This window comes from Stenotrophomonas sp. AS1 (assembly GCF_048957655.1).
Taxonomy (GTDB): domain Bacteria; phylum Pseudomonadota; class Gammaproteobacteria; order Xanthomonadales; family Xanthomonadaceae; genus Stenotrophomonas; species Stenotrophomonas bentonitica_A.
Genome location: NZ_JARVXM010000009.1, coordinates 113,262 through 170,561, shown reverse-complemented (window position 1 = coordinate 170,561; position 57,300 = coordinate 113,262). Strand labels below are relative to the sequence as shown.

Here is a 57,300-nt window from a genome sequence, read left to right as displayed (position 1 = left end):
GCGATGGCGGTGACTGGCTGATCAACGGCAGCAAGATGTGGATCACCAGCGGACCGGTGGCCGACATCGCGATCGTGTGGGCGCATACCGACGATGGCATCCAGGGCTTCGTGCTGGAAAAGGGCATGGCCGGGTTCACCACGCAGGAGATCAAGCACAAGATGAGCCTGCGCGCCTCGTTGACCGGTGCGCTGTTCTTCGACAACGTGCGCGTGCCCGACCGTAACCGCCTGCCGAACGTGCAGGGGCTGAAGGGGCCGCTGGGCTGCTTGAACCAGGCGCGCTACGGGATCAGCTGGGGTCCGATCGGCGCTGCGGTGGCCTGCCTGGATGAAGCCCTGGGCTATACCAAGCAGCGGGTGCTGTTCGGCCGGCCGGTGGCGGCCACGCAGAGTGCGCAGATCAAGCTGGCCGACATGGCGCGGCGGATCACCACCGCGCAGCTGCTGGCCCTGCAGCTGGGGCGCCTGAAGGACGCCGGCCAACTGCAGCCGCAGCAGGTCAGCCTGGCCAAGTGGAACAACTGCCGCATGGCCATCGACATCGCGCGCGAATGTCGCGACCTGCTCGGCGGCGCCGGCATCACCACCGAACACGTGGCGATCCGGCATGCACTCAATCTGGAATCGGTGATCACCTACGAGGGCACCGAGACCGTGCACCAGCTGGTGATCGGCCGCGAGCTGACCGGGATCAATGCGTTCTGAGGTCACCTGACCAACGGTCAGGTGCTACACCAACGGTCAGGTGCTACACGGCCGGCAGGTGCCTGTGTCACCGGTAGGTGCCGACCGTTGGTCGGCACGGCATTTTATTCCCCGCCGGCAAACCCGTTCTGGCGCCATGCCTCGTACATCACCACGGCGACCGTGTTGGACAGGTTGAGGCTGCGGTTGTCCGGCTGCATCGGCAGGCGCAGGCGGCGGCCGTGGGGCAGGCTGTCGAGCAGGTCCTGGGGCAGGCCGCGGGTTTCCGGGCCGAACAGGAAGGCATCGCCGTCTTCGAACTGCTGGGTGTCGTAACGGACGCTGCCGCGGGTACTCAGCGCGAACAGGCGCTTGGGCGCAATGACCTGCAGGGCGGTTTCCAGATCAGGATGGACCTGCAGCCGAGCGTATTCGTGATAGTCCAGGCCGGCGCGCTTGAGCTGCTTGTCGCTCAGGTCGAAACCGAGCGGCTCGATCAGGTGCAGCCGCGCGCCGGTGTTGGCGCAGAGGCGGATCACATTGCCGGTGTTCGGCGGGATTTCGGGTTGGAACAGGACGACATGGAACGTGGGCGTGGCAGTCATCGGCGAAGTGTACGCCGTGGCTGCGGAAGACCGCAGCTGCGGCTTACTGGCGGATCAGGGTCGTGGCGGCGGCAGCGGCGGTTTCCAGGGCCAGGGCCTGCAGGTCGGCAGCCGACGGACGCACCTGCAGAGTCGGCAGGTTGATGATCACTTCGTTGGCCACGGCAGTGGCGGCAGCGGTGAAGGTGGCGACGTAGCCGCGGTCGTTGGTCTGTTCGGCAGCCAGGGCCTGGCGCTGTTCGGCGGTCGGACGCACTTCCACGGCGGCCAGGGTGGTGACGCGGCGGTTGGCGGCCAGTTCGGCGCGGTACTCGGCGATCAGGCCAGCGGTCGGACGGACTTCCACGACGGCCAGGGTCGGGATGGTGCTGGTGCGCTCAACCTCGGCCTGGGCGATCTGGTCGGCCGAGGGGCGGACCTGCACGGTGTCCAGGGTGACGATGGCGGGGGCGGCCTGCACCGACGAAGCAAACGCGGAACCGGCGGCAAAGGCGATGGCGATGGCGAGAGTCTTGGTGTTCATGGCGAGGTCCTGTTTAGTGTTGGTGAGCAGTGGTGTGGTAGTAAGGTAGTACACCGATTCTGGGCTTGCAAGAACAATTTCATTATTCTTGTTGCTGTTCAGCATCCAGTCAGTTTCGGTTTGATCCTTGTTTCCCTTGCCATGTACCAAGCAGGTCGCGTGCCAACTTTTACGCATTGATTTAAAAGGGTTTTTTGCGAAGTGGCGGTGTCCGATGTCCGGACACGTGTCCGCCGCAGGGCCGCGGACTGTCCGCCCGGCCGCGTGCGGCCACGCTCGGATGTGCGGTTCGTGGCGGATCCGCCGCCATCGGCAGGTCAATGACTGTTGGCCGATGCCTTTTGCCCGGGCGGCGCGCTAGCATCCGGCTTCACTTTCATGACCAAGGAACCGGAATGACCGTCCAACTTCGACCGCGTGCCGCGCTGCTGGCTGTAGCGCTTTCCGCCGCCCTGGGCTCGTTCGCGCCGGCACCGGTCCTGGCCAAGCCGGCCACGGCGGCCAAGGTCGACATTCCGTTCGAACAGTTCACCCTGCCCAATGGCCTGCGCGTGGTGGTGCACACCGACCGCAAGGCGCCGATCGTGGCGGTGAATATCTGGTACCACGTGGGCAGCAAGGACGAACCCGCCGGCCGCACCGGCTTCGCGCACCTGTTCGAACACCTGATGTTCCAGGGCAGCGAGAACCACGACGGCGAATACTTCGAGCCCTTCAAGCAGGTTGGCGTGACCGGCCAGAACGGCACCACCAATACCGACCGCACCAATTACTTCGAGAACGTGCCGACCACCGCGCTGGACATGGCGCTGTGGATGGAGTCCGACCGCATGGGGCATCTGCTCGGGGCGATCGACCAGGCGGCGCTGGACGAGCAGCGCGGCGTGGTCCAGAACGAGAAGCGCCAGGGCGAGAACCAGCCCTATGGCCAGGTCTGGGAAAAGCTGACCCGCGCGATGTATCCGGCCGGACACCCGTACCACCACAGCGTGATCGGCTCCATGAACGATCTCAACGCCGCCTCGCTGGACGACGTGAAGACCTGGTTCCGCACCTGGTACGGCCCGAACAATGCGGTGCTGGTGCTGGCCGGTGATATCGACGTGGCCACCGCGAAGGAAAAGGTCGCCAAGTACTTCGGCGACATCCCGGCCGGCCCGAGCATGGCCCAGCCCAAGGTCGACGTGGCCAAGCGCGAGAAGAGCACGCGCGAAGTGATGACCGACAAGGTGCCGCAGGCGCGCATCTACCGCGCCTGGAACGTCGCCCAGGTCGGCACCACCGACATCGATCAGCTGCAGCTGTTCGCGCAGGTCCTTGGCGGTGCGAAGTCCTCGCGCCTGGACCAGCGCCTGCTGCACCAGGACAAGCTGGTGGACAACATCAGCGCCGGCGCCTACAGCTCGCAGCTGGGCTCGAACTTCGTGATCATGGCCAGCGTCAAGCAGGGCGTGGACCCGGCCAAGGTCGAGGCGATCATCGATGAGGAAGTGAAGCGTCTGGCCAAGGACGGTCCGACCGCCGACGAGCTGAGCCGCGGCAAGACCGCCTTCCGCGCCGGCTTCATCCGCGGCATCGAGCGCATCGGTGGCTTCGGCGGCAAGGCCGACGCGCTGGCCGAGTGCACCGTATACGAAGGTGACCCGGGCTGCTTCCGCAAGTCGCTGGCCACCATCGATGGGGCCACGGCCGCGCAGGTGCGCGATGTCGGTGCCAAGTGGCTGGGCGTTGGCGATCACACCATCGTGGTCGAGCCGGGCGCGCGCGTTGCCCTGGCCGAACTGCCGTCGGAAACGCCCAAGCCGTTCACCGTGCCCGCCGTGGATCCGCGCTTCACCACGCTGCCCAAGCAGGTCGACCGCAGCACCGGCGTGCCGCAGACCAAGACCTTCCCGGACCTGAAATTCCCCGAACTGCGCCGCGCCACGCTCAAGAACGGCACCCAGGTGATCCTGGCCGAGCGCCATGACATCCCGGTCGTGCAGTTCAGCTATGAATTCCCGGGGGGCTTCACCGCCGACCAGGGCCGCAAGTCCGGCACGGCCAACTTCACCATGGGCCTGCTCACCGAAGGGGCCGGCAAGCTCGGTGCGCTGCCGTTCGCCGATGCGGCCGATGCACTGGGCGCCAAGCTCGATGCCTCGGCCTCGCTGGACAGCACCAGCGTGTACCTGTCCGCATTGAAGGAAAACCTGGCCCCGTCGCTGGCCCTGTATGCGGACATGCTGCGCCAGCCGCGCTTCGACCAGACCGAGATCGACCGGGTCAAGGCGACCTGGATCGCCGGCATCCAGCAGGAGAAGGTCAACCCCAGCGCGGTGGCGATGCGGGTGATGCCGACCCTGCTGTACGGCGCGGGCCATCCGTATGCGATCCCGTTCACCGGCAGCGGCAATGAAGTGGACATCCAGTCCATGACCCGCGAAGACCTGGTCGACTTCCACCGTGACTGGCTGCGCCCGGAGCAGGGCACGCTGATCGTGGTGGGTGACACCACGCTGAAGGAAATCGTGCCGCTGCTGGAGCGCCAGCTCGGCAACTGGAGGGCCGAAGGTCCGGCGCCGGAGGTCAAGGCGCCGGTGGATGTCGCACGTCCGGCGCATGCCCGCGTGTACCTGATCGATCAGCCGGGCGCAGTGCAGGCCAACCTGTTCGCCAGCCAGGTGGTGCCCTCGTCCAGGGACCCGGGTTCGACCCGCTTCGATATCGCCAACGGCGTGCTCGGCGGCGACTTCACCTCGCGCCTGAACATGAACCTGCGTGAGCAGAAGCACTGGTCCTACGGGGCCGGCAGCAGCGCCAGCAACACCCTGGGCCAGCGCCCGTGGGGCGCCCGCGCGCCGGTGCAGATCGACAAGACCGCCGAGGCGATGCAGGAGATGCAGAAGGAAATCGCCGAGTTCGCCAGCGGCGCCAAGCCGGCCACCCCGGCCGAAGTGGCGCGTATCCGCAACATCCAGAACCTGAGCCTGCCCGGCGCCTATGAGACCGCCAGCGCGGTGATGGGCACCATCAGCGGGATCGTGCGTTACCAGCGCCCGGACGATTACGTGGTCCAGCGCAAGGCCGAGATCGAAGCGATGACCCCGGCCCAGGTGCAGCAGGCCGCGGCCACGCTGGACCCGAACGCGCTGACCTGGGTGGTGGTGGGTGACCTCAAGCAGACCGAGGCCCCGGTGCGTGCGCTCAAGCTTGGCCAGGTGCAGGTCATCGATGCCGAAGGCAAGGTGGTCGACGCCCCGGCCACTCCGGCCACGCCGGCTGCCGCGGCACCAAAGGGCCGGTGACGCCCAACGCTGGCCGGCCACCGCGCCCGCCAGCCGCTCAGGTGCCGGGGACCCACCCGGCACCTGATCACCCCCGATTCAGTTGTTTCCCGCACACTCCCTTACGTATTCCAGCCAGGCCTTGCCCATGCGCATTCTGCTTCTGTCCGCCCTGATCCTCAGCGTTGCCGCCTGCACCTGGGTGCCGATCGAATCCTCCGGCAAGACGGTCCGCGTGCTGCCGGCCGGTGCGGTTCCCAGCGGCTGCCAGAGCAAGGGCGAAGTGGTGGTGACCGTGAAGAGCAAGGTCGGCTTCTACAACCGCAACCCGCTGCGCGTGCAGGAAGAGCTGGAAACCCTGGCCCGCAACGAGGCCCCCAGCGCCGGTGCCAACGCCGTGCAGGCCTCGGGCCTGCCGGCCGATGGCAGCCAGCGATTCCTGGCTTTCCAGTGCCCGCCACGCTGAACCCTTCACCCCGCGCCCGGACCATACGCCCGGGCGTGAATTCGTAAAGGTGCGGTGAAAGCCGTGCCGGCTTACAATAGCGCCCCCTTCGCCTGAGCCTTGGCGCTAACTGATGCTCTTCAAGAATGTCTCGATCGCCGGCCTGGCGCACATCGACGCGCCGCACACGCTGACGTCCAAGGAAATCAACGAACGTCTGAAGCCGACGCTGGATCGCCTTGGCATCCGTACCGACGTGCTCGGCGATATTGCGGGCATCCACGCCCGCCGCCTGTGGGATGCCGACATGCTGGCCTCCGACGCCGCCACGCTGGCCGCCCGCAAAGCCCTGGAAGACGCCGGGATCGGCGCCGACAAGATCGGCCTGCTGGTCAACACCTCGGTCAGCCGCGACTATCTGGAGCCGTCCACGGCCAGCATCGTCTCGGGCAACCTGGGCGTGGGCGACGAATGCATGACCTTCGACGTCGCCAATGCCTGCCTGGCCTTCATCAACGGCATGGACATCGCCGCCCGCATGCTCGAACGCGGCGAGATCGACTACGCGCTGATCGTCGACGGTGAAACCGCCAACCTGGTGTACGAGAAGACCCTCGAGCGCATGGCCCTGCCGGGCGTGACCGCCGATGACTTCCGCAACGAGATGGCCGCCCTGACCCTGGGCTGCGGTGCCGCGGCGATGGTCATGGCGCGCACCGAGCTGGTGCCCGACGCGCCGCGTTACCGCGGTGGCGTGACCCGCTCGGCGACCGAGTGGAACCAGCTGTGCCGCGGCAACCTGGACCGCATGGTCACCGACACCCGCATGCTGCTGATCGAAGGCATCAAGCTGGCGCAGAAGACCTTCGTCGCCGCCCGTGAAGCACTGGGCTGGGCCGTGGAGGAACTGGACCAGTTCGTGATCCACCAGGTCAGCCAGCCGCACACCGCCGCCTTCATCAAGAACTTCGGGATCGACCCGAAGAAGGTGATGACGATCTTCGGCGAGCACGGCAACATCGGCCCGGCCTCGGTGCCGATCGTGCTGAGCAAGCTCAAGCAGCTGGGCAAGCTGAAGAAGGGCGATCGCATCGCGCTGCTCGGCATCGGCTCGGGCCTGAACTGCTCGATGGCCGAAGTGGTCTGGTAACCCATTGGCCGCAGCCTGCTGCGGCGTTGCTTCCGGGGCCGTGTCTGCCGCGCCGGAATTGAACATCAAGGGCCGGTTCTGCCGGCCCTTTTCACAGGTGCGATTGAATGCCCCAGCTGCCCGGTTACCCCGCCCATCCGCACCGCTTCCAGGTGCGCCCCGGCCTGTCGATGAGCTATCTCGACGAAGGCCCGCGCGATGGCGAGGTGGTGGTGATGGTCCACGGCAACCCGTCGTGGAGCTATTACTGGCGCACCCTGGTGGCCGGCCTCTCGGACAAGTACCGCTGCATCGTGCCGGACCATATCGGCATGGGCCTGTCGGACAAGCCCGATGATGCGCACTACGACTACACCCTGCAATCGCGCGTGGATGACCTGGACGCGCTGCTCGCGCACCTGGGCATCACCGGCCCGGTGACCCTGGCCGTGCACGACTGGGGCGGCATGATCGGCTTCGGCTGGGCGCTGTCGCACCACGCGCAGGTCAAGCGCCTGGTGGTGCTCAACACCGCCGCCTTCCCGATGCCGGCCGCGAAGAAGATGCCGTGGCAGATCGCGCTGGGTCGCCACTGGAAGATTGGCGAGTGGCTCATCCGCACCTTCAACGCCTTCTCCTCCGGTGCTTCGTGGCTGGGCGTGGAACGGAAGATGCCGGCGGACGTGCGCCGCGCGTACGTGTCGCCTTACAACAGCTACGCCAACCGCATCAGCACCATCCGCTTCATGCAGGACATCCCGCTGTCACCGGCCGACAAGGCCTGGTCGCTGCTGGAGCGTTCCGGCCAGACCCTGCCCAGCTACGCCGACCGCCCGGCGTTCATCGGCTGGGGCCTGCGCGATTTCGTGTTCGACCATCACTTCCTGAAGGGCTTCCAGGCCGCGCTGCCGCAGGCGCAGGTGCATGCCTTCGAGGATGCCGGGCATTACGTGCTGGAGGATAAGCACGAGGTGCTGGTGCCGAAGATCCGCGCCTTCCTGGACGCGAACCCGCTCTGATCGGCGTGACGACCCACGGTCGTCACCTACCATCAACCGGTAGGCACCCTCACCGGTAGAGCCGACCGTTGGTCGGCTGCCCCATCCCCGGTAGAGCCAACCGTTGGTCGGCTGCTTTCCGGTCGGCTGCTTCCGCCCCGCGCCCTGACCCCGGCGCCCCCAACTACGCCGCGATCGGCGCCTGCGGGGCCGGCGAATTGCCGTTGTCATCGGGATGATCATCATCATTGCCCGCCTCGTCCCGCCAGCGCCAGTCGGCCAGGGTCAGCGCCGGCATGCCGTGCGCGATGCGCGCCTTGTCGCACTGCGGGCTGGCCTTGCCGCACTCCCACGAGGCGTCCACCTCACGGCACACGCTGGGGCGGTTGGGGTGGATGCTGCAGCGCGAATACACCCCGATCTCCGCGTCCAGCGCCACGCAGTAGACCGGCTTGGACAGGGTGCCGCGCATGCACAGCCGGTGCGGGTCCAGCACCTGGGTGAGCTCGTGCGGGACGCCCCCCGGGGTGACCTCGTCCGATTCCATCCAGTGGAAGGCCACACGGTATTGGGTGCAGCAGGCGCCGCAGGTGAGGCAGGGATGGGGCATGGGGCACCGGCCTTGGGCGGCAGCGAAGCAGGAGGGAAGGGCGCGAATTTTCCACGCCAACGGCCGGCGCGCAAGAATTTTCTGCAGCGGCGACAATGAACGGATGAACAGCGCCATCAATATCGCCGCGCGCCTGCCCGAGCTGGCCCGTGAACGCCCCGACCAGATCGCCATCCGCTGCCCCGGCACGCCCGGGCCCGGCGGCATGGCGCGCTACGACGTCACCCTGGATTACCGCACCCTCAACGCCCGCAGCGACGCGATGGCGGCCGGTCTGGCCGCGCACGGCATCGGCCGCGGCGTGCGCGCCGTGGTGATGGTGCGGCCCTCGCCGGAGTTCTTCCTGCTGATGTTTGCGCTGTTCAAGAACGGCGCGGTGCCGGTGCTGGTCGACCCGGGCATCGACAAGCGCGCGCTGAAACAATGCCTGGACGAGGCCCAGCCGGAGGCCTTCATCGGCATCGGCCTGGCCCACGTGGCGCGCCTGGCGCTGCGCTGGTGCCGCTCCGCACGCCTGCTGGTGACCGTTGGCCGCCGCTGGGGCTGGGGTGGCACCACCCTGGCCCGGCTGGAAGCCCAGGGCGCTACGGTGGCGCCTGCGCTGGCCCCGACCGATGGCGAGGACGTCGCCGCGATCCTGTTCACCAGCGGCTCCACCGGCGTGCCCAAGGGCGTGGTCTACCGCCACCGTCATTTCGTGGGCCAGGTCGAGCTGCTGCGTGCCGCCTTCGGGATGGAGCCGGGTGGGGTCGACCTGCCGACCTTCCCGCCGTTCGCGCTGTTTGATCCGGCGCTGGGGCTGACCTCGGTAATCCCGGACATGGATCCGACCCGGCCGGCCCAGGCGGACCCGCGCAAGCTGCATGACGCGATCAACCGCTTTGGTGTCACCCAGCTGTTCGGCTCGCCGGCGCTGATGCGGGTGCTGGCCGATCACGGCCAGCCGCTGCCCGGCGTGCGCCGGGTGACCTCGGCCGGGGCACCGGTGCCGCCGGACGTGGTCGCGCGGATCCGCCGCCTGCTGCCCGACGACGCCCAGTTCTGGACCCCCTACGGCGCCACCGAGTGCCTGCCGGTGGCGGTGATCGAAGGCCGTGAGCTGGAGAACACCCGCCAGGCCACCGAGGCCGGCGCCGGTACCTGCGTCGGCCGCGTGGTCGCGCCGAACCAGGTGCGCATCATCGCCATCGATGACGCGCCGCTGCCGGGCTGGTCGCAGGCCCGCGAGCTGGCCGCCGGCGAGGTCGGCGAGATCACCGTGGCCGGTCCGACTGCCACCGACAGCTACTTCAACCGCCCGCAGGCCACCGCGGCGGCGAAGATCACCGAGACCCTCGCCGACGGCAGCACGCGCGTCGTACACCGGATGGGCGACGTCGGCTATTTCGATGCGCAGGGCCGGCTGTGGTTCTGCGGGCGCAAGACCCAGCGCGTGGAAACCGCGCACGGCCCGCTGTACACCGAACAGGTCGAGCCGGTGTTCAACGCACTGGACGGCATCGCCCGCACCGCGCTGGTCGGCGTCGGCCCGCCGGGCCGCCAGCGGCCGGTGCTGTGCTACGAACTGCAGCCCGGCACCGTCGATTCCCCAGGGCTGGTCGAGCGGCTGCGCCGTGAGGCCGCCGCGCACGCGCATACCGCGCGCATCGAGCGCTTCCTGCCCCACCCGGGCTTCCCGGTCGACATCCGCCACAACGCCAAGATCGGCCGCGAGAAGCTCGCGGTCTGGGCCACCGCGCAACTGGAGCAGCACGCATGAAGATCCTCGTTACCGGTGGCGGCGGCTTCCTTGGCCAGGCCCTGTGCAAGGGGTTGATCGAGCGCGGCCACCAGGTGCTGGCGTTCAACCGCGGCCATTACCCTGCGCTGCAGGCGATGGGCGTGGGCCAGATCCGCGGCGACCTGGCCGATGCGCAGGCGGTGATGCACGCGGTGGCCGGGGTCGATGCGGTCTTCCACAATGGCGCCAAGGCCGGTGCCTGGGGCAGCTATGACAGCTACCACCAGGCCAACGTGGTCGGCACCGACAACGTCATCGCGGCCTGCCGCGTGCACGGCGTGGGCAAGCTGGTCTACACCTCCACGCCCAGCGTCACCCATCGCGCCACCCATCCGGTCGAGGGCCTGGGCGCCGATGAGGTGCCCTATGGCGAGAACTTCCAGGCGCCGTATGCGGCCACCAAGGCCATCGCCGAGCAACGCGTGCTGGCCGCCAACGATGCGCAGCTGGCTACCGTCGCGTTGCGGCCCCGGCTGATCTGGGGCCCGGGCGACCAGCAGCTGGTGCCGCGCCTGGCCGAGCGCGCCCGCGCCGGCCGCCTGCGCTTCGTCGGCGATGGGCAGAACAAGGTCGATACCACCTACATCGACAACGCCGCACTGGCCCACTTCCTCGCCCTGGAGCACCTGGCCCCGGGCGCGGCCTGCGCCGGCAAGGCGTACTTCATCTCCAACGGCGAGCCGCTGCCGATGCGCGAGCTGCTCAACAAGCTGCTGGCCGCCGTGGACGCCCCGCCGGTGACCCGGTCGATCAGCTTCAGGACCGCCTACCGGATCGGTGCGGTCTGCGAGCGGCTGTGGCCGCTGCTGCGCCTGCGCGGCGAGCCGCCGATGACCCGCTTCCTGGCCGAACAGCTGTGCACGCCGCACTGGTACAGCATGGAACCGGCCCGCCGCGATTTCGGTTATGTACCCGTGGTCAGCATCGAAGAAGGGCTGCTGCGGCTGGCATCTTCATCGAACGCACAGGAATCCATCACTCCCTGAACACCGCGGGTTGGTGAACATGGACCCACGCCAACTCCGGCACGCATCAACGCGAGGGTCGACATGCTGCATTACGCCGTCATCTTTTTTGTCATCGCCATCATCGCGGCGGTACTTGGTTTCTCGGGCATTGCCGGCGCTGCCAGCAACGTCGCCTGGATCCTGTTCGTCGTCTTCCTGATCCTGGCGGTGGTGTCGATGTTCCGCAAGCGGACCTAGTGTCCGGCGCGTCCCACGCCACCTCTCTCCGGCGTGGGACGCGCTGCGGAAACCACGACGGCCTGACATCGGCGACGATGATCAGGCCGTCGTTGCGATGGAGCTGCGCAGATCGCGCTCGTGGTCATGCCGGGCCATCGCCAGTTCCAGCAGCCGCGTGATCAATGCGGTGTAATCCAGCCCGCTGGCGGCCCACAACTTCGGGTACATGCTGATGCGGGTGAAGCCGGGCAGCGTGTTGATCTCATTGATCACCACCTCTCCAGCCGGGGTCAGGAACACATCCACCCGGGCCAGGCCCGCACAGTCCAGCGCCTGGTAGGCCCGCACCGCGATCTCCCGGATACGGGACTGCTCGGCATCGGTGATGGCCGCCGGCACCACGATGTCCGCACCGCTTTCGCTGATGTACTTGGTGTCGTAGGAATAGAAATCATCGTGCACGACCACCTCGCCGCAGACACTGGCCTCGGGGTGTTCATTGCCCAGCACGGCGCACTCGATCTCGCGGCCGGTGATCGCTGATTCCACCAGCGCCTTGTGATCGAACGACAGCGCCAGCGCGAGTGCGGTGTGGAACTCCGCCTCGCTGCGGACCTTGCTCACGCCCACCGAGGAGCCCTGGTTGGCCGGCTTCACGAACAGCGGCGTGCCCAGTTCGGCAACCAGCGCGGTGTAATCGGCCCGCGCCGCGCTGACCCGGTTGAAGCAGGCGAACGGTGCCACCGCCAGCCCGGCATCGCGCAGCAGGCGCTTGGCCACGTCCTTGTCCATCGCCACCGCCGAGCCCAGCACGCCGGAGCCGACGAAGGGCAGGTTGGCCATGCGCAGCAGGCCCTGCAGCGAGCCATCCTCGCCCAGCGTGCCGTGCACGATCGGGAACACCACGTCGATCTGCTCCAGCGCGGTGGCCGGATCGGTCGGGACCAGCTGCTGCCGCTCCAGGCCGGGCCGCACCGCCACCGCATTGCCCGAGCGGTGCAGCGCGATCCGCGTGGGGTCGCTGGCGTTGAGCAGGAAGTCGCGCGGGTCGCTCACATGCCACTGGCCCTGCTTGTCGATCCCGATCAGGCTGACCTCGAAACGGTCCTTGTCCAGCGCATCGAGAATGTTCTTCGCCGATTGCAGCGAAACCTCGTGCTCGGCCGACCGGCCGCCGAAGATGATGCCTACCCGGGTCTTGCCCATGCCTGTTGCCGCTCCTGTCGCTGTGTTGGGGAGCCATAGCATGAACCGAGTCGGCGCCCGCGAAAACGCGTGTCCGGTGTCGATGTGGTGGGCACCTGGCGCGTGGCCAAGCGTGATGCCAGCGAACGCCCGCCGTTCAAGGGCGCGCGGTAGAATGCGGTGATGGCCCGTTCCCTGCTCTCTTCCCTCAAGCCGCTGGCTGGCAATGCGCTGCAGCTCACGCTCAACCGCGCACTGGCGCTGGACCCGGACACCCGCAGCGCGCTGGCCGCGCTGGATGGCCGCCACATCGCCCTGACCGTTGAATCGCCCGCGCTGGCGATGCGGATCGGGGTGGACGGTGAGCGGCTCACGGTCGGCCCGGTCGATCCGCAGCAGGAGCCGGACCTGGCCGTGCGCAGCACGCTGGGCGGGGTGCTGGCCCAGCTGCCGTTCCTGGCCAACGCCCGCCGTGGCGGTGATGCGCCGGCCGGGCGGGTCAAGGTCTCCGGTGATGCCGAACTGGCCCGCCGCCTGCAGCAGCTGGCGACCCGTTTCGATCCGGACTGGCAGCAGCCGTTCGTGCGCGTGTTCGGCGAGGTGATGGGCGTGCAGATCGCCAACACCCTGCGCTCGGCACTGCAGCACGCGCGCCGCGGCGCGTCCGACCTGGCGCACAGCGCCGCTGAATTTGTCACCGAGGAGTCGCGCGACGTGGTACCCCGAGCAGAACTGGATGCCTTCCACGACGATGTGGACGTGATGCGCGACGACGTTGAACGCATGGCCGTGCGCGTCCAGCGCCTGCGGCAGGTGGGCGCATGAAGGCGATCTTCCGGGCCAGCCGCATCGGCCGCATCATCCTGCGCTACCGCCTCGACGATCTGCTCCAGGGCACCCCGGCCGAACGCTGGCTGCGCCTGGCAAAACCGTTCGTGCCACGCGCCTCGGCCGACATCGCCGCACAGTCGCGCGGCGCGCGCCTGCGCCTGGCGCTGCAGGACCTCGGCCCGATCTTCGTCAAGTTCGGCCAGATCCTCTCCACCCGCCGCGACCTGATCCCGGCCGATGTCGCCAACGAGCTCACCCTGCTGCAGGACCGGGTCAAGCCGTTCGATGGCGCCACCGCGCAGGCGATCGTCGAACGTGCGCTAGGCCGCCCGGTCAGCGAAGCGTTCGCCAGCTTCGATCTGCAGCCGCTGGCCTCGGCCTCGATCGCGCAGGTGCACGCGGCCACGCTGGCCGATGGACGCCAGGTGGTGGTCAAGGTGCTGCGCCCGGACATTGAAAAGCAGATCGACGCGGACATCGCGCTGCTGAAGTCGGCCGCCGCGCTGATCGAACGCGCGCACCCGCGCGCCGACAAGATCCGCCCGCGCGAAGTGGTCGCCGAAGTCGAAAACACCCTGGCCGCCGAGCTGGATCTGCAGCGCGAAGGCGCCAATGCCAGCGTGCTGCGCCGCAACTGGATCGACTCGGACGATCTGTACGTGCCCGAGGTGATCTGGAGCCACACCGCCGAACGCGCGCTGACCCTGGAGCGCGTGTGGGGCATCCCGTCGGATGACATCGTCGCGCTGGACAAGGCCGGGATCGACCGCAAGGCCCTGGCTGCCAAGGGCGTGCGGGTGTTCTACACCCAGGTGTTCCGCGACAACTTCTTCCACGCCGATGCGCACGCCGGCAACATCTGGGTCGACACCGATCCGGCGCGCCGGGACAACCCGCGCTTCATCGCGCTGGATTTCGGCATCATGGGCCAGCTCTCCGAAGAAGATCAGTACTACCTGGCCGAGAACTTCATGGCCATCTTCAACAAGGATTACCGGCGCATGGCCGCGCTGCATGTCGAAGCCGGCTGGATGCCCAACAACGTGCGCATCGATGAGCTGGAAGCGGCCGCGCGCTCGGTGTGCGAACCCTATTTCACCCGCCCGCTGTCGCAGATCTCGCTGGCCGAGGTGCTGATCAAGCTGTTCCGGGTGGCCCAGCGTTACGAGCTCACGTTGCAGCCGCAGCTGATCCTGCTGCAGAAGACCCTGCTCAACATCGAAGGCGTCGGCCGTCAGCTCGATCCGGAACTGGATATCTGGGCGGTCGCACGGCCGGTGCTCGAACGCATCCTGCGCGAACGTTACAGCCCGCGCCGCGTGCTCAAGGAAGTGCGCAAGCGCCTGCCTGAAATCATGACGCATACCCCGGACATGCCGCGCCTGGTCCACGCCTGGCTGCGTCAGCAGGTGGAAGGCGACCACGAATTGTCGATGCGCTCGCGCGATCTGGCGGCGCTGAACGTCAGCGTGCAGAAGCTGCAGAAGCGCGCGGTGGCCGCAATCGCCGGCGTCGGCCTGATGATCGTCGCTGCGGTGCTGTATGGCCTGCAGCCGGGCGGCTGGTACTTCGGCGATGCCCCGGTGTGGAGCTGGGTGACCGGCGCGGCGGGCGTGTTCTCGCTGGCCAGTGCCTGGTGGCGCCGATGAGCGCGATCGAGCTGCAGGCCGAGGCCATCGCCGAGGCGCCTGTTGCGCTTCCGCCCCTGCAACTGCTGCACCTGGACGACCAGCTTGCCGTGGTCAACAAGCCCGCCGGGCTGATGGTCCACGACAGCAAGCTCGCCCGGGGCGAAGACGACTTCCTCGCCGACCGCCTGCGCGAACAGCTCGGCAAGCCGATCTTCCTCGTCCACCGCCTGGACCGCGCCACCAGCGGCTGCCTGCTGCTTGCCTTTGATCGCGAAAGCGCCAGCGTGCTCGGCAAATCGCTGATGGGTGGGGACGTCACCAAGGATTACCTCGCGATCTGCCGCGGCTGGCCGGCCGACGAGGCCTTTACCGTCGACCATGACCTCGATGGTGGCCCCGGCAAGCCGGTCAAGAAGCAGGCGATCACCCACTTCCAGCGCGTCGCCGTGGGCGAGATCGCCATTCCGATGGGCGGGTTCGAGACCTCACGTTACGCCCTGCTGCGCTGCCAGCCGCAGACCGGCCGGTTCCGCCAGATCCGCCGCCACCTCAAGCACCTCTCGCATCACCTGATCGGCGACACCAGCCACGGCGACGGTCGCCACAACCGCAGCTTCCGCATGCAGGGCATCCACCGCATGCTGCTGCACGCCGAGCGCCTGCGCTTCCCGCATCCGGACGGCACGCCGATGGACATCAGCGCGCCGGTGGACGGGGAATTCCGCAAGGCGATGGATCTGTTTGGTTGGGACGTGCGATAGCCGACCAACGGTCGGCTCTACTTCACGACAGCCGACCAACGGTCGGCTCTACCGGTTATTTTTTTGCCGGCGCCGGCTCATTGACGATCGCTTCCAGGTCCTTCTGCAGATCCACGAACAGCGGCTGCATCTTGGCCTGGATCGCCACCATCACGTTCTGCATCAGCGCCGGCGTCTTGTCCAACAGGCTCTGCCCGGCCGAGCTCTCATAGAACTCGGCCATCGCCAGCACGTCTTCCTTGCTGAAGGTCTGCTTGTACAGATCCACGTACATCGGCCGCAGTTCCTTCCACGACAACGCCTGGCGCACCGTCTGGCTGGTCCGCTGCTCGATCCGCTGCAGCTGGGCCTGCTGTGTCGCATCCAGCTGACGCTGCTGGGCCACCTGCTGGAACTGCTGGCGCTGCATCGCCTCGATCTGCGGCAGCATCGTATCGAGCATGCTCTGCGCGCGCGAGGCGGCCAGCAGGCGGTTGATGTCGGCATCCGACGGCGGCGCGGCCAGGGCCGGCGCGATCGCGGCCAGGCCCAGCGCGAGGGCCAGGGTGAAGCGGGTCAGGCCGCGGCGGGCCAGCGGGCGGATCAGTGACATGGCGGAGCATCCTGCGTTGCGTGGAGTCCGGAGAATACCTGCGATGGCGTCATCAGGCCGTAATTGAGGACGTTATCGGCGACATCCACGCACGTTGCAGTCACCCGACCGGCGGGTCCTCCCCTTACAATGCCGCCCATGGGCAACGGGCCAGTCACCATCAGCGCGCACCTGACGATTCCGGAGACGGAACTCGTCGAGCGGTTCGTGCGCGCCAGCGGTGCCGGTGGCCAGAACGTCAACAAGGTCTCCACCGCCGTCGAACTGCGCTTCGACGTGGCCGGCTCGCCTTCGTTGCCCGAGCCGTTGCGCGCGCGCCTGCTGGCCCGCCGCGACCGGCGCATGACCGGCGAAGGCGTGCTGGTCATCGATGCACAGCGTTTCCGTACCCAGGACCGTAACCGCGAGGACGCGCGCGATCGACTGGCCGCCTTCATCCAGGCGGGGCTGAGCGTGCCCAAGGCGCGCGTGGCCACCAAGCCGACCTACGGGTCGAAACTGCGTCGTCTGGACGCCAAAAAGGGGCGCGCGCAGATCAAGCGCGGGCGCACCACACGCAATTGGGAGTGATTGCTTGAACAACCGAAGTCCGCTGTTGCCGGTGGTTCCGCCGAACATGCCGCAGGTCAAACCGAACCGCTTCCTCCGCTGGCTGGCCCGTTGCACGCTGCGCCTGGGCGGCTGGAAAGTGACCGGCACCCTGCCGGACGTACCCAAGCTGGTCTTCATCATCGCCCCGCATTCGTCCAACTGGGACGGCTTCTGGGGCATGGCAGCGAAGATCGCACTGGGCATGCAGGTCAAGGTGCTGGGCAAGGCCTCGCTGTTCTGGTGGCCGCTGGGGCCGCTGCTGCGCAAGCTGGGCGTCATCCCGCTGGACCGCAGCTCGCCGCAGGGCACCGTGGAACAGGCGGTCAGCCTGATCCGGGGCTCGGACCGCCTGTGGTACGCGATCACCCCGGAAGGCACGCGCAAAGCGGTGCAGCACTGGAAGGCCGGCTTCCTCAAGATCGCGCGCATGGCCGACGTGCCGGTGCTGGCCGCGTACTTCCACTACCCGGAAAAGACCATCGGCATCGGTCCGCTGTTCCATCCCACCGGCAACGACGTGGCCGACATGGCTGCGATCCGCGAGTACTACCGCCCCTGGCAGGGCAAGACCCGCGGCACCGTCTGAACGCCGCCAGGCGGGTCGGGCGGGGTAGCCCCCACGGCCCGCACAGCCACGCGCCACGACCGGCACATGCCGCCTGCGGGCTTTGGGAGTAGGGTGACCGGCTGCGGGATTTTCCGTCCCGCGCCCTCATCCAAGGAGCCCGTTTCATGTCGCGTACCGTAGTTTTGGCCGCTGCCATCAGCCTGGCGCTGGCGGCCTGTTCCGGCAAGGAGTCCACCCCCGTGACCGATACCCAGCCCGCCCCGACCCAGCAGCCGGCCGATGCGTCCGCCAACCCGCTGTTGAGCGCCAGCACGCTGCCGTTCCAGGCGCCGCCGTTCGACAAGATCAAGGACAGCGACTACCTGCCGGCCTTCAACGAAGGCATGAAGCAGCACCTGGCCGAAGTCCGCAAGATCGCCGACAACCCCGAGCCGGCTACCTTCGACAACACCATCGAAGCGCTGGAGCGCAGCGGCGAGACCCTGACCCGCGTGTCGCGCATCTTCTTCGGCCTGGTCCAGGCCGACACCAACGATGCACGCCAGAAGGTGCAGGAAGAAGTCGCCCCGAAGCTGGCCGAGCACCAGGACGAGATCAACCTCGACCCGAAGCTGTTCGCCCGCATCAAGACCATCTACGACCAGCGCGATGCGCTGGGCCTGGACCCGGTGCAGAAGCGCCTGGTCGAGCGTGACTACCAGGAGTTCGTGCGCGCCGGCGCGCAGTTGAACGATGCCGACAAGGCCTCGCTGCGCAAGCTCAACGTGGAAGAAACCACGCTGGCCACGCAGTTCCACACCCGTCTGGTGGCTGCGACCGCCGCCGGTGCCGTGGTGGTCGATGACAAGGCCAAGCTGGCCGGCCTGGACGAGGATGCGATCAACACTGCCGCCGCCGATGCCAAGGCCCGCAACCTCGATGGCAAGTACCTGCTGCCGCTGCAGAACACCACCCAGCAGCCGGTGCTCGGCTCGCTGAGCGACCGCGAGCAGCGCGCCGCCGTGCTCAAGGCGTCGGAAACCCGTGCTGAAAAGGGCGACGCCAACGACACGCGCGAGACCATCCAGCGCCTGGCCCAGCTGCGCGCGCAGAAGGCCAAACTGCTCGGCTTCGAGAACTACGCCGCCTACAGCCTGGCCGACCAGATGGCCAAGACCCCGGCCGCCGCGCTCAAGCTGCTGACCGACACCGTGCCTGCCGCGACCGCCAAGGCGCGTGGCGAGATCAGCGAAATGCAGAAGGTGATCGACGCACAGAAGGGCGGTTTCAAGCTTGCTGCCTCCGATTGGGACTTCTACGCCGAACAGGTGCGCAAGGCGCAGTACGACCTGGACGAATCGCAGATCAAGCCGTACTTCGAGATGGACAACGTGCTGCAGAACGGCGTCTTCTACGCCGCCACGCAGCTGTACGGCATCACCTTCAAGCCGCGTACCGATATCCCCACCTACCACCCGGACATGAAGGTCTATGAAGTGTTCGACAAGGACGGCACCTCGCTGGCCCTGTTCTACACCGACTACTTCAAGCGTGACAGCAAGTCCGGGGGCGCCTGGATGGACGTGTTCGTCGAACAGGATGGCCTGACCGGTGCCAAGCCGGTGGTCTACAACGTGTGCAACTTCACCAAGCCCGCCGCCGGCCAGCCCGCGCTGCTGAGCTTCGATGACGTGACCACGATGTTCCATGAGTTCGGCCACGCGCTGCACGGCATGTTCTCGAAGGTGAAGTACCCGTCCATCGCCGGTACCAGCACCTCGCGCGACTTCGTCGAGTTCCCCTCGCAGTTCAACGAGCATTGGGCGCTGGACCCGAAGGTCTTCGCCAACTACGCCAAGAACTACAAGACCGGCGAGCCGATGCCGCAGGCGCTGGTCGACAAGATCCTCAAGGCCCGCACCTTCAACCAGGGCTATGCGACCACCGAGTACCTCTCGGCGGCCCTGCTCGACCTGGCCTGGCACACCCAGCCGGCCGACGCCAAGCTGCAGGACGTGGCGCCGTTTGAAGCGGCCGCGTTGAAGAAGTTCAAGGTCGACCTGCCGCAGGTGCCGCCGCGCTACCGCACCAGCTACTTCGACCACATCTGGGGCGGCGGTTATTCGTCCGGCTACTACGCCTACTTCTGGGCCGAAGTGCTCGACCATGACGCCTTCGAGTGGTTCAAGGAGAACGGCGGCCTGACCCCGGAGAACGGCCAGGTGTTCCGCGACAAGATCCTCTCGCGCGGCAACAGCGTGGAGCTGGCCGATCTGTACCGCGAGTTCCGCGGCAAGGATCCGTCGGTGGAGCCGCTGCTGGTCAATCGTGGCCTGAAGTAATCGCGGCATCTCGGTAGGTACCGACCGTTGGTCGGTACGCTTGCCACCGGTACACGCTGAAACGAAAACGGCAGGGGAAACCCTGCCGTTTTTTTTTTGGGTGGCGGCTCCGTTGGGGTCTTCTGCGAGCTCGAGGGCCCCGTCGCGGCCGATAGGCCCCTGGCGCAAATGTCCCCCGGCCGCCACGCGGCCTCCTCCTTGATTTTGCCCAGGAGCCTACCAGCCGCGACGGGGCTCGGCTGCGGGAGGCAGGCGGAAGCCAGGCGTCTGGCGCTGGTCGGTGGGTCGGGCGTTGGGGCCCCATGCCCTTGGAGGCGAAATAAAGGGGGAGGGGGCGGCCGTAGGCCGACGCCGGAGGACATTCGCCGGAAAGGGCATGGGGCCCCAGCGCCCGATCCACCGACTAGCCCGCATCCCTCACGTCCCCACGTGCACGCCTTCGGCGATCTCACTGCACCCCAGGTGATCCAGCGCGATCTCCAGCGCGTGCATGTAACTCTGCGCGCAGTAGCCGCGCGCCACGCCGATGCGCTGGCCCACATCCGCTGGCAGGCACGCCTCCGGTGCGCGCGCATCGTCGTCGTGCACTTCCACGTAGGCGTTGTGCAGATGCGGCAGCAGGCGCTGCAGGCGCGCGCTGTCCACGCATGCACCGGGATCGAGCAGGGTGACTTCGCCACGGCTGTGATCGGCCACGCGCAGGGCGTCCAGCAACTCCTGCTCCGAGCCGCACGCGCGGATCGCCACCGTGGTGCCCGCATCGATCGCGCGGTGCACCAGGGATTTCAGGACCAGCGCCGGCAGCGGCTGCGCGGTACGGATCAGCTGCCCGGCCGCTTCCGGCCCGCGGATGATGAAGATCGACATGGCTCAGCCCTCCACGGCCTGCAGGCGATGGGCGGCGATCGCCAGCGACAGGCGGCACGCGTCCTGGCGGCCGCTGCTGCACACCACCCGCGCGGCCGGGGCGTGCTGCGGATGCAGGTGCTCGTCCAGCGCGTCGTCGTCGTTGCTGGCCATCTCGATGTACGGCGCCGGCAGGTCCTCCAGCGCGGTGCGCAGCGCCTGGCCGTAGCGGGCCCACTGCGGTGCATCGACCGCCGCGGTGGCGATCAGGACCAGCGCCGGGCGGCTGCGCTGGGCACGCTGCAGACAGCGCACCAGGGCCGGCAGGGAGTCGCAGTCGCGGCAGGCCAGGCGGTGCCCGGCAACCCGTGCAGGCAGCGGCGACGCGTCCAGCACGGCGTTCGACGGTGTGTGCCGGATCAACAGGATGGTCATGGAGCGTCTCTTCGAAGCGCCCTTCGGCGCGGTGTCGCCACGATGCGGCCGCGCCCCGTAAAACCGCGATGCCGACCGGGCGGCCCCTGCGTAAACAGTGCGTAGCTTTTTCAGCGCGGGGCAGGGAACTTGCCCGCCGTCCATTCGGTCACAGCCACACACTTCCTGGAGCGCCCGTATGGACACCCCCGCCGCCGCTGCCCCCACCGACCACCGCCTGCTGCGCTGGCTCAAGAAAGAAGCGCTGCCGCTGCTGGTCATGCTCGGCCTGCTCGCCGCGGCGCGCGACACCCTGGCCAACCACTACCAGGTGCCCAGCGGCTCGATGCAGCACACACTGATGCCGGGCGACCGGGTGGTGGTGGACATGCGCGCCTACGGCGTGCGCCTGCCGTTCACCTCGGTGGAGCTGCTGCACACCGGCCAGCCGCAGCGCGGCGACGTGGCGGTGTTCGATTCCCCGCAGGACGGCACCCGCCTGATCAAGCGCATCGCGGCGGTCGGCGGGGATCGGGTCGAGCTGCACGACGGCCACCTGAGCATCAACGGCCATCCGCTGGCCCAGGCCGGGGTGGGTGAGATCGAGGACTTCGGCCAGCATCTGGCGCAGCTGGATCTGGGCCAGGGCGGTGGCCCGGACATCACCGGCCTGACCGTACCCGCCGGGCAGGTGCTGATGCTCGGCGACCACCGCGGCAACAGTGCCGACGGCCGCTTCTTCGGCCTGGTCCAGGCCAGCGCGCTGTACGGCAAGGCCTCGCATGTTTACTACCGGCGCGGCGAAGGCCTGACCTGGCAGACGCTGTAATCCGGGTCGCGAACTGAATCGATATCTGCAACGTCTCGATTCAGACCTATCAGGTTATGGATCGACCTGCCGGCGCTGCCTATCCTGAGCGCTGACTCCTCGCTCCGGCCCACGCACGCGGGCCTTACCGGCATGAATGGCGACACCGCAGCGGTCCCCGACCGCAGCCCCCCGGCCACTACCAGCGCAGCGGCGGCCGGCGATCAGATCCAGCAGGGCACCCCGGCCTTCCGGCGCACGGCGGCCGCGCTGTTCCTGGCCGGCTTCTCCACCTTCGGGCTGCTCTACACAGTGCAGCCGCTGCTGCCCGAATTCAGTCGCCACTTCGGCGTCTCCGCAGCCAACAGCGCGCTGACCCTGTCGCTGAGCACCGGTCTGCTGGCGGTCTCGATGCTGATCGCGGGATTGATCTCCGACCGCATCGGCCGCCGCAGCGTGATGGTCGCGGCGTTGCTGGCGTCAAGCGTATTGTCTGTGGCCACCGCGATGGTGGATGACTGGACCACGTTGCTGGTGCTGCGCACGCTGCTCGGCATCGCGCTCAGTGGCGTACCGGCGGTGGGCATGACCTACCTGGCCGAGGAGATGGACAGCCGCGCGCTGGGCCTGGCGATGGGCCTGTACATCGGCGGCAACGCGATCGGGGGCATGAGTGGTCGTCTCATCGCGGGCATCGTCGCCGACCATTGGGGCTGGCGCTGGGGCATTGGCGTGGTCTCGCTGATCGCGCTGCTCAGTACTGTGCTGCTGTGGATCCAGCTGCCGCCCTCGCGCCACTTCCAGAGCCGCCGTGGCGGCCTGCGCGAACTGCCTTCGCGCTGGCGCAGCCTGTTCGGCGATCCCGGGTTGCCGTGGCTGTTCGCGACCGCCTTCGTGCTGATGGGCGTGTTCGTCACCCTCTACAACTACCTCGGTTTCCACCTGCTGGCACCCCCGTATGGCCTCAGCCAGACCGTGGTCGGTTTGATCTTCAGCGTGTACCTGGTCGGCACCTTCAGCTCGGCGTGGATGGGGCAGCAGGCCAACCGCCATGGCCGCAGCCGCGTGCTGGCGATCTGCTACGGATTGATCGCGCTGGGCATCGTGCTGCTCGCGATGCCGTGGCTGGGCAGCATGGCGGCCGGTATCGCCTTGGTGACATTCGGCTTCTTCGGCGGCCACTCGGTGGCCAGCAGCTGGGTCGGCAGCCGCGCCGGGGCGATGCGCGCCGAAGCGTCCGCGCTGTACCTGTTCGCCTACTACCTGGGCTCCAGCGTGGCCGGCGTGCTCGGCGGTGTGTTCTACACGCATTGGGACTGGCTGGGCGTGTGCGGCTTTGTCGGCGTACTGACCGTGGCCGGTGGCGTGATCGCCTGGCGCTTGGGCCAGCGCGTGCAACCGGCCGCCGCCGCGCTCGCGCTCAGCCGCTGACGCCCTGCAGCAGCCGGGTGAAGTGACCGATCAGCGGCGACGCCGCACCGCGTCGGCAGGCGACGTGCACTTCGGAACTGGCCGCGCGATCACTGAGTGCGACGAAGCGCGCGCCGTCCACCTGGATATGGCAGCACGAGGCAGGCAGTACCGTTACCCCCAGCCCCGAGGCCGCCAGGCTGATCAGCGTCGAGGCTTCCCCTGCCTCCTGCACGATGCGTGGGGTGAACCCCGCGCTGCGGCACAGCGCGATGACATGATCGTGGATGCCCGCACCCACCTCGCGCAGGAAACCGACAAACGGCTCATGCGCGAACAGCCGCAGCGCCACCGCCGCATCGGCCGGCAACTTACGCACCAGCGGATGCTGGTCGTGCACCACCAGCGCAAGTGGATCACTGAAGAGCTTGCGAGACATCAGCGGCGCGGGCAGGGCACGTTTGCGGATCAACCCGACATCCAGCTCGCCGGCCATCAGCGCATCGATCTGCTGCAGGGTGTTCATCTCGCGCAGTTTCAACTGCACCTGCGGGAATTGCTGACGGTAGGCGAAGATCGCGCGCGGAATCTGCGTGGACAGCGGTGTGGCCCGGGTCAGCCCGATGCGCAGCTCACCGGTTTCCCCGCGCTGCGCGCGCTGGGTCAGATCGATCGCGGTATCCACCCGCGCCAGCACCTCACGCGCCTGCTCCTGCAGCACGCGACCGGCGTCGGTCAGTTCCACCCGGCGGTTCGCACGCAGGAACAACCGCGCGCCAAGCAGCGTTTCCAGCTGGCGGATCTGCTGGCTGAGCGGCGGCTGCGACATCCCCAGCCGCTCGGCCGCGCGGCCGAAGTGCAGCGTCTCGGCGACGGCCAGGAAGTAGCGCAGGTGGCGGAGTTCGATGGACATGGGGCGTACGTCAGCGCTCGGAATGACCACTTTCATCATAGCTGCGCGGACTGAACAGGTCCGGCTGGATCAGTTCGATGAACGCCCGCGCCTGCGATGACAGAAACCGCCCGCGCCGCACGATCACGCCATAACTCCGCTCCGGGAACCACGCACTCATCGAGCGCGTCACCAGCTTCTCGCGGTCGGCATCGTGCAGGCAGAGCGCCGGCACGATCGAGATCCCCATACCCATCGCCACGTATTGCTTGATCACTTCCCAGCCGCCGACCTCGAGCGCGACGGTGTAGGGCAGCCGATGCCGCTGGAACACCTGGTCCACCAGCCGGTACGTGATCTGGCGTTTGGGCGGCAGCACCAGCGGGTACTGCGAGATCGCCTCCAGGCTCAGCTCGCCATGCGCCAGCGGGTGCTCGGGCGGGGCGATCAGCACCTGTTCGAAGCGGTAGGCCGGGGCGTAGCTGAGGTCGGCCGGCACGTCGGTCATCGAGCCCACCGCCAGGTCGGCCGCATCGCTGCGCAGCAGGTCGGTGCCGTCGGCGCTGATCGCGTTGTGCAGGGTCAGGCGGACATCCGGGTGGCGCTGGCGGAAGCGCTCCACGATGCGCGGCAGCAGGTACAGGATGGTCGAGCTGTTGGCCGCGATGTTGAGCTCGCCGGCATCCAGCCCCTTCACCTTGTCGCGGAAGCTGGCCTCGAGCCCGTCCAGGTTCTCCACCAGCGGCAGCGCCATTTCATACAGCAGCTGCCCTTCGCGGCTGGGCACCAGGCGGCGGCCGCTGCGCTCGAACAGGCTGACGCCCAACTCGCGCTCCAGCGCCTGCAGCTGCTGGCTGATGGCCGGCTGGCTGACGAACAGCGCCTCAGCTGCCCGTGAGACTGAGCCGAGGCGGACCGTCTGGCAGAACGCCCGCAGCGGCTTGAGCCGGTCGGATTTGTAGGAAAACCGGGGACTTGGCGTGCGCGGCGTGGTCATGGCGTCATGAGTATAAGCACACCTTATGTAAGCCATTGCAATAACTGCTTTGTCAAATATCGGCACGGCGGCGCACGGTGGAGCTCAACCGCACCGCAGGAGCCCGCCATGTCCGCCGTCGCTTACGCCACCGCCCAACCCACCCCCGCCGATGCACCGGCCACCCCCGGCATTGCCCTCACCACCCAGCTGGCGGGCCAGTCCGCGCTGCTGCCGGCGGGGGTACTGGCGCTGCTGGTGTCGCTGCACCGGGCGGTGGAGCCGGAGCGTCAGCGCCGGCTGCAGGCACGGGTGACGCGTCAGGCCTTCTTCGATGGCGGCGGCCTGCCGGACTTCCGTACCGATACCGCCGAGATCCGCGCCAGCGACTGGCACGTCGCCCCGCTGCCGGAGGCACTGCAGGACCGCCGGGTGGAGATCACCGGCCCGACCGACCCGAAGATGGTCATCAACGCGCTGAACTCCGGCGCCAAGGTGTTCATGGCCGACTTCGAGGATTCCACCGCCCCGGCCTGGCGCAACCTGCTGGCCGGCCAGCAGGCGCTGATTGGCGCGGTGCGGGGCGATCTGACCTACACCGGACCGTCCGTGGATGGGACGCCGGGCAAGCAGTACGCGCTGCGTCCGTTCAACGAGCAGGCCGTGCTGATCGTTCGCCCGCGGGGCTGGCACCTGGACGAGAAGCACGTGCGCATCGATGGCCAGCCGATCGCCGGTGGCCTGTTCGATGCGGCGGTGTTCGCCTTCCACAACGCCCGCACCCTGATGTGCAAGCAGCGTGGCCCGTACTTCTACCTGCCCAAGCTGCAGAGCATGGAAGAGGCGGCGCTGTGGGAGACCGCGCTGTCGCACATCGAAGGCATGCTCGGCCTGCCGCATGGGCAGATCAAGGTCACCGTGCTGATCGAAACGCTGCCGGCGGTGTTCGAGATGGATGAGATCCTGCATGCGCTGCGCGACCGCATCGTCGGCCTGAACTGTGGCCGCTGGGACTACATTTTTTCCTACATCAAGACCTTCCGCCGGCATGCCGACAAGGTGCTGCCCGAGCGCGGCCAGGTGACGATGACCCAGCCGTTCCTGAAGGCCTATTCGGAGCTGCTGATCCGCACCTGTCACCGCCGCGGCGCGCATGCGATGGGCGGCATGGCCGCGCAGATTCCGATCAACCACGACGCGGCCGCCAACGAGCAGGCGATGGCGCGGGTGCGGGCGGACAAGCTGCGCGAAGTCACTGCCGGCCATGACGGGACCTGGGTCGCCCATCCCGCGCTGATCCCGGTCGCGCAGGCGATCTTCGACGAGCACATGCCCGGACCGAACCAGCACCGCGTGCTGCGCAACGATGTGCAGGTGGGCCGCGATGACCTGATCGCCGCGCCCACCGGCACCATCACGCGCGCCGGTTTCGAGGGCAACGTGGAAGTCTGCGTGCGCTACCTGGCCGCCTGGCTGGACGGCAACGGCTGCGTGCCGATCCACCACCTGATGGAAGACGCGGCCACCGCCGAGATCAGCCGCAGCCAGCTGTGGCAGTGGCTGCATACCCCCGGCCAGCACCTGGACGACGGCACCGCCATCGACCTGGCCCTGCTCGACGCCACCCTGGCCAAGCTGCCGGCGCGGCTGGGCGATACCGCCGCGCTGCCCGGCAGCGCCCGCATCCCCGAGTCCATCGCGCTGCTGGCCGACCTCAGCCGTCGCGATGAGCTCACCGACTTCCTGACCCTGCCGGCCTACGACCGCCTCGACTGACCACCCGCCATCCACCTGCTGTTACCGCATCCGTTCCCTTTTGGAGATTCGACATGAGCACCCTGCAGACCGCCGAACAGATCCAGCACGCTTGGAACACCGACCCGCGCTGGGCCGGGATCACCCGCAACTACACCGCCGCCGACGTGGTGCGCCTGCGTGGCACCGTGCACGTGGAGCACTCGCTGGCGCGGCTGGGCGCGGAGAAGCTGTGGACGTACCTGCAGGAAAAGGACTTCGTCAACGCGCTGGGCGCGCTGACCGGCAACCAGGCCATGCAGCAGGTCAAGGCCGGCCTGAACGCGATCTACCTGTCCGGCTGGCAGGTCGCCGCCGATGCCAACCTGGCCGGCCAGATGTACCCGGACCAGTCGCTGTACCCGGCCGATTCGGTGCCGGCGGTGGTCAAGCGCATCAACAACACCCTGCTGCGTGCTGATCAGCTGCACCATGCCGAAGGCAAGGATGACATCGACTTCCTGCAGCCGATCGTGGCCGATGCCGAAGCCGGGTTCGGCGGCGTGCTCAACGCCTTCGAACTGATGAAGGCGATGATCGAGGCCGGCGCGGCCGGCGTGCACTTTGAGGACCAGCTTGCCTCGGTGAAGAAGTGCGGGCACATGGGCGGCAAGGTGCTGGTGCCGACCCGCGAGGCCATCGAGAAGCTCAACGCCGCGCGCCTGGCCGCCGACGTGATGGGCGTGCCCACCCTGCTGGTCGCGCGTACCGATGCCGAAGCCGCCGATCTGCTGACCAGCGACGTGGATGGCAACGACCAGCCGTTCACCACCGGCGAGCGCACCGTGGAGGGCTTCTACAAGACCCGCAACGGCCTGGACCAGGCCATCAGCCGGGGCCTGGCGTACGCCCCCTACGCCGACCTGATCTGGTGCGAGACCGGCAAGCCGGACCTGGAGTTCGCCCGCAAGTTCGCCGAGGCCATCCACGCGAAATTCCCGGGCAAGCTGCTGGCCTACAACTGCTCGCCCAGCTTCAACTGGAAGAAGAACCTGGACGACGCCACCATCGCGACCTTCCAGAAGGAGATCGCCAACTATGGCTACAAGTTCCAGTTCATCACCCTGGCCGGCTTCCACGCCCTGAACTACTCGATGTTCAACCTGGCCCACGGCTACGCCCGCCGCCAGATGAGCGCCTTCGTGGAGCTGCAGGAAGCCGAGTTCGCCGCCGCCGACCGCGGCTTCACGGCGGTCAAGCACCAGCGCGAGGTCGGCACCGGCTACTTCGACGCGGTGACCCAGGCGATCCAGCAGGGCCAGTCCTCGACCACCGCCCTGAGCGGGTCCACCGAGGAGGAGCAGTTCAACGCCGAACGCGCGGCCTGACCCGGCAAGGACGGCCAGGGTAGGCCCACAGGGCGGCCGGTTGGAGGACCTGCCGCCCTGTGTCGTCTCCGGACCCGGCTCTTCACATCGTCAGACGCGGTAGAACGCGCGTGTTTTCACGATCTTGGGGGGTAAAAGTCGGAAATGGGATAGGGCGCACAGTTTTGAGGAGTGCTATCCTCCATCGCTCACCAGGGGGACGCTGAAAAGCGGGTGTTCGGAAATGACCGGCAAGGGTGCGGCGGCGATCATGTGCGAACAGGAATCAGACATCGACCGAAAGGCGATGGCTGAGATCGTGCACGCCATCCTGAGCAACGGCGAGTCCGCATTGTTCTCCGAATTCGGCCGGCAACGCAAGCTGCCCTCAGGCACCCATCTGTTCCATCGCGGCCACGCCGGCAACACGATGTACGTGATCGTCAGCGGCTGCATCGAACTGGACTTCGGCGAAGACCTCGTCGTGAAGTCACTCGGTCCCAATGAATTCTTCGGCGAGCTGGGCCTGCTGATCGGCGACCACCAGCGCACGGCCGGCGCGCGTGCGGTCCAGGACAGCATCGTGCTGGAACTGGACCACGACGATTTCCAGCGTCTGGTCGACCGCGACCCTGGCCTGCTGGCCTACTTCCTGCGCCGCACGATCATGCGAGTGGTGAGCAACGAGCAGGTGCTGATCCGCCAGCTGCGCCGCCGCAACCACGATCTCGAAACCGCGCTGGACAACCTCTACGTCACCACCCACCAGCTCACCCACACCCGCGAGCTGGTGCGCACCGACGAGCTGACCGGCCTGCACAACCGGCGTGGCCTGGCGCTCTACCTGCAGGACTGCCGTGCGCAGGAAAACAGCGCGCCGCAGGGCCTGCTGCTGATCGACTGCGACCAGTTCAAGCAGGTCAACGATGTGCACGGCCACCAGGCCGGCGACCGCGTGCTGCAGAGCGTGGCCAACATCCTGCGCTCGGTGGCCACCGAGCCGGACGTGGCCTGCCGGCTGGGCGGCGACGAATTCTGCCTGCTGCTGCGCAGCGCCGACCAGGACAGCCTGCAGCACGCCGCCGAGTTCATTCTCAGCGCGGTGCATGGCCTGATCGGCCGCGCCCACGGCGTGCCGCACGTGTGCCCGGTCAGCATCGGGGTCTGCCTGATCGACCCGCAGACCGATTGGAGCGAGTGGTACGCTCGCGCCGACAATGCGCTGTACCAGGCCAAACGGCTGGGCGGCAACCGATTGCACTGGTCGCGATCAGCGACCGCCACCCCCTGATCGGGAGATCGGCATGAACGGCGACAACGGAACGTCGACCCAGGCCCCGCAGATGCGGGCACTGCTGTTCACCGATCTGTGCGACTCGTTGATCCTGGTGGAGCGCATCGGTGATGCGGCGGCGGCGGAACTGTTCCAGCAGCACGACCGGTTGGTGTTGACGCTGCAGCAGCAGTGGAATGGTCATCAGATCGACCGCTCCGACGGGCTGTTCCTGCTGTTTGATCGTGCGATCGATGCGTTGGGGTTTGCGCTGGATTACCAACGCGGCCTGCAGGAGATCGGCAAGCAACGCAACATCGTGCTGCGTGCGCGCGCAGGCCTGCATGTGGGCGAAGTGCTGACGTGGGAGAACAGTCCCGAAGCGATCAAGGTGGGCGCCAAGTCGCTGGAGGTGGAGGGCCTGGCCAAGCCGATGGCCGCACGGCTCATGACCTTGGCGCGGCCAGGACAGATACTGCTCTCGGCGGTGGCCGAATCATTGACCCATCGCGCCACCGGTGAACTGGGCGAGCGCGGTGAACAGCTGCTGTGGAGGTCGCACGGCCGCTGGCGGTTCAAGGGAGTGCCGGCCAGACAAGAGGTGTTCGAGGTAGGTGAAATCGGGTTCGCACCGCTGCGGATGCCGCGCGGTAATGCGAAGGCGCGGCGCGACCTTCCGTTGTGGCGGCAGCCGGCGGCTTTGGCTGCCGAGGTACTGTTGGTGGTCGTGGCCGGTGTGGGTGCGTGGATGCTGCTGCGTCCGGAGCCGGCCATCGCCTTTGCCGAACGGGATTGGGTGGTCATCGGCGACGTGCGCAACCTGACGGGCAATGTGGTTCTGGATGATTCGTTGCAGCAGGCATTCCGAATCAGCCTGGAACAGTCCCGGCACGTCAACGTGCTGAGTGACATGAAGGCGCGCGGCATCATGGAGTTGATGCGCCGGCAGCCAGGCGCACCACTGGATGCGACCTCTGCATCCGAAGTCGCGCTGCGCGCGGGCGCCCAGCTGGTCCTGCTGCCGACCGTCAGCGAGATGGGCGGGCGCGCGCGGATCAGCGTAGAGGTGCTTGAACCGCATTCACAGCAAACCCTGGCGGTTGCCTCTGCCGACGGTGAAGGTGTGCAGTCGCTTCTTGGTTCGATCGACCAGGTCACGACACGGCTGCGCGATCAGTTGGGAGAAGGCAAAGCCAGGCTCAAGGTCGACTCGATGCCGTTGCCGCTGGTCACCACCTCGAGCCTGGATGCATTGCGTGCGTACGCGCTTGGCCAGCGCCGTTACGGCGAGGGAGACTACCGGGGGGCCCTGGCCATGTATGAGCGGTCTGTCCAGCTGGATCCGAATTTCGCCCTTGCGTGGATGGGCCAGGTGCGTGCGCGCGTTGCCGATGTCGACAAGCCTGGCGCCCTGGCAGTGGTGCGTCGCCTGAAGTCGCTGTCGTACAGACTGCCGGCTCGCGAAGAGCTGTATCTGGACGCATGGTTCACCACGTTGACCGATCAGTCCAAGGCCGCCGATGCCTGGATGCAGCTGGCGAGCCTTTATCCGGATTATTTCTCGGCGCAGCACAATGCCGCTATCTGGCTATATACCGACAACCGCTACGCAGAGGCGTTCACCTATGCCAGCCGCGCAGCGGACAGCCGTTTTGAGCTCTCCAATATCGCCTATGACCAACTGGGGCGCATCGCCTTGGCCAAGGGCGACCAGGCTGGCGCGCGACGCGCGCTGGAAACGGCTGTTGCTGGTGGCCGTACCGCCAGCCATCGCTATCTCGCTGCTGTTGCGGCGAGCGAGCGCAACTATGCTGAAGCAGATAAGCACCTGGCCCAATCCACCCGCAACCGGCACGCGGGTGTGGAGCGGATTTCCATTGCGGCGGATCGCGGCCAGTGGCAACGTGCCGAAGCAGAGGCGGCTGCGGGCGTCAGTGCGATGGCGGGCGAAACAGGTTTTGATCGCCAGTTGTATCTGCTGCCACAGGCGACGGTGCAATGGGCGGCTGGCAACCGCGAAGCTGCGCTGAAGAATGTGCGCGCAGCAGCGGACAGTGCATTGAAGCGATTGGCTGACAAGGGCAATCCGGACGCCAGCGAAGATGCCATGATGGCCATGGGCACGGCACTGTTGGCTGCCCGCATGGGCGACATGGACACCAGCAGCCGCGTGCTGGGCGTGATCCACAGCGGCCGTGATGCCGGTGGTGCGACTGCACTGGACGAAATGCGGGCAGTGGTCGCCGCCGAACGCCTCCGCCTGACCGGCGACGCGCCTGCGGCCATGCAGAAGCTACAGCCTTTCCTGCGCGATACGTCCAGATTCCAGACACGCGTCGCGGCGATGAATACGCTGCGTGCATTGGGGAGGAACAGCGAGGCCCTGGCACAGGCGGATTTTCTCCGCAGCAATCGTGGCATGGCGTATGCCGAACTGGATTGCGGGTATTGCATGCAGGCGATGAACATTACCGACAGCAATGCCGCCAGCCGTATTGCGGCAGAGTTGCGCGGTGGCAAGCGTGTTGCTGGGCTTGCCGCCGCGGACCTGCTTACGGACCCTTGAGCGTGTGGGTGCCTGCCGGGTTGGCGTCCAGTGCCGGAACGGTCTGATTCTGCAGCGACGTGAACATGTCCTGCAGCTCCTGTTTGGCCGCCAGAATGTCGCTCTTGGCGGCAAGCTCATTGACTTCGCAGCAGACACCGAGCGCCGCAGCGTCTGCGGTGGACATGCCGATCTCCACCAGCGCGGCGGCGGGATCGGAGGCGAACAGTGCACGGAACGTATCATCGGTTCCCAGGCGGCAAATCAAGGCCAGGGCGATGGCGGGTTCCAGGGGCGGCAACGACATGGCTACTTCCTTCAATCGAATCGGTTTGGGAGCCGCGAGAGCACGGATCAGAGAGCAACATCGACCGCGATCGACCAGGCTTTAGCACTCGTTGAGTCGGTACAGATTGGACGTCCCGTGCCGATATGGCAGGACGACGGCGCGGTGCCGGTGAAGTCGGAGAGTCCCACAGTGCGGATACGTCGCTGCGAAGTCGTGTTGTTCGAGCCACGCGAAACAGTGGAGTTCCAGTTGCAGAGTCTGCTCAGCGGCGGCAATGGAATGGTTCGCAGCCTGGGGTGGATGGCTTTGGCCCCCCACCTGGATGGACCGGTGCCGGTCAGCCCCCGTCAGCGCGATCTGCTGGGCGTGCTCGGTCCGAGCCAATGGGTTTGGGCCGACAGCATCGGGATGCACGGTGATGAGCAGGCTGCCTTGGTCGATGCCGGGCTGGTGCTGCTCGAGCAATCGGAAACCGACAGCACCGCGGCAGTGCATTTGGCCAATGACCAGCGCCTGCGCGACAGTCACTGGCATCCTCTGGCGGCCATCCTGCACGCATTCACCCGCTGGGATGCCGTGGATGCGGTCAAGAACACCGTGGATGGCGGCACCGATACGGCCAAGGGAATGCGCGAGGTACTTGGTCCGCCGCCAGCGAACACCGCGACACGCGGTGAAGTCGAGGCGATCGTGTTGCCGCACACCGAGCCGACGGAGTTCGATGCGCTGCTGCTGCGGCGCGCAACCTGCAGGAACTTCGACGATTCCCGCGTCCTGCCGTTACCCATGTTCACCCGGATGCTGGCAAGAGTATTTGGCGCCCAGTCACAGGTAAGAGTGGGACCGGACCTGGTTTTCCACAAGAAGAACAGTCCCTCCGGCGGGGGCCTCCACCCCATCGAGGCCTATCTGGTCGTGCAGAACGTGGACGGCGTGCGCCCGGGCCTCTACCGGTACCGTGCCGATAGCCACGACCTGGTGCCCCTGCCGGACCCGGAACGGCCACTGCGCGACTTCATCATGGAGAGCGTCGGCCAGCAGCACTGGTTTGCCAATGCACATTGCTTGGTCGCCCTGGTCCCACGCTTCGATCGAACGTTCTGGAAGTACCGCCGCCACGCCAAGGGATACCGGGTCGTGACTCTGGAGGCGGGGCACCTGTCGCAGACGCTGTACCTATCTGCGACCGACCTGGGCCTGGGGGCGTTCATCACCGGTGCGATCAATGAAAAGCACCTCGAGCGCGGCTTTGGCCTGGATCCTATCCGGCAGGGAGCGCTGGCGGTCTGCGGGTTCGGCTGGCGCGGCCAGCACATGCAGACAGCCGAGCTTGATCCACTGGAGCAGGTCTGGCAGCGGGTTGGCTGAGCGGACGAGCGGGGCTCAGGCCCCGTCCGCCTCGAAATCCACCAGCACCGCCCCATCGCCCACCTGGTCTCCGGCTTTCACCCGGTAGCCCTGCACGGTGCCATCGGCCGGCGCCTGCAGCGTGTGCTCCATCTTCATCGCTTCCAGCACCAGCAGCGGCGCGCCGCGTTTGACCGCCGTGCCCGGTGCCACCAGCGTGGCCACGATACGACCCGGCATCGGCGCGACCAGGCTGCCGGCATCGGCAACGGACTGGTCCGCTTCGCTGACCGGATCATGCAGGGTGAAGCGCTGCACGCCTTCGCTGCCGAACAGGTACAGCTCGTTGCCGTCGCGGATGACGGTGGCGCGGTGCAGCTGCTCGCCGATCTGTACGCGCAGTGCATCACCCGCCAGGCGGCCGCTGCCCTGCAGCGCGTTGCCGTCCATGTGGACGGTCCACTGTTCGCCCGTGCCCGTGCCCGCGCCCTGCACGGTCACGCTGCGCTGGGCACCCCGGTGCTCCAGCGTCAGCGCGCGTGCGGCGGCCGCGCCCAGGCGCCAGCCATCCTGGGCCTGCCACGGCGAGTGCGGGTCACGCGCATCACGGCTGGCAGCCTCGCTGGTGGCCACGCCGGCGATCGCGGCGAGCGCCCAGAGTGCCGGATCGCTGTCGTTGTCGTTGGGGGTGAGGGCGGCCTGCTCGCGCTCGATCAGCGCGGTGTCCAGCTTGGCCTGGGTAAACGAATCGGTCATCACCAGCCGGCGCAGGAAGGCGGCATTGGTGGTCACGCCAACCACTTCGCACTCGGCCAGCGCCTGCTGCATGCGGCGCAGCGCGGCATCGCGGTCGACGTCCCAGACGATCAGCTTGGCGATCATCGGGTCGTAGAACGGAGTGATCGCATCGCCCTGCTCGACACCGGCATCCACGCGCACGTGCGCGGTGTTGGCCGGCAGGCGCAGGTAGCGCAGGGTGCCGGTGGAGGGCAGGAAACCGCGCTCGGCGTCTTCGGCGTACAGGCGGGCTTCCAGTGCATGCCCGCGGATCTGCAGCTGATCCTGCTGCAGCGGCAGCGGTTCACCGCTGGCCACGCGCAGCTGCCATTCCACCAGGTCGGTGCCGGTGATGCACTCGGTGACCGGGTGCTCTACCTGCAGGCGGGTGTTCATTTCCATGAAGTAGAAATCGCCATCGGGGCCGGCGATGAACTCCACCGTGCCCGCGCCGACGTAGTTGACCGCGCGCGCGGCATCGACCGCGGCCTTGCCCATCGCCGCGCGGCGCTCGGGCGTCATGCCGGGGGCAGGCGCTTCTTCGAGCACCTTCTGATGGCGGCGCTGCACCGAGCAGTCGCGCTCGAACAGGTACACCACGTTGCCATGGCTGTCGCCGAACACCTGGATCTCGATGTGGCGCGGGCGCTCGACATACTTCTCCACCAGCACGTGTGCGTTGCCGAACGCCGACTGCGCCTCACGCTGGCAGCTGGCCAGCGCCTCGGTGAAGGTCGCGCTGTCGTCCACGCGGCGCATGCCCTTGCCACCGCCGCCGGCACTGGCCTTGATCAGCACCGGATAGCCGATGCTGTCGGCCTGCTTGCGCAGGAACTCGGGGATCTGCTCGTCGCCGTGGTAGCCCGGGGTCAGCGGCACGCCGGCCTGCTGCATCAGCGCCTTGGCCGCGCTCTTGTCGCCCATCGCGCGGATCGCCGCGGCGGAAGGGCCGATGAAGACGATGCCCGCCTCGGCGCAGGCCTGCGCGAAGCCGGCGTTCTCCGAGAGGAAGCCGTAGCCGGGATGGATCGCCTGCGCGCCGGTGCGGCGGGCGGCGGCCAGGATGGCGTCGCCGCGCAGGTAGCTCTCACGCGCCGGTGCCGGGCCGATCGCAATGGCCTCGTCGGCCAGGCGCACGTGGCGCGCGTTGCGGTCGGCGTCGGAGTACACCGCGACGGTGGCGATGCCCAGGCGCTGGCAGGTAGCGATGACGCGGCAGGCGATTTCGCCACGGTTGGCGATCAGGATCTTGGTGAACATGGTGGTCTCGTTGCGCGGGCCAGGGGCGGCGGTGCCGGGCGGCACCGCCCGTGCATTACATGCGGAACACGCCGAAGTCGGTCTTCTTCGCCGGGGCGTTGAGGCTGGCCGACAGCGCCAGGCCCAGCACACGACGGGTGTCGGCCGGATCGATCACGCCGTCATCCCAGAGCCGGGCGCTGGCGTAGTACGGGTGGCCCTGCGATTCGAACTGCTCGCGGATCGGCGCCTTGAAGCCGTCTTCTTCCTCGGCCGACCACTGCCCGCCCTTGGCTTCGATGCCATCGCGCTTGACCGTGGCCAGCACGCTGGCGGCCTGCTCGCCGCCCATCACGCCGATGCGTGCGTTCGGCCACATCCACAGGAAGTTAGGCGAATAGGCACGGCCGCACATGCCGTAGTTGCCGGCGCCGAACGAGCCGCCGATCACCACGGTGAACTTGGGCACCTTGGCGCAGGCCACGGCCATCACCAGCTTGGCCCCGTCCTTGGCGATGCCGCCGTGCTCGTACTTGCGGCCGACCATGAAGCCGGTGATGTTCTGCAGGAACACCAGCGGAATGCCGCGCTGCGTGCACAGTTCGATGAAGTGCGCGCCCTTCAGCGCGGACTCGGAGAACAGGATGCCGTTGTTGGCGATGATGCCCACCGGGTAGCCGTGCAGATGCGCAAAGCCGGTGACCAGAGTGTTGCCGTAGCGCGGCTTGAACTCATCGAAGCGCGAATCGTCGACCAGGCGCAGGATCACTTCGCGCACGTCGTACGGCTTGCGCGTATCGTCCGGAATCACGCCGTACAGCTCGTGGGCCGGATGCCGCGGTTCCACCGGAGCCTGCACCGCCAGCGCCGGCTCGGGCTTGCGCCAGTTGAGCTGGGCGATGATCGCGCGGACCCGGGCCAGCGCCTGCAGGTCGTTGTCGGCCATGTGGTCGGCCACGCCGGAAATGCGCGTGTGCACATCGGCACCGCCCAGTTCTTCGGCCGTGACCACTTCACCGGTGGCCGCTTTCACCAGCGGCGGGCCGCCGAGGAAGATGGTGCCCTGCTCGCGCACGATCACCGTTTCATCGCTCATCGCCGGCACGTAGGCGCCACCGGCGGTGCAGCTGCCCATCACGCAGGCGATCTGCGGAATGCCCTGCGCGGACAGGTTGGCCTGGTTGTAGAAGATCCGGCCGAAATGGTCGCGGTCCGGGAACACCTCGTCCTGCAGCGGCAGGAATGCGCCGCCGGAATCCACCAGGTAGATGCAGGGCAGGCGGTTCTGCTCGGCCACTTCCTGCGCGCGCAGATGCTTCTTGACCGTCATCGGGTAGTAGGTGCCACCCTTGACCGTGGCATCGTTGGCCACGATCACGCACTCCACCCCGGAAACCCGGCCGATGCCGGCGACAACGCCGGCGCTGGGGATCGGGTCGCCATACATGCCGTGCGCGGCCAGCGGGGCGATTTCCAGGAAGGCGCTGCCCGGGTCGAGCAGGGCATCGATGCGGTCGCGCACCAGCAGTTTGCCGCGCGCGGTGTGCTTTGCGCGTGCCGCTTCGCTGCCGCCCAGCGCGGTCTGCGCCAGGGTGGCGCGCAGGTCGTCGACCACCGCCTGCAGCGCGGCGCGGTTGGCCTCGAAGGTGTCGCTGCCCGGTTGCAGCTGGGTGCTCAATACGGTCATGGCAGGGCCCTTACTTGGTGCGCTGGAACAGTTCGCGGCCGATCAGCATGCGGCGGATCTCCGAGGTGCCGGCGCCGATCTCATACAGCTTGGCATCGCGCCACAGCCGTCCGGTCGGGTACTCGTTGATGTAGCCGTTGCCGCCCAGGATCTGGATCGCCTGCCCGGTCAGCCAGGTGGCCTTCTCAGCCGAATACAGGATCGCGCCGGCCGCGTCCTGGCGCGTGGTGCGGCCCTGGTCGCAGGCGCGGGCCACCGCGTAGACATAGGCGCGGCAGGCGTTGAGGCCCACGTACATGTCGGCCAGCTTGGCCTGGATCAGCTGGAAGGTGCCGATCGCCTCGCCGAACTGCTTGCGCTCGTGCACGTACGGCATCACCACGTCCATCGCCGCAGCCATCAGGCCGAGCGGGCCACCGGACAGCACCACGCGCTCATAGTCCAGGCCGGACATCAGCACCTTGACGCCACCGCCGACCACGCCAAGCACGTTGGCTTCGGGCACTTCGCAATCCTCGAACACCAGCTCGCAGGTGTTGGAGCCGCGCATGCCCAGCTTGTCCAGCTTCTGTGCGGTGGAGAAGCCCTTCATGCCCTTCTCGATCAGGAACGCGGTGATGCCCTTGGCACCCGCATCCGGATCGGTCTTGGCGTAGACCACCAGCACATCGGCATCCGGGCCGTTGGTGATCCACATCTTGTTGCCGTTGAGCACGTAGTGATCGCCACGCTTGTCCGCGCGCAGCTTCATCGAGACCACGTCCGAGCCGGCGCCGGGCTCGCTCATCGCCAGCGCGCCGACCAGCTCGCCGCTGCACAGGCCGGGCAGGTAGCGCTGCTTCTGGTCTTCGTTGCCGTTCTTGCGCAGCTGGTTCACGCACAGGTTGGAGTGCGCACCGTAGGACAGCGCGATGCTACCGGAGGCACGCGAGATCTCTTCCATCGCCACCACGTGCGCGAGGTAGCCCATGCCGCTGCCGCCGTATTCCTCTTCCACGGTCAGGCCGAGCAGGCCCTGCTCGCCGAGCTTGCGCCACAGCGCATTGGGGAACAGATTCTCTTCGTCGGCCTTGGCCGCCAGCGGGGCGATTTCAGCGGAGGCAAAATGGGCCACGCTCTGGCGCAGCAGGTCGATCTCTTCGCCGAGATCGAAGTTCATGGTCGGGACGTGCATGGGCGACTCCGCAACAACAAGGGATGGGACGCGCCGGGAGGGATGGACGGGCTGACAGGGCCGTCCCGCGGGCGATGTACCCCCAGCGTAGCCGGGTTCGACAAAGAAGTGAACACAAATTCAAAAATTGAACATAGAATCAAAAAATGGCCTATAAACGCTCCGCCCTGATGGAAGAACGCCTTGCCGGCGCCCGTGAACGCATCCTGCTGGCGACCCGTGCGCTGGTGGCCGCCGGCGGCTACCGCAATGCGCCGGTGACCGCCGTGGCGGCCGAGGCCGGGGTGTCCACCGGGCTGATCTACCGGCACTTTCCTTCCAAGGCCGAGCTGTTCGTGGAGGTGCTGACGGCCGCGGTGGACCACGAGCTGCGCATCTTCGAGGCGATCGCGGCAGAGCCGTTGCCCGCGCCCGAGCGCCTGCGCCGGGCGATCACCGCCTTCGTGCGCCGCGCGCTGGCCGGCCCCGGGCTGGCCTATGCCTTCATCGCCGAGCCGGTGGATCCGGAAGTGGAAGCCGAGCGCATCCGCTGCCGGCGCCTGTTCGGCGACGTGTTCCGGCGCATCGTCGCCGATGGCGTGGAAGCAGGCACCTTCCCGCCGCAGGACACCCATGTGGCCGCAGCCTGCATCGTGGGCGCGTTCACCGAGGCGCTGGTCGGCCCGACCGCACTCAGCCGCGACGCGCACGGCGATGAAGATGCGCTGGTCGAGTCGATCTGCATTTTCTGCCTGCGTGCCGCCGGCGCCTGACTCGCGCCGATGCTGCATTGCGACACCGGCGGGTCGCTTGCGCAGCGCCGCCGACGCTGGTCATACTCGGCCGACAAGCCGTGGTCCAACGACTACCAGCCAGGGGTATAGAGAGTGCGGAATTACGACCTCGAGTTCCTGAAACGCTTCTCCATGGTCATCGCGCTGCTGATGGCCATCACACTTGGCCTGATCATCTTCGCGGCCTACCTGCACACCAGCATTCCCCCTGAAGTCTCGCCGATGGCGGCCAAGCGCACCGAGCAGCGCATCGCGCCGGCCGGTGCGGTCTACGCCGGCAGCACCGGTGCCGCCGCGCAGGCTGCCGCCCATGCCGCCGCGCTGGTCAAAGCCGCCTCGCAGGTCGCCTACGGCGGCACCACCGACGGCAAGGTGATCTTCGACAACCTCTGCACCGCCTGCCATACCAATGGCGTCGGCAATGCGCCGACCCTGGACCACAGCCATTGGGATGCGCGCATCGCCCAGGGCAAGGACACGCTCTACAAGCACGCGGTGGAGGGCTATACCGGCCCGGACGGTGGCATCATGCCGCCCAAGGGCGGTAATCCGGCGCTGACCGAAGAGCAGATCCATGCCACGGTCGACTGGATGCTGGCCAACCTGAAATAACGGCTTTGCCGGATCAGGTCACCGACGCCGCCGAAGGGCGGCGTTTCACGTTATGTGGTTAGCCTTGTCGCACTTCCCTGGAGTCCTGCTTCCGATGCGCCGTACCCCCCTCGTGTTCGCTCTCGCGCTGGCGTTGTCCGGCGCGGTCCATGCCGCCCAGCCGCAGCCCGCCACCTCGCCGCAGGTGCGTCCGGCGCCGACCTCGTCGGCCACGGTCACCCTGACCGCGCCGCCCACCGACTGGCGCACGCTGGATGGCCAGCAGGTCCGCATCGCCGCGCCGCTGACCCTGGCCGGCACCGATGGCCTCTCGCGCTTCGGTGAGCTGACCGTGGCCTTCGGCGGCCGCCTCTGGCAGCCGAGCGAAGTGGCCGCGCCCGGTACTGCGGGGCACGCGCAGGTGGTGGCCGACAACCTGCACCGCCGGCTGGTGCTCGACGATGGCAGCGACGCCCGCGACCCCGGGCCGGTGGCCTACCTGCCGGCGGCGGCGAACCTGCGCACCGGCATGGTCCTGCGCAATGTGGAAGGCGTCGTCCGTATCGATCCCAAGGGCAACACGCGTCTGCAGGTGAGCCGTCCCCTGAACCTGCCGGCACTGGAGCGCCCGGCAGTCCCGGTGGTGGCTGGCGCCCTGCACGTGGCCGCGTTCAATCTGGAGAACTTCTTCAATGGCGACGGCCAGGGCGGTGGTTACCCGACCCTGCGTGGTGCGCGCACCCTGGCCGAACACCAGGCGCAGAAAGCCAAGCTGGTCGCCACCATCAACGCCCTGGGTGCCGATGTCGCCGCGCTGATGGAACTGGAGAACGATGGCTACGGCCCGCAGTCGGCGATTGCCCAGCTGGTCGATGCGCTCAATGCGGACCGGGGCCAGGGTGCCGACTGGCGTTTCATCAACGCGAAGCAGGGCCCCGGTGACAACCCGATCCGGGTCGGTATCATCTACCGCGCCACGCGCGTGACCCCGGTCGGCGCCCCCGCCGTGCTGGAGAAGGAGCCCTTCGGCGAACGCAGCCGCGTGCCGCTGGCGCAGGCCTTCCGTGCGGGCAAGGGCGCACCGTTCGTGGTCGTGGCCAATCATTTCAAATCCAAGGGTTGCTCGGAAGCGACCGGCGCCGATGCCGATCAGAAGGACGGCCAGGCCTGCTGGAATGCCACCCGGGTCGCCTCGGCCACGCTGCTGGACCAGTGGCTGGCGACCGACCCGACCGGTGCCGGCACCCGCGATGCGGTGCTGCTGGGCGACTTCAACGCCTACGCCATGGAAGATCCGATCCGCACCCTGCACGCCGCCGGCTGGCGCGATGCGTTCGCCGTGGCGAAGGTCGAACGGCCTTACAGCTACGTCTACAACGGCATGACCGGCCGGTTGGATCACGCGCTGTTGAGCCCGGGCATGGCCAAGCGCCTGCGTGCGGCGGCAGAGTGGCACATCAACGCCGATGAAGCCGACGATGTGGGCTACCGCGACCGCAACGAAGCGGGCCCGTGGCGCAGCTCGGACCATGATCCGCTGCTGCTGGGGTTTGATCGCTGATACCGCGCGGGTGCGCCGGCACGCCCGGCCACCGTCGCGTTGCCCGGGTAGTGCCGGCCGCTGGCCGGCACCGCATCAACCAGTTACCACGTGCCCCACGCGATCAACCCGATCGCCACCACGGCCAACGCCAGGCCCACCCGGTTCCACACACTGGTGCGCTCGCCGAAACCGACGATGCCCACCAGCGCACCCAGCACCACCACGCCGATGTTCATGCCGGCAAATACCACCGCCGGGCTGTCCGGCAGGTGCTGGTGGGCGCGCACGTAGAACAGGATATTGCCGAAGTTGAGCAGGCCGAGCAGGGCGCCGCCGACCCCGTTGCGCCACTGCAGGCGGGCGATGCCGCGCAGGTGGCGCCACAACTGCAGCAGGAACATCAGCACGAAGGCCAGGCTGAAACTGGCCAGCAGCGCAGCCATCGAGGGCGTGCCCGACAACGCCACCTTCTTGAGCAGGATGTCGACCAGCGCATAGCCCACCCACACCGCCAGCAGCCATGGCCAGGCCCGCCCACCGGAGGGCTCGGCCGCACCAGCGCGCGGGCGCACGCTGATGCCCAGGATCGCCAGCAGGCCCAGCCCCAGGCCGGCCAGCTTCCAGCCGTTGGCGCTCTCCCCGAACACCAGGAACGCGGCCAGCAGCGAAAGCAGCAGCGACAGCCGCTGGGCCACGTCGCTGCGCACGATCCCGGCGCGGGTCACCGCGCGGGCCATCATCAGGAAGATCGCCGGCAGCGCCACGGCCAGGCAGAGCAGGGCGGCCCACGGCGCGTGCGGGGTCTGCAGCGAGGCCAGCGAGGGCTGCAGCAGCACCGCGCTGAGCACGCTGGCGACCAGATAATTCCAGGTCACCACCTGCGGCATGTCCAGCCGCTGGCGCGGCGCCAGCTTCAGCAGGACCGAGACCAGCACGCTGCAGAAAACGCTGAAAACCAGATAGTGCATGTACGGACCCGGCGGGAGCGGCGGTGAAGCACGCGGAGGGACGGTATTATGACGCCATGCACAATCCCCCATTTCCCCAAGAAAGCGGTGCGCTGACGCTGGCCGGACCGGTCGGTCCGCTGGATGTCGTGGTTGATCTGCCCGAGGCCGGTGTCGCGGTGCAGCCGGTGGTGGCGATCGTCTGCCATCCGCTGTCCACCGAGGGCGGCAGCATGCACAACAAGGTGGTGACCATGGCCGCGCGCTCGCTGCGCGACCTGGGCATCGCCACCGTGCGCTTCAACTTCCGCAGCGTCGGTGACTCGGCCGGCACGTTCGACAACGGCGTGGGCGAGCAGGACGACCTCAAGGCCGTCGCCGCCTGGGTCCGTGCGCAGCGGCCGGGCCAGGCGCTGTGGCTGGCCGGTTTCAGCTTCGGCGCCTACGTCTCGCTGCGCGCGGCGGGCGACCTGCAGCCGACCACGTTGATCTCGATCGCACCGCCGGCCGGGCGCTGGGATTTCGAGGGCATGCAGCCGCCGGCCCAGTGGCTGGTGATCCAGGGTGAGGAAGACGAGATCGTCGATCCGCAGGCGGTCTATGACTGGCTGGACGGCCTGGACGCACCGCATGAACTGGTGCGCATGCCCGATACCAGCCACTTCTTCCACCGCAAGATCGTCGACCTGCGCGGCGCGCTCATCCATGGCGTCAAGCAGTGGCTGCCGGTTCCCGCGCCCGACGCGGCCCCCGACGCGGCATGAGCGGCACCGTGATGACCCCGTCGCAGCGCTACGCCGATGGCGTGGCCCGGGGCGAATGGCAGAACGACCCGGCCCAGCACGCGGCCCTGGCCGAGCTGGACCGCATCCATATCGCGCTGGTCGACAGCGCGCAGGATGGCTGGCTGGATCGCCTTTCCGCATTCTGGAAGAAGCCCGAGCCGGTCAAGGGGCTGTACTTCTGGGGTGGGGTGGGACGCGGCAAGACCTTCCTGGTCGATCTGTTTTACGACGGCCTGCCGATCGAGCAGAAGTACCGCACCCACTTCCATCGCTTCATGCGCGGCATCCACGAGCGCCTGCGCGAGCACCAGGGGCAAAGCGATCCGCTGGCGAAGATCGCCCAGGAATGGCGCAGCAAACTGCGCGTGCTGGTGCTCGACGAGTTCTTCGTCACCGATATCGGCGATGCGATGCTGCTGGCGCGCCTGCTCGAGCGCATGTTCGCCGAGGGCGTGACCCTGGTGACCACCTCCAACACCGCGGTGGAAAACCTGTACCTCAACGGCCTGCAGCGCGACAGCTTCCTGCCCGCGATCGGGCTGCTGCAGACCTACTGCGTGGAACTGTACGCCGAAGGCACCGAAGATTACCGCATGCGCGCGCTGACCCGCTCGCCGGTGTACCAGTCCCCGATCGATGCCGGCAGCGATGCCTGGCTGGCCGGCCGCTGGGCCGAGCTCAGCGGTGGGCAGCCGGCCAAGGCGGGCAACATCGAGATCGAAGCGCGCAAGATTCCGGTACGCGGCCGCGGCAAGAGCATCGTCTGGTTCGATTTCAAGGCGCTGTGCGAAGGCCCGCGCGGCCCGTCGGACTACATCGAGATCGCGCACGAGTTCAACACCGTGCTGCTGGGCGACATCCCGCACTTCGACAAGCTCAACGAAGATGCTGCGCGCCGCTTCGTCAACCTGATCGACGAGCTGTACGACCGCCACGTCAACCTGGTCTGCACCGCGACCGATTCACCGGTCGGGCTGTATTCCGGCGTCCGGCTGCAGGGCGCGTTCGAACGTACCGCCTCGCGCCTGATTGAAATGCAGAGCGCCGAGTACCTGGGCACCCCGCACCGCGCGTAATCCCACGCCGGGCCCGGACAGGCCGTGATGTAGATCCACGCCATGCGTGGATGTTCTCTACAACGGCGGTAACACCAGCGCGTCCCCGCGCGGCTGTTCGTGCGCGATCGGCGCGGTCGCGTCCTTCTCGCGGTCCATCACCATCATCGCCAGCGGCTTGCCCTGGTAGCGCACCTCCAACGACTGCTGGATCGCATCCAGCGCCAGCACCTGGGTGCACAACGACCGGGCCTGTGCCTCCAGCGCCTGCCCTCGGACGTCCATGCGACGCTCCAGGTCGGCCTCCATCTTCTCGGCGCGCGCCTCGATCCGATCCGAGCCGCCGGTCAGCATCGTCCACATCACCCCGCGGGCAAGCGAGGCCGACATCGACTCGGCCGCCTGCTCGATGCGCGCCTCGAACTGTTCGCCGAACAGATCCTGCTCCCAGATCCCGCGGCCCAGCGTACGGCCAACGTAATCGTGGGCATCCCTGCGCAGCCCCTCCACCTCGCGCGCCTTCCGGCGGCTGCCGGTCATGATCTCCACCGTGGCCCCCAGCGCATCGAAGGCGATGTCCGTGGCCTCCCCGGCCACCCCGGCCACGGCAGGCACCAGCTGGCGGGTGCCCCACTCGAGCTGGCGCAGGCGCTGGGCATCGGCGTCGCTGACCGGGATCGGCTGGCGATCGATGTTCAGTTCGCCATCGTGGAAGAAGATCTCCGCCGGCACGTGGTCGCGGTTGCGCAGCCAGATCCCGCCGCTGTCCACCAGCACGTTGTAAGGGGTGCTTACCCCGCACTGGCGCGAGGACAGTTCCGGCCCCTTGCTCTCGCCGGCAGCGGTGGTGCCAGCCAAGGTCAGGCCCAACATCAGACAGCCGGTCAGGGGCAGGCGCATGGTCGCGTTCATATAAAGGAGACGCATCGGAGCGTGGCACCCCGGGGCGTCCCCGGCGCGGGTCGGAAGTCACCCTGACCGGCGGCCATTCGTTAGAGTCGCGTGAGGCCCGCTGTTCCGTTTTTCGTGCCCCTGCGTCGCATCCCGGATCGGCGTTTCGGCCTTGACTGCGCACTCGCTTTCGACAGGTCCAGACCGTTCGTCGGACGCCTTCCCGGCCCGGTCCTTGCGCCGCAAGGGATTAGGGAAATTCACTACATTTGGCGTTGACGACACCTGGTACCCCCACTATCTTGTGGCCGTCGGTACCGCCGACCACAAGTCGACGGGCGTATCGCCTTCACGCCGATGGCCTGAAGACCTACTGACAACCGCACGAAGTACAGCGTGTGGTGCCGGTCGCAGGATTCTCCGGGGGGAGAGGACCGGTGACGCAGGGGAACCGCCCGCAGGCTTGCCTGCCCGGGTCGCGGCTCCTGCGACGCCGATAGTCCACCCTGAGCATCTCTGCATCGGTTCCGGCGCCTGCCAGGCAGACCCACGCTGTACCACCCCAAATCACGCCAAGAGGAAAACGCCGTGAGCACCGAAACCAGCGCAGCTATCGATAAGGAAAGCGAATTCCTGCTGACCTCGCCGCCCACGGCGACCGCCATGAGCGTGACCAAGCGCAATGGCACGACCGAACTGGTGGACCTGAACAAGATCGTGCGCGCCGTACAGCGCTGCTGCGAAGGTCTGCATGCGGTGGATCCGATGCGCGTTGCGACCCGCACCATCTCCGGCCTGTACAACGGCGCGACCACCCAGGAGCTGGACGAGCTGTCCATCCGCACCTCGGCGCTGCTGATCGGTGAAGAACCCGAATACGGCCGCCTCGCCGCGCGCCTGCTGGCCAACTTCATCGCCAAGGAAGTGTCCGGCCAGGAAATCCATGCGTTCTCGCAGTCGGTTGGCCGCGGCCACGAAGTGGGCCTGATCAACGCGCGCCTGCTGGAGTTCGTGCAGGTCAACGCGCGCAAGCTCAACGACGCGATCGATCCGTCGCTGGACCTGCATTTCGATTACTTCGGCCTGCGTACCCTGTACGACCGTTACCTGCTGCGCCATCCGCACACCCGCAAGGTGATCGAGACCCCGCAGCAGTTCTTCCTGCGCATCGCCAGCGCGCTGAGCGAAGACGTGCCGGAAACCCTGGCGCTGTACAAGCGCATGGGCAACCTGGATTACCTGCCGTCCAGCCCGACGCTGTTCAACTCCGGCACCACGCATGAGCAGCTGTCCTCGTGCTTCCTGCTGGATTCGCCGCAGGATTCGCTGGAGTCGATCTACGCCAAGTACGGTGATATCGCCCAGCTCTCCAAGTTCAGCGGCGGCATCGGCGTCAGCTACAGCCGCGTGCGTTCGCGTGGTTCGCTGATCAAGTCGACCAACGGCCATTCCAACGGCATCGTGCCGTGGCTGAAGACCATGGATTCCTCGGTCGCCGCAGTGAACCAGGGCGGCAAGCGCAAGGGCGCGGCCTGCGTGTACCTGGAAACCTGGCACGCCGACGTCGAGGACTTCCTCGAACTGCGTGACAACACCGGTGACGAATCGCGCCGTGCGCACAACCTGAACCTGGCCAACTGGGTGCCGGACCTGTTCATGCAGCGCGTGGAGGCCGACCAGGAATGGTCGCTGTTCGATCCGAGCGTGGTGCCCGAGTTCACCGATCTGTTCGGCGAAGCCTTCGAGCAGGCCTACCTGCAGGCCGAAGCCCAGGGCAAGGCCCAGCGCACGATCTCCGCCCGCAAGCTGTACTCGCGGATGATGCGTACCCTGGCCGAGACCGGCAACGGCTGGATGACGTTCAAGGACAAGTGCAACCGCGCCAGCAACCAGACGCTGCGCCCGGGCAACGTGATCCACCTGTCCAACCTGTGCACCGAAATCCTGGAAATCACCTCGGCCGAAGAGACCGCGGTGTGCAACCTGGGCTCGATCAACCTGGGCAATCATTTCGATGGTCACGGCGAGTTCGATTTCGACAAGCTGGCCGACACCGTGCGCCTGGCCGTGCGTCAGCTCGACCGCGTGATCGACCTGAACTTCTACCCGATCGAAACCGCCCGCCGCGGCAACCTGCGCTGGCGTCCGGTCGGCCTGGGCTGCATGGGCCTGCAGGACGTGTTCTTCCGCAAGCGCCTGGCCTTCGACAGTGCCGAAGCCCGTACGCTGTCGAAGAAAATCGCCGAGACGATCTACTTCCACGCCCTGGAAACCTCGTGCGAGCTGGCCCAGGAACGCGGCAAGCACCCGTCCTTCGCCGACACCCGTGCGGCCAGCGGCGAGCTGCAGTTCGATGCCTGGAACGTGGTGCCCGAAGACACCGCGCGTTGGGATGCCCTGCGTGAGCGCATCAAGGAACACGGCCTGCGCAACTCGCTGCTGATCGCGATCGCCCCGACCGCGACCATCGCCTCGATCGCCGGTTGCTACGAGTGCGTCGAGCCGCAGGTGTCCAACCTGTTCAAGCGCGAAACGCTGTCCGGCGACTTCCTGCAGGTCAACCGTTACCTGGTGAACGAGCTCAAGAAGCTCGGCCACTGGACCCCGGAAATGCGCGACGCGATCAAGCTGGCCGAAGGCTCGATCCAGGGCATCACCCAGATCCCGGAAACGCTGCGCCACGTGTACCGCACCGCCTGGGAACTGCCGATGCGTTCGCTGATCGACATGGCCGCCGACCGCGGCGCATTCATCGACCAGTCCGCCTCGCTCAACCTGTTCATGGAAAGCCCGAACATCGGCGCGATGTCCTCCATGTACATGTACGCCTGGAAGCAGGGCATCAAGACCACGTACTACCTGCGCTCGCGTCCGGCGACCAAGATCGCCAAGACGACCGTCAGCAGCTACACCCCGGTCGAAGCCGTCGCCTGCTCGCTGGAAAACCCGGAAAGCTGCGAGGCGTGCCAGTAACCAAGGCGTGCCGGCCCACCGGGCCGGCACCGCCGGGTACGCCGACCAACGTCGGCGCCTATCCGGGAACACCGGTTCCGCCGGAAAAATCACACATCCGGTAGCGACCGACCGTTGGTCGGTCGTTGCCAAGAAGGACGAAACACCATGGCCGACAAGCCTCGTCAAATGCTGCTCGATCCAGGTTTCGAACTGACGTTGCGCCCGATGCGCTACCCGCAGTTCTATGACATGTATCGCAACGCCATCAAGAACACCTGGACGGTCGAGGAAATCAACTTCCAGATCGACATCAGCGACCTGCACGGCAAGATGTCGCCGGGCGAGCGCCACCTGATCCACCGCCTGGTCGCGTTCTTCGCCACCGGCGATTCGATCGTGTCCAACAATCTGGTGCTGAACCTGTATCAGCATCTGAATGCGCCGGAAGCGCGCATGTACCTGTCGCGCCAGCTGTACGAAGAAGCGCTGCACGTGCAGTTCTACCTGACCCTGCTCGACAACTACCTGCCCGATCCGGACGAGCGCGCCAAGGCGTTCGACGCGGTGGAGAACATCGACTCGATCAAGAAGAAGGCGGACTTCTGCTTCAAGTGGATCGACTCGATCCAGAACCTGAAGCGCATCGAGACCCGTGACGAGCGTCGCCAGTTCCTGCTCAACCAGATCTGCTTTGCGGCGTGCATCGAGGGCCTGTTCTTCTTTGCAGCTTTCGCCTACGTGTACTACTTCCGTTCGCGTGGCCTGCTCAACGGTCTGGCCTCGGGCACCAACTGGGTGTTCCGCGACGAGAGCGCGCACATGGAGTTCGCCTTCGAGTGCGTGGACGTGATCCGCGAGGAAGAGCCGGACCTGTTCGACGATGCGATGAAGCAGCAGGTGTATGACATGCTGGCCGAGGCGATCGAGTGCGAAGTGCAGTTCGCCGAGGACGTGCTGTCGGGCGGCGTGGCAGGCATTTCGACGCGTGACATGCGCCAGTATCTGCAGCATTGCGCGGACAATCATTTCCATCGCCTGGGCATGGAGAAGAAGTACAACGTGCGCAATCCGCTGAGCTTCATGGAGCTGCAGGACGTGCAGGAGTTGACCAACTTCTTCGAGCGCCGTTCGTCGGCCTACCAGGTGGGCGTGAAGGGCGAAGTGTCGTTCGACATGTCGTTCTGATCTGACGCTCGCGTCGTGATTCCGAAGAGCCCCGGACCTGTTCCGGGGCTTTTTCGTCTGCGCTCTACGCGACCCATCCACCCCCCTGTCGTATCATCCGCGCCACCCCACCACTCCCGGCCCCCGCCATGACCCCGATCCCCGAAACCATCCCGCCCATCGAAGTCCGCATGGCCGAGATCGTGTTCCCCAACCACACCAACCACCTGGGCACTCTGTTCGGTGGCCAGGCACTGGCCTGGATGGACAAGGCGGCGTTCCTGGCCGCGGCCCGCTACTCGCGCCGCACCGTGGTCACCGCGCGCTCGGACCAGGTCGATTTCAAGCTGCCGATCCGCATCGGCCAGATGGTGGAAACCGTCGGCCGCATCGTCGAAGTCGGGCGCAGCTCGATGAAGGTGGAAGTGGAACTGATCGCCGAAGATCTCCACACCGGCGAGCGCAAGCTGTGCACGCGCGGGCACTTCGTGATGATCGCGCTGGATGCCGACGGCCACCCGACCAGTGTCCCGTCGCTGCCGGGTGACATCCCGGGCCCGTAAGCGGCTGCCGATCTCCGGATTGCCTCACCCCCCCTGCGCCCCCATCTGCTGTCCATGAGCACACCTCTCGCCGAGTTCATCGACCGCGCCCAGCGCCTGTTCGTGCTGACCGGCGCGGGCTGCAGCACCGATTCGGGCATCCCGGATTACCGCGATGCCGATGGCCAGTGGAAGCGGACGCCGCCGGTCACCTATCAGGCATTCATGGGTGAGCTGGCCACGCGCCAGCGCTATTGGGCGCGCAGCCTGCTGGGCTGGCCACGGTTCGGTTGGGCCCAGCCGAACCGCACGCACGCCGCGCTCGCTGCGCTGGAAGCGCGTGGCCAGGTCGAGCTGCTGCTCACCCAGAACGTCGACCGGCTGCATCAGCGGGCCGGTAGCGAAGCGGTGATCGATCTGCATGGTCGGCTGGACCAGGTGCGCTGCATGGGCTGTGAAGCGCGTACGCCGCGCGAGGCGTTCCAGCAGCGGCTGTTGGCGCTCAACCCGGGCTGGGAGCACCTGGAGGCCGCACAGGCGCCAGACGGCGATGCTGATCTGAACATCGATTTCTCGTCCTTCCAGGTGCCGGCCTGCCCGGCCTGCGGCGGCGTACTCAAGCCGGATGTCGTGTTCTTCGGTGAAAGCGTGCCGCGTGAGCGCGTGGCCACCGTTCACGACCATCTGCAGCGCGCCGATGCGGTGCTGGTGGTCGGCTCCTCGCTGATGGTCTATTCCGGCTTCCGCTTCGTGCAGGCCGCGGCCCAGGCCGGGTTGCCGATCGCCGCGCTCAACCGCGGGCTTACCCGCGCCGATGCGCTGCTGAGCCTGAAGGTCGACCAGTCCTGCGCCGACGCGCTGGCCTTCCTGCTGCCGGGGACCGCCACCGCCTGAGCCGCTGCGAAACACTGATCCACTGGCACGGTTGCCTCCGCCGCCGCACAGGAGTGCAATGGCGCCCGGTTCCATTTCCTCTTCCCGAGTTCCCCCCTTGAGCCAGCTCTTTTCCTCCATTTCCTTCGGCCCGCTGTCCCTGCCCAACCGCATCGTGATCGCGCCGATGTGCCAGTACTCCTGCACCGACGGCCTCGCCAATGACTGGCACCGCATCCACCTCGGGCAGCTGTCGCAGTCCGGCGCCGGCCTGCTGATCCTGGAAGCCACCGCCGTGCTGCCGGAAGGCCGCATCAGCTGGGCCGATCTGGGCCTGTGGGATGACGCTACCGAAGCCGCGCTGGCCTCGGTCGTGGCCTCGGTCAGGCAGTGGTCGCCGATGCCGCTGGGCGTGCAGTTGGGCCATGCCGGCCGCAAGGCCTCGGTCAACAAGCCGTGGGAAGGCGGCGGCGCGATGGACCCGTCCGATCCGCGCTCGTGGCCCACGGTCGCGCCGTCCGCTCTGCCGTTCGCCAAGACCGATCCGACGCCGACCGAACTGGACCTGGCCGGCATCGATGCGATCGTGGACGCCTTCGCGGCGGCGGCCCGTCGCGCTGAACGCGTCGGCATGGACCTGATCGAGCTGCATGCCGCGCACGGTTACCTGCTGCACCAGTTCCTGTCGCCGCTGAGCAACCGCCGCGAGGACGAATACGGCGGCTCGCTGGAGAACCGCATGCGCCTGCTGGTGCGTGTGTTCGATGCGGTGCGCGAAGCGGTGTCCGATCGCATTGCCGTCGGTGTGCGCATCTCCGCCAGCGACTGGGTGGCCGGCGGCTGGGATATCGAGCAGAGCACGACCCTGGCGCACGTGCTGGACGCGCGCGGGTGCCAGTTCCTGCATGTCTCCAGTGGCGGCAATGATCCGCGCCAGCAGATTCCGCTGTCGCCGGGCTACCAGGTGCCGTTCGCGCAGGCGATCAAGGCGCACAAGCTGCGCATGCCGGTCATCGCGGTGGGCCTGATCACCGAGCCCTCGCAGGCCGAGTCGATCCTGCGCCATGGCCACGCCGATGCGATCGCGCTGGCCCGCGGCATCCTCTATGACCCGCGCTGGCCGTGGCATGCCGCCGCCGCACTCGGCGATTCGGTGGCACCGGCACCGCAGTACCTGCGCTGCGAACCGCGCGAAGCCCGCGGCGTGTTCATCGCCCCGGAACGCTGACCCGAGAAAGGTCGTGCCGGCCGCTGGCCGGCATCCGGGTGGCCCTGCGCTCAGCCGGCGTCCACCCGCCATGCGGGCGGCAGCCCCTCGATGATGTGCTGCATCAGCGCCCGCACCTTCGGGGTCAGATCGCGGCGATCGCTGACGCACAGGAACAACCGCATCGGCTCCGGTGAGGCCTGCGTGCTCTCCGCATCGCCGGGCTCGAACAGCGCCTGCAGCTCACCGCGCGCGAGATAGGGCGCGGCGACGAACGCAGCCAGCCGGGTGATGCCGCCGCCGGCGACTGCCATCGCGGCCAGCGCATCGATGTCGTCGCTGACCAGCGCCGGGGCGACCTCGGCATCGAAACGCATGCCGTCGCGCACGAAGCCCCACGGCAGATAGCGCCCGTCCAGCGGGTAGCGCAGCAGCAGACAGCGGTGCTCGCGCAGCGCCTCCGGCGTCAGCGGAATGCCAGCCCGCGCGAGATAGGACGGGGCCGCGCAGAACACGAACGGCACCTGCGCGATCGGGCGCGCCACCAGGCCTTCCTCCAACTGCGGCTCGATCCGGATGCTCACGTCCACGTCTTCGTGGGCGTGGTCCACGCTGCGGTCGGTGAGCAGCAGTTCGATCGCCAGGCGCCGGAAACGCGCCTGAAGCGAGGGCAGCAGCGGCGCCAGCGCGTGCCGGCCGAAGGCGGTGCTGCTGGCGATCCGCAGGCGCCCTTCGGGCGTGGCGTCCAGATCGGTCACGGCAGCCTGGGCGCGCTGCAGGTCGCGCTCGATATGGCGCACCTGGGCCAGGTACAGCGCGCCGCGCTCGGTCAGGGCCAGGGTCCGGGTGGTGCGGTTGAGCAGGCGCACGCCCAGATGCGCCTCCAGCCGGGCGATGTTCTGCCCGACCGCGGCCGGACTGACCCCCAGCGTCCGCGCGGCCGCGGCCAGGCTGCCGGCATCGGCGGTCCGGATGAAACTGCGGATTGATTGGAGAATGTTCATGCTGGCCGCCATTCTCGCGCTCCATTGGAAAGAATTTCTTTATAAAGCGCCAAGCCCATCCGGTCTACCCGCCTCGCTGGGCCCTGCTTATCGTGCCTGTCCCGCAACCGCCAGGTTGCCTGCTCGCCCGGCTCCGCAGCCTGGGCGACGCCGCTTCCGCGTTGTGCCGCCCCCGCTGCCGTCGCGTCCTGCGCACGGCCTGGCAGCCTTCCCCGGAGATGGACATGAACCCAGCGCTCGCCCCCCTCGATACCGACCCGCAGGAAACCCAGGAATGGCGTGAGTCGCTGGAGGCGGTCATCCACGCCGCCGGCCGCCCGCGCGCGCACTACCTGATGGACCAGCTGACCGAGCTGGACACGGCCCGCCATGGCGACCTGCATGGCCGTGTGTGGACGGCGTACACCAACACCATTCCCGTGGAACGCCAGCCGGCCTACCCGGGCGACCTCGGCATCGAGCGCCGGCTCAACGCGATGATCCGCTGGAACGCGATGGTGATGGTGCTGCGCGCCGGCAAGCACTCCAACGTGGGCGGCCACATCGCCACGTATCAGTCCGCAGCGGTGCTGTACGACGTCGGCTTCGATCACTTCTTCCGCGGCCGCACCGACACCTTCGACGGCGACATGATCTACATCCAGGGCCACTCGGCGCCGGGCATCTACGGCCGTGCGTTCGTCGAAGGCCGCATCGCACCGGAACGGATGGACAACTTCCGCCGCGAATCCGACCGCGATGGCCTGTCCTCGTATCCGCACCCGCGCCTGATGCCGGACTTCTGGCAGTTCCCCACGGTCTCGATGGGGCTGGGGCCGCTCACCGCCGCCTACCAGGCGCGCTACATGCGCTATCTGGAATACCGCGGGTTGAAGGAGCACCAGGGCCGCAAGGTCTGGGCCTTCCTGGGCGATGGCGAAATGGACCAGCCCGAATCGCTGGCGGCGATCTCGGTGGCCGGCCGCGAGCGCCTGGACAACCTGGTGTTCGTGGTGAACTGCAACCTGCAGCGCCTGGACGGTCCGGTGCGCGGCAATGCCAAGGTCATCCAGGAACTGGAAGGCACCTTCCGTGCCGCCGGCTGGAACGTCATCAAGGTGATCTGGGGCGGTGGCTGGGACGCGCTGCTGGCCAAGGACAGCACCGGCCTGCTGCGCCAGCGCATGATGGAATGCGTGGATGGCGACTACCAGACCTTCAAGTCGCAGAACGGTGCCTATGTGCGCGAGCATTTCTTCGGCAAGTATCCCGAGTTGCTGGCCCTGGTCGCGGACCTGAGCGATGACGAGATCTGGGCGCTCGCGCGCGGCGGTCACGATCCGCAGAAGGTCTACGCCGCCTACGCGCAGGCGGTCGCCGGCAACGGCCGGCCAAGCGTGATCCTGGCCAAGACGGTCAAGGGCTTCGGCATGGGCGAGGCCGGTGAAGGCCAGAACATCAACCACCAGCTCAAGAAGATGAGCGCCGATGCGGTGCGTGCGTTCCGTGATCGGTTTGATCTGCCGGTCAGTGACGACCAGCTGGAGGAGATGCCCTACCTGCGCCCGGCGCCGGGCAGCGCCGAAGCGCGTTACTTCGCGCAGCGCCGCCAAGCCCAGGGCGGCCAGCTGCCGGCGCGCCTGACCCACGTCGATCCGTTGCCGGTGCCGGCGCTGTCGGCCTTCGCCACCCAGCTGCAGGGCAGTGGCGAACGCGGCCAGTCCACCACGATGGGCTTCGTGCGCATCCTCACCACGCTGCTCAAGGACCCCGAACTGGGCAAGCTGATCATCCCCATCGTGCCCGATGAATCACGCACGTTCGGCATGGAAGGCCTGTTCCGCCAGATCGGCATCCACTCCTACCTCGGCCAGTTGTACACCCCGCAGGACGCCGGCCAGCTGAGCTATTACAAGGAAGCCAAGGACGGCCAGATCCTGCAGGAAGGCATCAACGAATCCGGTGCGATCTGCTCATGGATCGCCGCCGGCACGGCCTACAGCAACCACGGCCTGGCCACGATTCCGTTCTACATCTTCTATTCGATGTTCGGCCTGCAGCGCGTGGGCGACCTGGCCTGGGCGGCTGCCGATGCGCGCACCCGCGGCTTCCTGCTCGGTGCCACCTCCGGGCGTACCACGCTGATGGGCGAGGGGCTGCAGCACGACGACGGCCACAGCCATGTGCTGTCCTCGGTGATCCCCAGTTGCGTCTCCTTCGATCCCACCTACAACTTCGAACTGGCGGTGATCATCCAGGACGGCCTGCGCCGGATGTACGTGGACCAGGAAGACATCTACTACTACATCACCGTGCTCAACGAGGCCTATCCGCACCCGGCACTGCCCGAAGGCAGTGAAGCGGGCATCCTCAAGGGCCTGTACCTGCTGCACCCCGCCGCCGCCGACAGCGACCCCGCGCTGCGCGTGCAGCTGATGGGCAGCGGCGCGATCCTGCGCGAAGTGGAAGCCGCGGCGTCGCTGCTGCAGCAGGACTTCGGCATAGCCAGCGACGTGTGGAGCGCCACCAGCCTCACCGAGCTGCGCCGCGATGGCCTGGCGGTCGAGCGCTGGAACCTGCTGCATCCGGTGCAGGAACCGCGGGTGCCGTACGTGCAACAGTGCCTGGCCGCGCACCCCGGCCCGGTGATCGTGGCCACCGACTACATGAAGATCGTCGGCGACCAGATCCGTCCCTTCATCGATGGCCGCCGCTTCACCGCCCTGGGCACTGATGGCTTCGGCCGCTCGGACACGCGCGAGTCACTGCGTACGTTCTTTGAAGTCGACCGCCACTTCATCGTGCTTGCCGCGCTCAAGTCGCTGGCCGATGAGGGCCGGATCGAACGTGCCCAGCTGCAGGTGGCGATCGACCGGTACGGGATCGATGTGGAAAAGGTGGACCCGACGGCGGTGTAACTGCTGGCACGGGCACCCTTGGTTGCATCTGAGAGCATCGACCGCAGCCCGGCGGTGCTCGCTTACACTGGCCGGATGCGCCCCGATTCCATCCTCACCCTGTCATGCCCGGACCGTACCGGGATCGTCTACCGTGTGTCCGGCCTGTTGTTCGAGCTGGGCTGCAACATCCTCGATGCCCAGCAGTTCGGCGACGACGAGAGCGGCCGGTTCTTCCTGCGCGTGCACTTCGATCGGGCCGCCGATCAGTCACTGGGCGACGTGGAAGCCCGCATGGCCACGCTGGCCGCCGAATTCGGCATGGACTGGCAACTGCATGATGCCCGCCGCCGGGCACGGCTGCTGGTGCTGGTGAGCAGGCAGGGGCATTGCCTCAATGACCTGCTGTTCCGTGCGCACAGCCGGCAGCTGCAGGTGGACATCGCGGCGGTGGCCTCCAATCACGAGGACTTCGCCGCGCTGGCCGGCTCGTACGGCGTGCCCTTCCATCACCTGCCGGTCAACGCGGACAACCGCGCCGTGCAGGAGCAGCAGATCATCGACCTGGTCGAACGCGAGCAGATCGACCTGGTGGTACTGGCGCGCTACATGCAGATTCTGTCGCCGCGCCTGTGCGAGGCGCTGGCCGGGCGGGCGATCAACATCCACCACAGCTTCCTGCCCAGCTTCAAGGGCGCGCAGCCGTATCACCAGGCGCACGCCCGCGGGGTCAAGATCATCGGTGCGACCGCGCACTACGTGACCCCGGATCTGGACGAAGGCCCGATCATCGAGCAGGACGTGGCGCGCGTGGATCACGCGATGACGCCGCGCGATCTGGTGCGGCTGGGCAGCGATACCGAATCGCAGGTGCTGGCCCGCGCGGTACGCCGGCATGTGGAGCATCGGATCCTGCGCAACGGGCATCGCACCGTCGTCTTCCGCTGACGGGCAGGAACCCACCGTTGGTGTACGACGCTCCGGTAGTGCCGGCCCCTGGCCGGCTCCTCGCACGCCCCGAACGGTATCGGGAGCCGGCCAGCGGCCGGCACTACCCGCGCACGGCTGGCACCCGCCGATCGTTCTTTGATCCGGCAGGTACCGACCGTTGGTCGGTACGCCGTTCGGACCGGCGCCCGGGTTCACCCGTCAGATCACCGCGATCTTCGCCTTCGCCAACGCCTCGCGCACCATCCCATCGTTGGCGTCGGTCACCGGCCGGGTCAGGTCCCAATGGAATTTGACCCGGAAGCCGGACTTCACCGCATCCTGCGCGCTCCACAGCACGCAGTAATCGCGCGCCAGGCCGCACACATGCACCTCGCGGATGCCGCGCTCATGCAGCCAGCCGGCCAGGCCGGTGGCCGGGCGGGTCCCGTCGGGACCGTGGTTTTCACGGAAGGCACTGTACGAGTCCACCGCGCGGCGGGTGCCTTTGCGCAGGATCAGGTCAGCCACCGTCCAGTCCACGCCCGGGTGCAGCGCGGCACCGGCGCTGCCCTGCACGCAGTGGTCCGGCCACAGGGTCTGCGGCTGCGCGTGCAGCAGGATCGCCTCGAACGGGAGGTGGCCCGGGTGCTGGCTGGCGAAGGAGGCGTGGTCGGCCG

The 57,300-nt window shown here is 67.5% G+C and carries 50 protein-coding genes (2 of these 50 running past the window's edge); 33 read left to right on the top strand and 17 right to left on the bottom strand.

Translation table 11 applies throughout. The features are described from left to right. Nucleotides 1–707, top strand: partial view of an acyl-CoA dehydrogenase family protein gene (locus PV764_RS17885; RefSeq protein ID WP_421117204.1) — the 3' portion only. Its footprint begins 457 nt before the window's first position; 707 of the gene's 1,164 nt are visible here — the last part of the coding sequence; the start codon falls outside the window, past its left edge; its stop codon occupies nt 705–707. Between the two features lie 104 nt (nt 708–811). Here the strand turns inward: PV764_RS17885 and trmL are convergent, their stop codons facing one another. Then, on the bottom strand, nt 812–1,291 hold the full coding sequence (gene trmL / locus PV764_RS17880) for a tRNA (uridine(34)/cytosine(34)/5-carboxymethylaminomethyluridine(34)-2'-O)-methyltransferase TrmL (RefSeq protein WP_019184882.1): 480 nt from the start codon (nt 1,289–1,291) through the stop codon (nt 812–814). 43 nt (nt 1,292–1,334) lie between these two features. Next, entirely contained in the window at nt 1,335–1,814 is a 480-nt protein-coding gene (locus PV764_RS17875) for a hypothetical protein (RefSeq protein ID WP_046272270.1), read from the bottom strand. A gap of 395 nt (nt 1,815–2,209) precedes the next feature. Here PV764_RS17875 and PV764_RS17870 point away from each other — a divergent pair, with 395 nt between their 5' ends. The 4 genes from PV764_RS17870 (at nt 2,210) to PV764_RS17855 (ending at nt 7,673) form a co-directional block, all read left to right on the top strand. Continuing rightward, nucleotides 2,210–5,101: a M16 family metallopeptidase gene (locus PV764_RS17870; RefSeq protein WP_019184880.1), complete on the top strand. Its 2,892-nt coding sequence runs from the start codon at nt 2,210–2,212 to the stop codon at nt 5,099–5,101. 127 nt (nt 5,102–5,228) lie between these two features. After that, nucleotides 5,229–5,546: a DUF4156 domain-containing protein gene (locus tag PV764_RS17865; RefSeq protein ID WP_421117202.1), complete on the top strand. Its 318-nt coding sequence runs from the start codon at nt 5,229–5,231 to the stop codon at nt 5,544–5,546. Nucleotides 5,547–5,658: 112 nt separating this feature from the next. Then, a complete protein-coding gene (locus tag PV764_RS17860) occupies nt 5,659–6,675 on the top strand; it encodes a 3-oxoacyl-ACP synthase III (RefSeq protein WP_019184878.1) in 1,017 nt (338 codons plus the stop codon). Nucleotides 6,676–6,782: 107 nt separating this feature from the next. Next, nucleotides 6,783–7,673 (top strand): alpha/beta fold hydrolase, encoded by an 891-nt coding sequence (locus PV764_RS17855; protein ID WP_019184877.1) that lies wholly within the window; start codon nt 6,783–6,785, stop codon nt 7,671–7,673. A 163-nt stretch (nt 7,674–7,836) separates the two neighbouring features. On the opposite strand, the gene PV764_RS17850 is transcribed toward PV764_RS17855, so the two are convergent. After that, nucleotides 7,837–8,262 carry a YkgJ family cysteine cluster protein gene (locus PV764_RS17850; protein ID WP_421117201.1) on the bottom strand — a complete coding sequence of 142 codons (426 nt, stop codon included), beginning with the start codon at nt 8,260–8,262 and terminating at the stop codon, nt 7,837–7,839. Between the two features lie 103 nt (nt 8,263–8,365). Between PV764_RS17850 and oleC the strand changes: the two genes are divergently transcribed. From oleC to PV764_RS17835, 3 genes are all read left to right on the top strand, one after another. Then, on the top strand, nt 8,366–10,021 hold the full coding sequence (oleC, locus tag PV764_RS17845) for an olefin beta-lactone synthetase (protein ID WP_421117200.1): 1,656 nt from the start codon (nt 8,366–8,368) through the stop codon (nt 10,019–10,021). Further along, nucleotides 10,018–11,028: a 2-alkyl-3-oxoalkanoate reductase gene (gene oleD / locus PV764_RS17840; protein WP_421117199.1), complete on the top strand. Its 1,011-nt coding sequence runs from the start codon at nt 10,018–10,020 to the stop codon at nt 11,026–11,028. The genes oleC and oleD overlap by 4 nt, the downstream gene beginning before the upstream one ends. Before the next feature lie 63 nt (nt 11,029–11,091). Next, entirely contained in the window at nt 11,092–11,247 is a 156-nt protein-coding gene (locus PV764_RS17835; RefSeq protein WP_019184873.1) for a DUF1328 domain-containing protein, read from the top strand. 81 nt (nt 11,248–11,328) lie between these two features. On the opposite strand, the gene ddlA is transcribed toward PV764_RS17835, so the two are convergent. Beyond that, nucleotides 11,329–12,435 carry a D-alanine--D-alanine ligase gene (gene ddlA / locus PV764_RS17830; RefSeq protein ID WP_046272276.1) on the bottom strand — a complete coding sequence of 369 codons (1,107 nt, stop codon included), beginning with the start codon at nt 12,433–12,435 and terminating at the stop codon, nt 11,329–11,331. A gap of 162 nt (nt 12,436–12,597) precedes the next feature. Between ddlA and PV764_RS17825 the strand changes: the two genes are divergently transcribed. From PV764_RS17825 to PV764_RS17815, 3 genes are read left to right on the top strand one after another with little or no spacing between them, the layout of a single operon-like run. After that, complete coding sequence (locus tag PV764_RS17825; RefSeq protein WP_421117197.1) at nt 12,598–13,239, top strand: ubiquinone biosynthesis accessory factor UbiJ; 642 nt, start codon at nt 12,598–12,600, stop codon at nt 13,237–13,239. After that, on the top strand, nt 13,236–14,894 hold the full coding sequence (gene ubiB, locus PV764_RS17820) for a ubiquinone biosynthesis regulatory protein kinase UbiB (RefSeq protein WP_019184870.1): 1,659 nt from the start codon (nt 13,236–13,238) through the stop codon (nt 14,892–14,894). Before PV764_RS17825 ends, ubiB begins: the two co-directional genes overlap by 4 nt. Then, nucleotides 14,891–15,637, top strand: a complete 747-nt coding sequence (locus tag PV764_RS17815) for a pseudouridine synthase (RefSeq protein WP_266084764.1) — start codon at nt 14,891–14,893, stop codon at nt 15,635–15,637. The genes ubiB and PV764_RS17815 overlap by 4 nt, the downstream gene beginning before the upstream one ends. 55 nt (nt 15,638–15,692) lie before the next feature. Here the strand turns inward: PV764_RS17815 and PV764_RS17810 are convergent, their stop codons facing one another. Next, nucleotides 15,693–16,229, bottom strand: coding sequence for a DUF2059 domain-containing protein (locus tag PV764_RS17810; RefSeq protein WP_019184868.1), 537 nt, complete (start codon nt 16,227–16,229; stop codon nt 15,693–15,695). 138 nt (nt 16,230–16,367) lie between these two features. On the opposite strand from PV764_RS17810, the gene arfB reads away from it, so the two are divergent. The 3 genes from arfB to dcp all read left to right on the top strand — a co-directional run bounded on the left by arfB (nt 16,368) and on the right by dcp (nt 19,709). Next, nucleotides 16,368–16,799, top strand: coding sequence for an alternative ribosome rescue aminoacyl-tRNA hydrolase ArfB (gene arfB / locus PV764_RS17805; RefSeq protein ID WP_019184867.1), 432 nt, complete (start codon nt 16,368–16,370; stop codon nt 16,797–16,799). Between the two features lie 46 nt (nt 16,800–16,845). Then, complete coding sequence (locus PV764_RS17800) at nt 16,846–17,406, top strand: lysophospholipid acyltransferase family protein (RefSeq protein WP_235318846.1); 561 nt, start codon at nt 16,846–16,848, stop codon at nt 17,404–17,406. 146 nt (nt 17,407–17,552) lie between these two features. Next, nucleotides 17,553–19,709, top strand: coding sequence for a peptidyl-dipeptidase Dcp (dcp, locus tag PV764_RS17795; RefSeq protein ID WP_046272277.1), 2,157 nt, complete (start codon nt 17,553–17,555; stop codon nt 19,707–19,709). A 417-nt stretch (nt 19,710–20,126) separates the two neighbouring features. Here dcp and PV764_RS17790 read toward each other — a convergent pair whose 3' ends face one another. After that, a complete protein-coding gene (locus PV764_RS17790) occupies nt 20,127–20,576 on the bottom strand; it encodes a 3-dehydroquinate dehydratase (protein WP_046272278.1) in 450 nt (149 codons plus the stop codon). Between the two features lie 3 nt (nt 20,577–20,579). Next, the gene (locus PV764_RS17785; protein ID WP_421117196.1) at nt 20,580–20,990 is read right to left on the bottom strand and encodes a hypothetical protein; all 411 of its coding nucleotides are present in this window, start codon (nt 20,988–20,990) and stop codon (nt 20,580–20,582) included. 178 nt (nt 20,991–21,168) lie between these two features. On the opposite strand from PV764_RS17785, the gene lepB reads away from it, so the two are divergent. Further along, nucleotides 21,169–21,798 carry a signal peptidase I gene (gene lepB / locus PV764_RS17780; protein ID WP_019184862.1) on the top strand — a complete coding sequence of 210 codons (630 nt, stop codon included), beginning with the start codon at nt 21,169–21,171 and terminating at the stop codon, nt 21,796–21,798. A gap of 132 nt (nt 21,799–21,930) precedes the next feature. Beyond that, entirely contained in the window at nt 21,931–23,208 is a 1,278-nt protein-coding gene (locus tag PV764_RS17775) for an MFS transporter (protein ID WP_421117195.1), read from the top strand. Here PV764_RS17775 and PV764_RS17770 read toward each other — a convergent pair. Then, on the bottom strand, nt 23,198–24,100 hold the full coding sequence (locus PV764_RS17770) for a LysR substrate-binding domain-containing protein (protein WP_046272284.1): 903 nt from the start codon (nt 24,098–24,100) through the stop codon (nt 23,198–23,200). The genes PV764_RS17775 and PV764_RS17770 overlap by 11 nt on opposite strands. Before the next feature lie 10 nt (nt 24,101–24,110). Further along, nucleotides 24,111–25,076, bottom strand: a complete 966-nt coding sequence (locus PV764_RS17765) for a LysR family transcriptional regulator (protein WP_421117194.1) — start codon at nt 25,074–25,076, stop codon at nt 24,111–24,113. Nucleotides 25,077–25,184: 108 nt separating this feature from the next. Between PV764_RS17765 and aceB the strand changes: the two genes are divergently transcribed. From aceB to PV764_RS17745, 4 genes are all read left to right on the top strand, one after another. Beyond that, nucleotides 25,185–26,831 carry a malate synthase A gene (gene aceB, locus PV764_RS17760; RefSeq protein WP_421117193.1) on the top strand — a complete coding sequence of 549 codons (1,647 nt, stop codon included), beginning with the start codon at nt 25,185–25,187 and terminating at the stop codon, nt 26,829–26,831. 53 nt (nt 26,832–26,884) lie between these two features. Then, nucleotides 26,885–28,177, top strand: coding sequence for an isocitrate lyase (aceA, locus tag PV764_RS17755; RefSeq protein WP_421117192.1), 1,293 nt, complete (start codon nt 26,885–26,887; stop codon nt 28,175–28,177). Between the two features lie 223 nt (nt 28,178–28,400). Continuing rightward, the gene (locus tag PV764_RS17750; RefSeq protein WP_421117190.1) at nt 28,401–29,447 is read left to right on the top strand and encodes a GGDEF domain-containing protein; all 1,047 of its coding nucleotides are present in this window, start codon (nt 28,401–28,403) and stop codon (nt 29,445–29,447) included. A gap of 13 nt (nt 29,448–29,460) precedes the next feature. After that, nucleotides 29,461–31,995: a putative peptide modification system cyclase gene (locus PV764_RS17745; RefSeq protein WP_421117189.1), complete on the top strand. Its 2,535-nt coding sequence runs from the start codon at nt 29,461–29,463 to the stop codon at nt 31,993–31,995. Here PV764_RS17745 and PV764_RS17740 read toward each other — a convergent pair. Next, nucleotides 31,982–32,281, bottom strand: a complete 300-nt coding sequence (locus tag PV764_RS17740) for an NHLP-related RiPP peptide (RefSeq protein ID WP_399619804.1) — start codon at nt 32,279–32,281, stop codon at nt 31,982–31,984. The genes PV764_RS17745 and PV764_RS17740 overlap by 14 nt on opposite strands. Before the next feature lie 171 nt (nt 32,282–32,452). Between PV764_RS17740 and PV764_RS17735 the strand changes: the two genes are divergently transcribed. Then, the gene (locus PV764_RS17735) at nt 32,453–33,631 is read left to right on the top strand and encodes a putative peptide maturation dehydrogenase (protein ID WP_046272362.1); all 1,179 of its coding nucleotides are present in this window, start codon (nt 32,453–32,455) and stop codon (nt 33,629–33,631) included. A 15-nt stretch (nt 33,632–33,646) separates the two neighbouring features. Here the strand turns inward: PV764_RS17735 and PV764_RS17730 are convergent, their stop codons facing one another. The 3 genes from PV764_RS17730 to PV764_RS17720 are packed head-to-tail and all read right to left on the bottom strand — an operon-like array spanning nt 33,647 to nt 38,487. Continuing rightward, nucleotides 33,647–35,647: an acetyl/propionyl/methylcrotonyl-CoA carboxylase subunit alpha gene (locus tag PV764_RS17730; protein ID WP_421117188.1), complete on the bottom strand. Its 2,001-nt coding sequence runs from the start codon at nt 35,645–35,647 to the stop codon at nt 33,647–33,649. Nucleotides 35,648–35,702: 55 nt separating this feature from the next. After that, nucleotides 35,703–37,313 carry a carboxyl transferase domain-containing protein gene (locus PV764_RS17725; RefSeq protein WP_421117187.1) on the bottom strand — a complete coding sequence of 537 codons (1,611 nt, stop codon included), beginning with the start codon at nt 37,311–37,313 and terminating at the stop codon, nt 35,703–35,705. A 10-nt stretch (nt 37,314–37,323) separates the two neighbouring features. Next, nucleotides 37,324–38,487, bottom strand: coding sequence for an isovaleryl-CoA dehydrogenase (locus tag PV764_RS17720; protein WP_421117186.1), 1,164 nt, complete (start codon nt 38,485–38,487; stop codon nt 37,324–37,326). Between the two features lie 146 nt (nt 38,488–38,633). Here PV764_RS17720 and PV764_RS17715 point away from each other — a divergent pair, with 146 nt between their 5' ends. From PV764_RS17715 to PV764_RS17705, 3 genes are all read left to right on the top strand, one after another. Continuing rightward, entirely contained in the window at nt 38,634–39,239 is a 606-nt protein-coding gene (locus tag PV764_RS17715) for a TetR/AcrR family transcriptional regulator (protein ID WP_019184849.1), read from the top strand. 114 nt (nt 39,240–39,353) lie between these two features. Next, nucleotides 39,354–39,872 (top strand): c-type cytochrome, encoded by a 519-nt coding sequence (locus tag PV764_RS17710; protein ID WP_019184848.1) that lies wholly within the window; start codon nt 39,354–39,356, stop codon nt 39,870–39,872. Nucleotides 39,873–39,966: 94 nt separating this feature from the next. Then, nucleotides 39,967–41,412 (top strand): ExeM/NucH family extracellular endonuclease, encoded by a 1,446-nt coding sequence (locus PV764_RS17705; RefSeq protein ID WP_399619816.1) that lies wholly within the window; start codon nt 39,967–39,969, stop codon nt 41,410–41,412. A gap of 83 nt (nt 41,413–41,495) precedes the next feature. On the opposite strand, the gene PV764_RS17700 is transcribed toward PV764_RS17705, so the two are convergent. Further along, nucleotides 41,496–42,362: an EamA family transporter gene (locus PV764_RS17700; RefSeq protein WP_399619819.1), complete on the bottom strand. Its 867-nt coding sequence runs from the start codon at nt 42,360–42,362 to the stop codon at nt 41,496–41,498. A gap of 56 nt (nt 42,363–42,418) precedes the next feature. On the opposite strand from PV764_RS17700, the gene PV764_RS17695 reads away from it, so the two are divergent. Then, entirely contained in the window at nt 42,419–43,105 is a 687-nt protein-coding gene (locus PV764_RS17695) for an alpha/beta hydrolase (protein WP_399619822.1), read from the top strand. Then, nucleotides 43,102–44,202 (top strand): cell division protein ZapE, encoded by a 1,101-nt coding sequence (zapE, locus tag PV764_RS17690; protein WP_421117185.1) that lies wholly within the window; start codon nt 43,102–43,104, stop codon nt 44,200–44,202. Before PV764_RS17695 ends, zapE begins: the two co-directional genes overlap by 4 nt. Nucleotides 44,203–44,259: 57 nt before the next feature. Here zapE and PV764_RS17685 read toward each other — a convergent pair whose 3' ends face one another. Then, on the bottom strand, nt 44,260–45,081 hold the full coding sequence (locus PV764_RS17685; RefSeq protein ID WP_421117184.1) for a DUF2884 family protein: 822 nt from the start codon (nt 45,079–45,081) through the stop codon (nt 44,260–44,262). A 579-nt stretch (nt 45,082–45,660) separates the two neighbouring features. Between PV764_RS17685 and PV764_RS17680 the strand changes: the two genes are divergently transcribed. The 5 genes from PV764_RS17680 (at nt 45,661) to PV764_RS17660 (ending at nt 51,834) form a co-directional block, all read left to right on the top strand. Beyond that, entirely contained in the window at nt 45,661–48,045 is a 2,385-nt protein-coding gene (locus tag PV764_RS17680; protein ID WP_019184841.1) for a ribonucleoside-diphosphate reductase subunit alpha, read from the top strand. Between the two features lie 147 nt (nt 48,046–48,192). Next, nucleotides 48,193–49,212, top strand: a complete 1,020-nt coding sequence (locus tag PV764_RS17675; RefSeq protein ID WP_019184840.1) for a ribonucleotide-diphosphate reductase subunit beta — start codon at nt 48,193–48,195, stop codon at nt 49,210–49,212. Between the two features lie 128 nt (nt 49,213–49,340). After that, complete coding sequence (locus tag PV764_RS17670) at nt 49,341–49,754, top strand: acyl-CoA thioesterase (RefSeq protein WP_019184839.1); 414 nt, start codon at nt 49,341–49,343, stop codon at nt 49,752–49,754. Nucleotides 49,755–49,808: 54 nt separating this feature from the next. Further along, nucleotides 49,809–50,627, top strand: a complete 819-nt coding sequence (locus PV764_RS17665; RefSeq protein ID WP_102788836.1) for an NAD-dependent protein deacetylase — start codon at nt 49,809–49,811, stop codon at nt 50,625–50,627. Between the two features lie 58 nt (nt 50,628–50,685). Next, the gene (locus PV764_RS17660; protein ID WP_421117183.1) at nt 50,686–51,834 is read left to right on the top strand and encodes an NADH:flavin oxidoreductase/NADH oxidase; all 1,149 of its coding nucleotides are present in this window, start codon (nt 50,686–50,688) and stop codon (nt 51,832–51,834) included. Between the two features lie 50 nt (nt 51,835–51,884). On the opposite strand, the gene PV764_RS17655 is transcribed toward PV764_RS17660, so the two are convergent. After that, on the bottom strand, nt 51,885–52,817 hold the full coding sequence (locus PV764_RS17655) for a LysR substrate-binding domain-containing protein (protein ID WP_026070052.1): 933 nt from the start codon (nt 52,815–52,817) through the stop codon (nt 51,885–51,887). Between the two features lie 224 nt (nt 52,818–53,041). On the opposite strand from PV764_RS17655, the gene aceE reads away from it, so the two are divergent. Both aceE and purU read left to right on the top strand, forming a co-directional pair. Next, nucleotides 53,042–55,714, top strand: a complete 2,673-nt coding sequence (aceE, locus tag PV764_RS17650) for a pyruvate dehydrogenase (acetyl-transferring), homodimeric type (protein ID WP_019184835.1) — start codon at nt 53,042–53,044, stop codon at nt 55,712–55,714. Between the two features lie 75 nt (nt 55,715–55,789). Next, on the top strand, nt 55,790–56,641 hold the full coding sequence (purU, locus tag PV764_RS17645; protein ID WP_019184834.1) for a formyltetrahydrofolate deformylase: 852 nt from the start codon (nt 55,790–55,792) through the stop codon (nt 56,639–56,641). A 201-nt stretch (nt 56,642–56,842) separates the two neighbouring features. Here the strand turns inward: purU and pncA are convergent, their stop codons facing one another. Next, nucleotides 56,843–57,300 carry the 3' portion of a bifunctional nicotinamidase/pyrazinamidase gene (pncA, locus tag PV764_RS17640; protein ID WP_046272299.1) on the bottom strand. The gene runs 169 nt beyond the window's last position, so 458 of the gene's 627 nt are visible here — the last part of the coding sequence; the start codon falls outside the window, past its right edge — the gene reads right to left on this strand; the stop codon is at nt 56,843–56,845.

Coding starts and splice junctions, on each gene's coding strand:
- trmL (WP_019184882.1), bottom strand. CDS start 1,291: ATGACTGCCACGCCCACGTTCCATGTCGTCCTGTTCCAACCCGAAATC.
- PV764_RS17875 (WP_046272270.1), bottom strand. CDS start 1,814: ATGAACACCAAGACTCTCGCCATCGCCATCGCCTTTGCCGCCGGTTCC.
- PV764_RS17870 (WP_019184880.1), top strand. CDS start 2,210: ATGACCGTCCAACTTCGACCGCGTGCCGCGCTGCTGGCTGTAGCGCTT.
- PV764_RS17865 (WP_421117202.1), top strand. CDS start 5,229: ATGCGCATTCTGCTTCTGTCCGCCCTGATCCTCAGCGTTGCCGCCTGC.
- PV764_RS17860 (WP_019184878.1), top strand. CDS start 5,659: ATGCTCTTCAAGAATGTCTCGATCGCCGGCCTGGCGCACATCGACGCG.
- PV764_RS17855 (WP_019184877.1), top strand. CDS start 6,783: ATGCCCCAGCTGCCCGGTTACCCCGCCCATCCGCACCGCTTCCAGGTG.
- PV764_RS17850 (WP_421117201.1), bottom strand. CDS start 8,262: ATGCCCCATCCCTGCCTCACCTGCGGCGCCTGCTGCACCCAATACCGT.
- oleC (WP_421117200.1), top strand. CDS start 8,366: ATGAACAGCGCCATCAATATCGCCGCGCGCCTGCCCGAGCTGGCCCGT.
- oleD (WP_421117199.1), top strand. CDS start 10,018: ATGAAGATCCTCGTTACCGGTGGCGGCGGCTTCCTTGGCCAGGCCCTG.
- PV764_RS17835 (WP_019184873.1), top strand. CDS start 11,092: ATGCTGCATTACGCCGTCATCTTTTTTGTCATCGCCATCATCGCGGCG.
- ddlA (WP_046272276.1), bottom strand. CDS start 12,435: ATGGGCAAGACCCGGGTAGGCATCATCTTCGGCGGCCGGTCGGCCGAG.
- PV764_RS17825 (WP_421117197.1), top strand. CDS start 12,598: ATGGCCCGTTCCCTGCTCTCTTCCCTCAAGCCGCTGGCTGGCAATGCG.
- ubiB (WP_019184870.1), top strand. CDS start 13,236: ATGAAGGCGATCTTCCGGGCCAGCCGCATCGGCCGCATCATCCTGCGC.
- PV764_RS17815 (WP_266084764.1), top strand. CDS start 14,891: ATGAGCGCGATCGAGCTGCAGGCCGAGGCCATCGCCGAGGCGCCTGTT.
- PV764_RS17810 (WP_019184868.1), bottom strand. CDS start 16,229: ATGTCACTGATCCGCCCGCTGGCCCGCCGCGGCCTGACCCGCTTCACC.
- arfB (WP_019184867.1), top strand. CDS start 16,368: ATGGGCAACGGGCCAGTCACCATCAGCGCGCACCTGACGATTCCGGAG.
- PV764_RS17800 (WP_235318846.1), top strand. CDS start 16,846: ATGCCGCAGGTCAAACCGAACCGCTTCCTCCGCTGGCTGGCCCGTTGC.
- dcp (WP_046272277.1), top strand. CDS start 17,553: ATGTCGCGTACCGTAGTTTTGGCCGCTGCCATCAGCCTGGCGCTGGCG.
- PV764_RS17790 (WP_046272278.1), bottom strand. CDS start 20,576: ATGTCGATCTTCATCATCCGCGGGCCGGAAGCGGCCGGGCAGCTGATC.
- PV764_RS17785 (WP_421117196.1), bottom strand. CDS start 20,990: ATGACCATCCTGTTGATCCGGCACACACCGTCGAACGCCGTGCTGGAC.
- lepB (WP_019184862.1), top strand. CDS start 21,169: ATGGACACCCCCGCCGCCGCTGCCCCCACCGACCACCGCCTGCTGCGC.
- PV764_RS17775 (WP_421117195.1), top strand. CDS start 21,931: ATGAATGGCGACACCGCAGCGGTCCCCGACCGCAGCCCCCCGGCCACT.
- PV764_RS17770 (WP_046272284.1), bottom strand. CDS start 24,100: ATGTCCATCGAACTCCGCCACCTGCGCTACTTCCTGGCCGTCGCCGAG.
- PV764_RS17765 (WP_421117194.1), bottom strand. CDS start 25,076: ATGACCACGCCGCGCACGCCAAGTCCCCGGTTTTCCTACAAATCCGAC.
- aceB (WP_421117193.1), top strand. CDS start 25,185: ATGTCCGCCGTCGCTTACGCCACCGCCCAACCCACCCCCGCCGATGCA.
- aceA (WP_421117192.1), top strand. CDS start 26,885: ATGAGCACCCTGCAGACCGCCGAACAGATCCAGCACGCTTGGAACACC.
- PV764_RS17750 (WP_421117190.1), top strand. CDS start 28,401: ATGACCGGCAAGGGTGCGGCGGCGATCATGTGCGAACAGGAATCAGAC.
- PV764_RS17745 (WP_421117189.1), top strand. CDS start 29,461: ATGAACGGCGACAACGGAACGTCGACCCAGGCCCCGCAGATGCGGGCA.
- PV764_RS17740 (WP_399619804.1), bottom strand. CDS start 32,281: ATGTCGTTGCCGCCCCTGGAACCCGCCATCGCCCTGGCCTTGATTTGC.
- PV764_RS17730 (WP_421117188.1), bottom strand. CDS start 35,647: ATGTTCACCAAGATCCTGATCGCCAACCGTGGCGAAATCGCCTGCCGC.
- PV764_RS17725 (WP_421117187.1), bottom strand. CDS start 37,313: ATGACCGTATTGAGCACCCAGCTGCAACCGGGCAGCGACACCTTCGAG.
- PV764_RS17720 (WP_421117186.1), bottom strand. CDS start 38,487: ATGCACGTCCCGACCATGAACTTCGATCTCGGCGAAGAGATCGACCTG.
- PV764_RS17715 (WP_019184849.1), top strand. CDS start 38,634: ATGGCCTATAAACGCTCCGCCCTGATGGAAGAACGCCTTGCCGGCGCC.
- PV764_RS17705 (WP_399619816.1), top strand. CDS start 39,967: ATGCGCCGTACCCCCCTCGTGTTCGCTCTCGCGCTGGCGTTGTCCGGC.
- PV764_RS17700 (WP_399619819.1), bottom strand. CDS start 42,362: ATGCACTATCTGGTTTTCAGCGTTTTCTGCAGCGTGCTGGTCTCGGTC.
- PV764_RS17695 (WP_399619822.1), top strand. CDS start 42,419: ATGCACAATCCCCCATTTCCCCAAGAAAGCGGTGCGCTGACGCTGGCC.
- zapE (WP_421117185.1), top strand. CDS start 43,102: ATGAGCGGCACCGTGATGACCCCGTCGCAGCGCTACGCCGATGGCGTG.
- PV764_RS17685 (WP_421117184.1), bottom strand. CDS start 45,081: ATGCGCCTGCCCCTGACCGGCTGTCTGATGTTGGGCCTGACCTTGGCT.
- PV764_RS17675 (WP_019184840.1), top strand. CDS start 48,193: ATGGCCGACAAGCCTCGTCAAATGCTGCTCGATCCAGGTTTCGAACTG.
- PV764_RS17670 (WP_019184839.1), top strand. CDS start 49,341: ATGACCCCGATCCCCGAAACCATCCCGCCCATCGAAGTCCGCATGGCC.
- PV764_RS17665 (WP_102788836.1), top strand. CDS start 49,809: ATGAGCACACCTCTCGCCGAGTTCATCGACCGCGCCCAGCGCCTGTTC.
- PV764_RS17660 (WP_421117183.1), top strand. CDS start 50,686: ATGGCGCCCGGTTCCATTTCCTCTTCCCGAGTTCCCCCCTTGAGCCAG.
- PV764_RS17655 (WP_026070052.1), bottom strand. CDS start 52,817: ATGAACATTCTCCAATCAATCCGCAGTTTCATCCGGACCGCCGATGCC.
- aceE (WP_019184835.1), top strand. CDS start 53,042: ATGAACCCAGCGCTCGCCCCCCTCGATACCGACCCGCAGGAAACCCAG.
- purU (WP_019184834.1), top strand. CDS start 55,790: ATGCGCCCCGATTCCATCCTCACCCTGTCATGCCCGGACCGTACCGGG.